Below are 54,289 nucleotides of genomic sequence, written 5' to 3'. Positions count from 1 at the left end.
CAGGAGCCTCAAAAGGGATTCCGTTCGAATCGAGCGGAGTTTTTCGTCGTCGAGTGAATATATGGGCCGCTGTCGCGGGTGTATGGCCGGGGTTTCAGAAGCCTTTTCATAGGTGGCGGGCAAGTTTCGCCCTAACATGGCTGAGGATCTCAACTGGGCGATCGGAGGCGAGGCCGGGGACGGAATCGACTCCACTGGGAAAATCTTTGCCCAGGCCCTTTCCAGAGCCGGACGGCACGTATTCACGTCGAAAGACTTCGCGTCGCGAATCCGTGGGGGGTACACGGCCTACAAGATCCGGACCGCGGTCGACGACGTCCAGAGCGTCGTCGATCGGCTGGACATTCTCGTCGCGCTGACACAGCGGACGATCGACGAGAACCTGGACGAACTCCACGAGGGCAGCGCCATCATCTACGACGGCGAACGCTCGTGGGAGGCCGAGATTCCCGACGAGATGACGGCCGTCGACGTCCCCCTGAAGTCGCTCGCCGAGGACGCTGGCGGGGCCATCATGCGCAACGTCGTCGCGCTCGGTGCCGCGTGTGAGATCACCGGCTTCGACGTCGAGTACCTCGACGAGTCCCTCGAGAAGCGCTTCGGTGGCAAGGGCTCGAAGATCGTCGAGAACAACAAGCAAGCGGCTCGCCTCGGCCAGGAGTACGTCCAGGAGAACTACGACCTGGACCACCTCGGATACGATCTCGAGACGACCGACGAGGACTACGTCCTCCTGAACGGCAACGAGGCGATCGGCATGGGTGCGATCGCCGCCGGCTGCCGATTCTACGCCGGCTACCCGATCACGCCCGCGACGTCGATCATGGAGTACCTGACGGGCCGGATCGAGGACTACGGCGGCCACGTCGTCCAGGCCGAGGACGAGCTGTCGGCGATCAACATGGCGCTCGGGGCCGCCCGCGGCGGTGCCCGATCGATGACCGCGACGTCCGGGGCCGGGATCGACCTCATGACCGAGACGTTCGGTCTGGTCGCGACCAGCGAGACGCCGCTGGTCATCGCCGACGTCCAGCGCTCCGGTCCCTCGACCGGGATGCCGACGAAACAGGAGCAAGGCGACCTCAACATGGCCCTGTACGGCGGCCACGGCGAGGTGCCGCGGTTCGTCGTCGCGCCGACGTCGATCACCGAGTGCTTCTGGAAGACGATCGAGGCGTTCAACCTCGCCGAGAAGTACCAGACGCCGGTCTTCCTCGTCTCCGACCTCGCGATGTCGGTCACCGAACAGACGTTCCCGCCCGAGGCCTTCGACATGGACGAAGTCGAGATCGATCGCGGCAAACTCGTCGACGAGGACGAGGTCGACGAGTGGCTCGACGCCCAGGGTCGGTTCCGCGCCCACGCCGTCACCGACGACGGCGTCAGCCCGCGTGCCATCCCCGGCGCGACCGACGGCGCTCACATGAGCACGGGGCTCGAACACGACGAACTCGGTCGCCGGACCGAAGACGAGGACGAGCGCGTCCAGCAGGTCGACAAGCGCAACCGGAAGGTCGAGACGGCCAAAGAACAGGAATCCTGGGAGTATCGTGAATTCGGCAACTCCGACGCCGACAACCTCGTCATCTCGTGGGGCTCGAACGAGGGCGCGCTCGTCGAGGCGCTCGACTACCTCGAGGAGGACGACATCGACGTCCGCGTGCTCTCGGTCCCCTACATCTTCCCGCGCCCCGACCTGAGCGACGAGATCGAGGCCGCAGACGAGACGATCGTCGTCGAATGTAACGCGACCGGCCAGTTCGCCGACGTGATCGAACACGACGTGCTTACCCGCGTGAAGCGCATCAACAAGTACACGGGTGTTCGCTTCAAGGCGGACGAACTCGCCGAAGAGATTACCCAGAAACTCACCGAGGAGGTGCCCGCATAATGAGCTCCGACGTCAGATTCACCGACTTCAAGTCCGACAAACAGCCAACGTGGTGTCCCGGCTGCGGCGACTTCGGGACGATGAACGGCATGATGAAAGCCCTCGCGAACACCGGCAACGATCCCGACAACACCTTCGTGGTGGCCGGGATCGGCTGTTCCGGCAAGATCGGGACCTACATGCACAGCTACGCCCTCCACGGGGTCCACGGCCGTGCGCTCCCGGTCGGCACCGGCGTCAAGATGGCCCGGCCCGACATCGAGGTCATGGTCGCCGGTGGGGACGGCGACGGCTACTCGATCGGTGCCGGCCACTTCGTCCACGCCGTCCGCCGCAACGTCGACATGACCTACGTCGTCATGGACAACCGCATCTACGGGCTGACCAAGGGCCAGGCCTCGCCGACGTCGCGATCGGACTTCGAGACCTCGACGACCCCCGAAGGGCCGAAACAGCCCCCGGTCAACCCGCTCGCGCTCGCGCTCGCCTCCGGAGCCAGTTTCATCGCCCAGTCGTTCGCCTCCGACGCCCTCCGCCACCAGGAGATCGTCCAGGAAGCGATCGAGCACGACGGCTTCGGCTTCGTCAACGTCTTCAGCCCCTGCGTCACGTTCAACGACGTCGACACCTACGACTACTTCCGCGACACCCTCGTCGACCTCGAGGAGGAGGGCCACGACCCGACCGACTACGAGGCCGCGAAGGAAGTCATCCTCGACGGCGAGAAGGAGTTCCAGGGCGTGATGTACAAGGAAGAGAATTCGGTCCCGTACCACGAACAGCACGGCGTCACCGAGAACATGTCCGAGATTCCGGACGGCGCGCCCGACGACGCGATGGACCTCGTCCGCGAGTTCTACTGATCGCGACCGGCGGTCCGGATTTCGACGATCGAAAAATCGGGCGGCGACCGAGTCGCTGTTTGTCTATAGTAGCCACTGAAACGATTTACACACTGATCGCAACGCAGTCCTGCGATCAGGTGTGCATTGACTTTCAGTGGCTACTATAGCCGTTCAGTCGGCTGCGGGTGTGGTCTGCTGTTCGACCTCGACGGACGGGGCCCGCGTTAGCTTGTAGATCGCAAAGCCCAGCCAGACCAGTAGCCCGAGGGCGATGACGTACGCCCGGAGGTCCGGCGAGACCACCGGCGTCGCGACGACGGTACCCTCTTCCACGACGGGCATGTGGGGTGCGTTCGAGATCACGTTCACGAACCCGAGGATCATGGTCCCGAGCAGGACCAGGCCGCCCCCGAGCAGCATGGCGATGCGATCGGCGGTCGTCAGTGTATCTGTGGTCATTGTTGTTCACCTCGTATTAGCCCATCAGGTAGCGCAGCCAGGGTCGCTTCTCCACGGCGTCGGTCTGTTCGAGGTACGCGTCGATACCCCAGACGCGACCAGCAGCGAAGACGATGATCGTCAGGAACAGCAACAGTCCCAGCAGGTCGCCGTTGACGAAGCCGTTCTCCCAGCCGGTGCCCCCGAAGTAGAAGAAGAACATCAGGATTGCACCGTTGGCCGCGGCCAGCCGAGTCAGACATCCGAAGATGAGCCCGAGCCCGATCGCTAACTGGCCCCACGGAACCATGAAGTTCGGGATGATCACCGCGTTCAGCGCGAACCACTCGGTGACCGGGTAGACGATCGATCCCTCGGTCGCGTGCAACAACCACCCCTCGGCGTCGTAGAGCAGGCCGTATTCGACGATTTTTCCGAGCCCGGCCGAGAGGAACCACCAGCCCGTAATCAATCGGAGGAAGACCAGCCAGTAGCTGGCCCAGGGGCCGTCGAGCCCGTACGATACCTCCCGCCCGAACAGACGGGTGTCCAGCCGCATCGTGTTCGTAGACATGGTCGGTCACCTCGCACGTGAAGCTGCGACCGGGAGTCAAAACGGTCCATCGCTACATATTGCAGGCGTTCTTACGGCACGGGTCGATCGCCCGCGGGATCGATCGAGCGTGACGCGTACGCGGGGTCCGAAACTCGGGGGTCGGTTCGGCTCGAAAGCGATCGTCGGGAATGATCGTCGATTCGGTCGGCTCGCCCTGCGAACGCCCCCGACTGATATAAACGACTGTATTATTCAGCCGGAGGGCCACGACGATCGCGGACGAAGTGTTCGTATGAACGATTACGTGGCCATCACTCCGACGGCGCACCGTCCGGAGCAGTCTCGTGCGGCCCCCGGTCGATCGATCCCACGGGCGATCGGTCCACGCCGCGAGAAGCGTACGTCTCCGGCCGGCGGGGTTCACGAGACAGGGAACCGGATCGATCCGCGGCCGTCGGTCACGAGGAGGTACGATCGCCATGACTGACCGGGACGACGTCGAGCGGCTGCGCCTCTCGATACTCGCCACGGAGATCGAGCCGATCCAGCAGGTCCTGACCTGCATCGACGACGTCGATCCGGCGGTCCGGTTAGAGTCGATGTCGATCGAGTCGCCGGGACAGTCGAGCGTCGAGATCGATACCGACGAAATCACGCCGAAGCAGTGGGAGGCGCTCGTCCTGGCGTTCGAGCGAGGGTACTACGATCGGCCGCGGACCGTCGAACTCGAGGCGCTCGCGGACGAGCTATCGATATCGAAGTCGGCCGTCTCCCAGCGGCTCCGTGGTGCGGAAGCCACGCTCATCGAATCGATCGTGAGGGAGAGTCAGCCCGCGATGGTGGATCAGTAAGCCCGAAAGCGGGATCGATTGCATCGGTCAGTCCGTCACGAACGACCGTATCAGCGTGAGTTCCACGGCGTTGAGTCGCTGGGAGACGGCCGACTTCGAGACGCCGAGGCGATCGGCCAGTTCGGAAAGCGTCGCCGTTCGTGGCCGATCGTAGTAGCCGAGTTCGACCGCGAGTTCGACGGCTTCGCGCTGTTTGGCCGTGACGTCCGTCGCGTCGATTTCGAGGGTGACGTCCCCGTCGTCCACTCCGTGTGCGAGTCGCTGGAGTCGAACGGTCGCCCCGGTCTCCTCGAGCGCGGAGATGATCCGGCTGAGCAACGGCCGGTCCTCGACGACCAGCGAAATTACGAGTGAGCCGTCAGTCACCGCTTCGACGTCGAACACGCAGTCGAACTGGCTGATCGCGCCACAGACGCAGTCGCCCGTCGTGGCCGAGGACACGTAGGATCGCTCGCAGGTGCCGTCGTCGATCACCGTGATCTCGCTGTGACAGCTTCCACCACTGGAGACGCTCCGGGTGACCGCCGCCGCGTTCGGCGCCGCCGAAACGACCGGGCAGTTGGCGTTCGGGCCAGGGTCGACCTCGAGCCTCGCCCGGAGCGGCGGCGTTTCTGGACCCCCTGTCGATTGCTGGACGGACGTGGCGGGCATACGAATGGCTGGCGTCGCCAGGATCGTATAAGATGGGGACCGTTCTTGCTGAGTGGGCATGACCTGCACGCGTGTATCCACAGCGTCAGTGTCCGGGAACCGGACCGGCGGTTTTGGGTCCGGCGTCTCCATCGCTCCCGTATGGGATAGCGATCCCGGGTGAGACCATGATACCGGAAGATCAGCTATGGGAGCGGCTCCGTGCGGTCGAAGATCCGGAACTGGACGTCGACATCGTTTCGCTGGGACTCGTGACGGACGTCCACGTCGAGGCGGACGTCGCAGTCGTCTCCCTCGCGTTCAACGCGCCGCTGTCGCCGGCGGAGTGGACGATGTGCGACGAGATCCGTGCACTCTGCCGCGGCGTCGGACTCGAACCGCGGCTGTACGCCGATCGCGACGACCAGCGAGAGCCCGTCCCGGGTATCAAGAACGCGGTCGCGATCGGGACGACGGACCCCGACGCCGAAACGGGGCTCGTGACCGCGAACCTGGCGATGGGTCTCGCGTCGCTCGGCGCTCGCGTCGGCGTGCTGGACATCCGTCTCGACGGGGACGACGAGACGTGGATCGAGACGTGGATCGAGACGGCGGATCCGCCGGACCTCTCGGCCGATCCGATCGTCCCCCCGACCGTCCGGGAGGTGCCGGTCGTCCGCCTCGGCCCGGCGATCCCGGCCGGCGACGATCCGCCGGCCGGGGCGACCGTCCTCGAACTCCTCTTCCCGCCCGTCCTGGAGGCGCTCGAGTGGGGGCCGCTGGACTACCTGCTCGTGACGCTCCCGGCCGGAACCGGGCGGGTTCCGCAGGTCGTCGTCGAAGCGATGGCGATCGACGGGACGATCGCCGTCGCGTCCGCCGACGCGGACCCGGCGGCCGTTCGAACGTCGATCGAGGCGTTCGAGAGCCTCGAGCCGTCTCTGCTGGGCGTTCTGGAAACCGTCGCCCGGCGTTCGAGCGGACGCGGCGACCCGGCGAGAGAGAACGAGTGGCAGTTCAGCCGTCCCGGATCCGGGTGTCCGACGCTCGGACTCGTCCCGTGCGATCGGAGTACGATCGCCACGTCTGCGGAACCGCCCCGGTTCGACGGCCACGACGTGGCGAGCGTGAGCGAGGCGGACGACGCGCCGTTCCGGCGACTCGCCGTAGCGGTCGCGGACCGCGTCGGGGCGGTCAACCGCCGGACCGTCGCCCGGCGGCAACTCGCCTGAGACGACATAAGGACACGCACCCGTGAAGGGGGTTCCCACACGACTGGAACTGCCGTAGTAGACCTCCCGTCTCGCGGTCCTACGTCCGAATGTGGTGATAGTATGACATGGACAATCGTCGTCGGGATCAAACAGGTACCCGACGCTGACGAGGTCGGCATCGATCCCGACACGGGGCGACTCGACAGGGCGAGTGCGCCCGCGGTCATGAACGGGCCCGATCGGCACGCCCTCGAGGCGGCCCTGACGATCCGGGACGCTGCCGGTGGCGAGGTGATCGCGATGACGATGGGGCCGCCGAACGCGACGAGTATCCTCGAGGACGCCGTCGCGATGGGGTGTGACGACGCGGTCCTGATCTCCGATCGCGCGTTCGCGGGCAGCGACACGTGGCCGACGAGCCTCACGCTGGCGCGGGCGGCCGAGGAACTCGGGGCCGACGTGGTCGTCGCCGGCGAGGAGACCACGGACTCCTCGACCGGACAGGTTCCGCCGGGGATCGCGGCGCACAACGGCTGGGCGCAGTTGACCTACGCGGAGGCGGTCGATCCCCGGCCCGAGGAAGGCAGGCTCGTCGCCAGACGCGACGTTGAAGGCGGGTACGAACTGGTCGCCGCCGAGTTGCCGGTCGTCGTCGCCGTCGCGTTCGGCGAGTTCGACCCCCGACCGGCCCCACTGCATCGCAAGATCTACGGCGAGAACGACTTCGAGCCGACCGTCTGGGACGCCGAGGACCTCGGGATCAAAGACGAGGTCGGTCTCGACGTCTCCCCGACGTCCGTCGGTCGGATGGAGACGGTCGATCCGGTCGAACGGAAGTCCGAGGTGGTCGACGACGTCGACGACCTCGCCGCGGCCATCACGGAGGTGAGAGCATGACCGACGACGACGGCCCCGCGATCGATCCGGACGAGTACGAGGACGTCTGGGTGTTCGTCGAGGAACACGACGGCGACGTGATGCCCGTCTCCTGGGAACTGCTCGCGGAGGCGAAGGCGCTCGCCGAGACGACCGGCGACGACCTGGTCGCGCTGACGATCGGCGAAGACCTCGATGACGTGGCCGAGGAAGCGATCGCCCGCGGTGCCGATCGCGTGCTGGTCGCCGACGATCCGGTCTTCGAACCCTACCGCGCGGATCCGTACGGCGAACAGTTCCGCGCGATGGTCGAGGACCGCAAGCCCTCGATCGTCCTGATCGGCGGCACGCACACGGGCCGGGACTTCGCGGGCCGGGTCGCCGTCCCCGCCCACGCCGGCCTCACCGCCGACGTCACCGAGATCGACGTCGACGACGAGGGGGTCCTGCAGGCCCGCCGGCCGGCGTTCGGCGGCGACATCCTGGCGACGATCCTCTGCGAGGAACACCGCCCGCAGATGGCGACGATCCGGCCGGGCGTCTTCGAGGCGGCCGAACCGGATCCCGATCGGATCGACAGCGATGCCGGCGAGATCGTCGACGTCGAGGTCGTCGTCGACGAGGACGACGCCGTCAGCGAGGTCCTCGAACGGGAGGTCGGCGAGACCGCCGACATCACCGAGGCCGATCGGATCGTGGCGGTCGGCCACGGCGTCGAGGGCGACCTCGGCCCGGCGCGGGAACTGGCCGAGGCCATAGACGCCGAACTCGCGGCGAGTCGCGCCGCGGTCGACGAGGGCTGGATCGACGGCGCGCGACAGGTCGGCCAGACGGGCAAGACCGTCAGGCCGGAGCTGTACGTCGCGGTCGGGATCAGCGGCGCGATCCAGCACGTCGAGGGGATGAACAAGAGCGACACCGTCGTGGCGATCAACGACGATCCGAACGCACCGATCTTCGACCACGCCGACTACGGCATCGTGGGCGACCTCTTCGAGGTCTGTCCCGCACTGGTCGAGCGACTCGAAACCGAACCGATCGGGGAGGTGGTACAATGAGTCCAGCACTCGAAACCGACACGCCGGACGAACCGAACTACGACGACGCGTTCGACGCGATCGTCGTCGGGGCCGGTCTCGCGGGTAGCGCCGCGGCCCTGACGATGGCCGATCGCGGCCTCGAGGTGCTCGTGATCGAGCGCGGATCGTCGCCGGGCGCGAAGAACGTCTTCGGCGGCGTCCTGTACACCCCGACGATCCGCGAACTGACCGACTTCGAGGACGCCCCGCTGGAGCGGTACGTCGCGGAGCGCCGATTCAGCATGCTGAGCGACGAGGACGAGACCGCCGTCTCCCTGCGCCCCGGCGAGTGGCACCGGGAGCCCCACAACGATTCCTACACCGTCTTGCGCGGCGAGTTCGACGAGTGGTTCGCCGAGCAGGCCGTCGACGCAGGGGCGACGCTGGTGACCGAAACGACCGTCACCGGCCTCGTCCGGGAACGGGGCCGCATCGTCGGCGTCGAGACCGATCGGCCCGACGGAACGATCAGGGCCCCCTACGTCGTCCTCGCGGAGGGCGGCAACTCGCTGGTCAGCGAGGGGGCGAACCTCAAGGAGACCGAGCGCCGGGAGAACGTCGCCGTCGCGGCCAAGGAGGTCCTCGAGTTCCCCGAGCGCGACGGGGTCATCGAGGACCGGTTCCGTCTGGTCGACGACGCGGGGGTCTCCTACCACTACTTCGGCGAGGGAGCCGTCGGCGACGCCTTCGGCGGCGGCTTCATCTACACCAACGAGGACACGGTGAGCGTCGGCGTCGCCTACCGGATCGAGGACGCCGTCGCTGCCGACCAGTCGCCCGAAGAGACGCTGAACGCGTTCAAGACTCACCCCGCCGTCGCGCCGCTGGTGCGAAACGCCCGAACCGTCGAGTACAGCGCCAAGACCATCCCCGAGGGCGGCGCCGAGAGCATCCCAGACCTCGTCCACGACGGCGCGGCGATCGTCGGCGACGCCGCCGGCCTGGTGCTCAACAACGGCGTCCACCTCGAGGGGACGAACATGGCCGTCGAGAGCGGCTACCACGCCGGCAACGCGATCGCTCGCGCGGCCGATCGGGACCGGACGGACGCCGACGCCCTGCGGGCCTATCCCGACGCGCTCGAAGAGTCGTTCGTGGTCCAGAACCTGGAGCGGTACGCGTGGATGATGGACGCGGTCGAGGCCGATCGCGACCTGCTGTTCGAGGACCTGCCGCGCGCGTTCGCCGACGCCGGCACGGAGTACTTCCGGATCGATCGCGACCCGAAGGAGGTCCACGCCGAGAACGCGAAACACGCCGTGCTCGACGCGCTCGGCGGCTGGTCCGGGGCCGCGAAACTGGCCTTCAGATATCGAAAGATGGTGACCTGAGATGAGTGTCCAACCCAAGACGCCCGAGATTACTAACGACTCGATGGAGGATCGCCTCTACACCGTCAAGTACGACGATCCCGGCGACTCCCACCTCGACGTGAAAGTGCCGGACATCTGCGCCGACTGCGAGACGAACGACTGCGTGAGCGTCTGTCCCGCAAACGTCTGGCGCGAGGGCGACGACGGCGTCCCCCACATCGCCTACGAGAACTGTCTCGAGTGCTCGAGCTGTCGGTTCGCCTGCCCGTACGACAACGTCGTCTGGGAGTATCCCGAGACGGGGAGCGGCGTGACGTTCAAACACGGGTGACGGGAAACACGCGCCCGCAGAGGGAGGGATCGGCGCGGAGCGGCAGGGTTGACGGGCCCGTACCGGTCCACCCCGGGCATAAAGGGGCCTGTACCGGTCCACCCCCGTCCCAAACCGCTGGGAACTGAATCGGCGTTTCTTGAGTGTGAACGACAACCGTACACGTGGAGGACCATGACCGATCCGCTCACCAGCCACGACGACACGACCGAAATCACGACCAGCGAAGAAGCCGCCGTACTCGCCTACGACACGCTGGCCGACGCAGGCTGCGAGTCAGTCGTCACGTCGCTGCCCCACCGCACGCGATCGACCTGGATCGTGCCCGCGACGAGCGAGTCCGGAGCGTGGCGAGTCCACATCGACCCCCGATCGGGAGCGACGCGCGTCGTCCGGAGCGAGGGGTAGTCGTCGATCGGGTCGGTTATAGTAGCCACTGAAACGATTTACACACTGATCGCAAAGTCGTCCTGCGATCAGGTGTGCATTGACTTTCAGTGGCTACTATAGCGTCGAGCGCGGCGCTCCCGGCGTGAGAGCGGCCGTTACCACCGGTCCGATCGTTCCTCGGCCAGAGTATAGGGGGACGGCTGGCGATCGAACGAGTCGAGACCGGCCGCCGTCAGTTCTCGGCCGGGTGTTCGACCGATTTCATCAGGTCGTCGATCGTCGGCCCCTCGTCGGCGAGCATCTCGGGGTAGCTACCCAGCAACACCAGGATGTCGCCCTCGTGATCGAACGAGGTCATCCTGAGTTCGACGTCGACGCGCTCACCCTGGAACTCGGTCTCGCCGAGGAAGACGTCGACGTCGCGCGTCCCGTCGAGGACCTCCAGCGTGTACGTCTCCTGGTGGTCGAGGTCCTCGACCTGCCCGTGTTCGCCGTCCATCTCGTCGACGAACTCGTCGAGGAGTTCCTCGTTCGTCATGTCGTCGATCGGGTTGAACGATCGGCCGGCGACCTCCATGCCCGGGATCGAGATAGCCGTGAACAGGCTCGCTTCTTGCTGTTCGTCCTGGTACGCCATCTCCTTCGTGTACGAGGAGAGCCAGACGGTCGCGCGGACCTCCCGTTCGACGCCCGCCTCGACGCTCTCCTCGATCGTCTCCTTCTCGATCGCTCGCTCCTCGTACTCGGTGTCCTCGAGCGCGGACTGGGCCGGTGCGACCCGGTCCGCGTGGAACTCGAGCGGTTCGTTCCCCTGTACGAAGTCGAGACACCCGGCAGTCGCTGCGAGCCCGAGCGAGGCTCCCGCAGCGAGAAACGCGCGTCGAGATGTCGTCATCAGGTCGGGAATGAGCGAGCCGAGGGATAACCGTTGTGGCCGATCCGTCCACACGACGGACGGGATGGTCCCGTGGGAGCGGCGAGCGGAGCGTCCTCGACGGAACGGAACCGACGAACAGGGCGATTCCGTCGAAACGGTGATCGGGACCGCACTGACCTCGCGATCGATACCTCCCGACGGCCGGCCACCGGTACATCAAGAGTTATCGGGGTTCACGTCACCCGTCTAGGCATGACGGAATTTGCAGCCCGGGTCGAACAGGTGTCGATCAGCGGTATCCGGGAGGTCTTCGAGGCCGCGGGCGAGGACGCGATCAACCTCGGCATCGGCCAGCCGGATTTTCCCACGCCCGAACACGCCCGCCGCGGGGCGATCGAAGCGATCGAGGACGGACTGACCGACGCCTACACCTCGAACAAGGGGACCCGATCGCTCCGGGAGGCGATCGCCGAGAAGTACGACCGCGACTACGACCTGGCGATCGATCCCGGGGACGTCATCGCCACCTCGGGCGGGAGCGAGGCGCTGCACCTCGTCCTCGAGGCCCACGTCGACGCGGGCCAGGAAGTGATCTTCCCCGATCCCGGCTTCGTCTCCTACGACGCCCTGACCCGGATCGCCGGCGGGGAGCCGAAACCGGTCGGCCTCCGCGAGGATCTCACCCTCGATCCGGCGACCGTCGAGGAGGCCATCACCGACGACACCGCGGCGTTCGTCGTCAACAGCCCCGCCAACCCGACGGGGGCCGTCCAGAGCGAGGCCGACATGCGCGAGTTCGCGCGCATCGCCGACGAACACGACGTGCTCTGTCTCTCCGACGAGGTCTACGAGCACATCGTCTTCGAGGGCGAGCACCGCTCGCCGTACGAGTTCGCCGAGACGGACAACGTCGTCGTCGTCAGCGCCTGCTCGAAGACCTACTCGATGACCGGGTGGCGACTCGGCTGGGTGCTCGGATCGAACCGGCGGATCGAACGCATGCTCCGGGTTCACCAGTACGCCCAGGCCTGTGCCTCCGCGCCGGCACAGTACGCCGCCGAGGCGGCGCTGACGGGGCCACAGGACCCCGTCGAGGAGATGGTCGAGGCCTTCGAACGGCGACGCGACGTCGTCCTCGACGGACTCGAGGACGCCGGACTCGAGGTGCCGAAGCCGGAAGGAGCGTTCTACGTCATGCCGAAGGTCCCCGAGGGCTGGTGTGACGCAGTGCTCGATCGGGACGTCGTCGTCGTTCCCGGCGACGCCTTCGGCGCGAACGGCGAGGGGTACGCCCGCCTCTCCTACGCGACGGGGATGGAGGAACTGAAAGAGGCCCTCGAGATCATCGACGGCGCGACGCGAGCGGTTCGGTAGGGTCGCGATCGCAGGGCTCACTCGATCCGCGTACCGACCGGGTCGTGGAATAGTCAGTCGCTCTACAAAAACGCCGATCAGCGAGCCCTTATAGCGAGTCGGTACGAGGAATTCGACGGCATCGATGTCCCGGTTCCCGCCCCGCCCAGCGCCGATCCTCGCGTATTATCTGTACCAGGCCACCGACTCGGTCGGCTTCATCTGGCCGGTGTTCACGCTGTTCTTGCTCTGGAAGGACCTCACGTACACCCAGATCGGGACGCTCGGTGCGATTTCGGCCCTCCTCGTCGTCGCATTCGAGGTCCCGACGGGGTACGTGGCCGATCGGTTCGGGCGACGAAACGCGCTGGCCCTGGGGATGGCGGCGATGACCGCGTCCGTCGCCGGATTCGTCGTCGTCGACTCTTTCACCGGGTTCGTCGTCCTGTACGCGATCTGGTCGATCGCGCTGTCGCTCCAGTCGGGGACGGCCGACGCGTGGCTCTACGAGACGCTCCGGGATCGGACGGACGAAGAGACGTTCACGCGCGTCCGCGGCAGGGGCGGGTCGGTCCACCACTGGGTGTCGGCGGCGACGATGATCGCCGGGGGTCTCCTGTACGTCGGCCACCCGACGTATCCGTTCGTCGCGTCCGCGTTCCTCCACGGGATCGGCGTCGTCGTCGTGCTCTCGATGCCGGCGAACGCGCAGTTCGATCGCTCGTCCCCCACCGAGACCGTCGGCGTGCGCGAGTCGCTCTCGATACTCCGGACCCGGTTCTCGAACCCCTCGCTCCGGGCGTTCGTCCTGTTCGTCGCGCTGTTCTTCGCGCTGGTCAGCGTCGCCGACACGTACGTCCAGCCGATCACCGTCGACGTGCTCGCCGGGATCGACCCGATGCGGTCGATCGCCGGCCCGACCGTCCCCGAAGAGGCGACGCTCGGGGTCGTCTACGCGGGATTCGCGGCGCTGTCGGCGATCGCGAGCTACTACGCGGAGAGCGTGCGCGACCTGTTCGGCCTCCGGACGGCCCTCCTGGCGCTCCCCGTCGCGATCGCGGGGCTGTTCCTGACGCCGCTCGTCCTGGGCCTGCTCGCGATTCCGGTCTTCTTCTGTATGAAAGGGGCGACCGCGCTGTACAGGCCGCTGGTCAACCAGTACCTCAACGATCGGGTCGAGTCGGTCGGCCGGGCGACGCTTCTCAGCGCCGCGTCGATGGGCTATGCGCTCGTCCGCGCGCCGCTGAAGCCGGTCGCGGGGTATCTCGCCGACCTGACCTCGCCGATCGTGCTCCTCGCCGCGATCGGGGCCGGGTTCGTGGTAGTCGCCGTCACGATGGTCGTCCTGGCGTCGCCGGTTCCCGCGATCGGGACGGCGGAATCGAGCGCTCCCCGACCGGACGTCGATTGAGACGGCCTGTCGTGCGTATCGACCCGATCCCCTCGACGTTCAGTCCGACCGGAATCCGCGCGGTTCCTCCTGTGGAGCCCCCTCATCGATCGCGGCCGACCCCGAAGCCACGTTCGGAAGCCGCGATCGGACGTCGATCGATTCGCTGCCGAGCACTGCGAACCCGGCGAAGATCGTCAGGAAGCCGACCACCGCGAGGGGGGCGATCGACTCGCCCAGCAGGGCCCAGCCGCCGATCGTCGAGACGGCTGGGACGACGTAGAAGACGAGATTCGATCGGATCGCGCCGGCCGCGTCGAGGAGGGCGAAGTAAGCGATGTACGCGAGCACGCCCGCGACGATGGCGACGTAGGCGAGCGAGAGGACGGCTGCCGGCGTCCACGCGATCGACGCCGTCGATTCGCCGGCCCCCCAGGCGAAGCCGTGGGTGAGCACGGCGGCGAGGGGCAGTCCCCACGCGATGCGGACCGTACTGGAGAGCGTCGCGTCGGCCCGGCGGATGAGCACGGCCCCGATCGCGGCGCTGACCGCACCGGCGAACAGGATCGCCTTGCCGAGGGCGTCGCCGCCGGCCAGGGACGCGGGATCGGGACTGACCACGAGCGCGACGCCGAGGAGGCCGAGGCCGATCCCGATCGCGCCGCGGCCCGAGAGCCGTTCGTCCGAGAGGAGGACCGCCGCAAACACCGGCGTCAGGATGGGGTTGAGACTGAAGACGATTGCGGCGACGGCGCTGGTGGCGTACTGCTGGCCGACGAACAGCAGGGCGTTCGTCAGGCCGATCACGAGGACGCCGGTCGCGAGGATCCCCGTCACGTCACCCCGGGTCGACGGGAGCAGGTCCGCCCGGTCGGACGTGGCGAGGACGTAGGTAAGCAGGACGACGGCCGCGATGTCGAACCGGAGCGCGACGAACAGCAGGGGTGGAAAGTACGCCAGGCCGGCCTTCGCGGCGACGAACGTCCCGCCGAAGAACAGGCTCGACAGGACGAAAAAGAGGATCGTCCGACGGTTCACTGGCGGGCCAACACCTCCGGGAGCGAACGCGTCCACGGTCCGTTCGCGTGGACGTTCGTTCGACGTTCGTGAGTCATTGTTACGAGATACGAGGGGATGCCGGCACATAAGTTAATTCAGAAAATATTTCCCGGCAAGAAATATCCACTCGCCGTGTCGGAATTTCTCCCGTCGCCGCTCGTTCATAGAGTGAAAGGTTTTCACCACTCGAAAGCGCTTTCTCCCGTCGGCGAGACGGGTCGCTATGGACGAGGTTCTCGAAGAAATCGAGTTTCTCGCGCTGTCGGAGAACCGGATCGACGTGTTGAACGCGGTCTGTGACGGGCCCCGGACGCGACGGGAACTCGAGGAGATCACCGGCGCGTCACAGCCGACGCTTGGCCGGGTGCTCCGGGACTTCGACGATCGGAACTGGATCAGCAGCGCCGGCGACGGGTACGAGGCGACCGCGACGGGCCGTCTCGTGGCCGACGGGATCACCGACCTCTACGAAATCCTCGAGACGGAGTTGAAACTCCGCGACATCGTCGCGTGGCTCCCGACCGAGGCGATGACCTTCGACCTCCGCCGCCTCCGGGACGCGACGATCGTCGTGCCGAGCCAGACGCGACCGAGCGCCCCCGTCCAGCGGGTGACCGAACTCGTCAGCCGTGCCGATCGGACCCGCGTCGTCTCCCACGCGTTCAACGAGCGCATGATCGAGGTCGTCCGGGAGCACGCAGTCGAGGAGGACGGAACCTTCGGCGGCGTCCTGTCGGCGAGCGCGATCGACGCCGTCGCCGAGGACGCGGCGTTGCGACGGCCGCTCCGGGACCTCGTCGAGGCGGAAAACGCGGAGATCCGGATCTACGACGGCGAGATTCCGTTCGCCGTGTCCATCGCCGACGACGTGGTAAACATGCTCGTCCGCGACGAGGCCGGCATGCTGCAGGCGTCGCTCGAGACCGACGACGGGACGGTCCGGGACTGGGCGCTCGACCTGCACGAGGAGTACTGGGACGACGCGCGGCCGCTCGAGGCGAGCGATCTCGAGGGCGATGGGAGCTGCTGAACGTCGATGGGGCCGGATCGCACGTCGGGAGCGGTTCGGCAGCGAAGCGAGCGGAAATCGCGGACGGTGCGATCGGTGTGGCGCTGTTGAAACCCTCAGCGGTTGATATAAACAGCGTGCTGAATACACAGCGCGACTCTCCCACGAGAGATGGATCGATTTGTGAAGGGGTGATGGCTCTGTGCAGGTGACACAGCTATCGAGACACTGTCCACCAGAAGACCCTTCGCAGATGCTGCTAAAGATCGGTTGAATGAAGCGGCGCAACGTGATCGCCATCGGTGGGCTCGGCGCACTTGGCAGCAGTGGTGCGATCGTCGGCGCAGCCCTGTATGGGTCATCCAGCCTCGATCTCGAACGGACAGACGATGGTACTGTCGTCCGCAAGGATGGTGAACAGATTGATTCCCTTAGCCCCGCTGTTACCCCCGTTGAGGACGACGACGCACTCCTCGGGGTCTCGATCCCCGAGCGAACGACGGAGCAAAAGGTGGCTGTCGAGGTCGTCTGGGCAATACAACGGGACGGGCTCTGGTCAGACGTTACCGTTGAACTCGTGGCGACTGGTGATGTCAGGGCAACGCTCAATCCCGGTATTGCGGCCTCCTATAGTTCGACATGGGGTAGATCTCCCTCGGAAGCCGAGGGGTCGACGTCTTCCAAGCGCCGATACGCGTACCCGCGTGGAACGACAGCGGGGCGCGTCCACGTCCTGCTCACGGTTCTGGATAACACTGATTCTGAGGAGGGGGTGGTCGAACTTGAGGCCCGGCTGTCGGCACGCTCACTTAGCGGTACTCGGGTCGAACTCACTGTACCGGCTGAATTGATCTCCAACCTCGGTTAGCAAGCATATCTACTGAATAAATAGTTCATTGATTTTGGTATGAAACAAACGAGGTTGACGTACTGCACTCATCCTCTGTATTCAGCACGGCTTCGAAAACCCGTCATCGATCGAACGCTTCAAGGGAACCGTCGGCGGGTAACTCGTGTCAGTTAGTACGATAGCGACGGCGCTGACTACGCTAGGTCGGCGAGCGCCTCCATCGTCGTCTCCTTGTCGGCCTCGGTCATCCCGTCGACGAACCCGACGCGGACGGCGTCGACGCCGTCGATCGCGGCGTACTCCTCGACCCACTCGCGAACCTCGTCGGGCGTCCCGGCCGGCGCGAGTTCGTCGAGGACCACGTCGGGCAGCCGCGCGGCCATCTCCTCGGTGTCCCGGTCCTGCCAGGCCTCACGGACGTCCGCGACGACGTCGGGATACCCCTGCTCGGCGACCGAATCGCCGTAGTAGGGGCCGTAAGCCCCGAGCATGAACGCGATCGTCCCGCGGGCCAGTTCGCGGGCGCGCTCGCGGTCCTCGGCGGCGATTCCGCGCACGATCGGGCTCACCCGCAGGTCCGAGAGCCCCCTGCCGGCGAGTTCCGCACCGCGCTCCAGATCGTCCAGTCGATCCGCGAGACCGTCTTTCGTGAACATCTGGGGGGCCCAGCCGTCGCCGAATCGGCCCGCCATCTCCGTCGCTTTCGGGCCGAGCGTCCCGAGATCGATCGGCGGCGGCGATTGCGGCACCTCTCGCTCGTAGTTCAGCCCCTGGATTTCGAAAATCTCGCCCTCGTAGGCCGGGCTCCCGTCGTCGTAGACCGATCGGATCACCTCGATCGTCTCCCGCGTACGCCGCAGGGGCCGATCGAAGTCTTCGCCGTGCCAGCGCTCGGTGATCGCCGGCGAACTCGGACCGAGCCCCAGCCGGAACCGGCCGTCGGCGGCGTCGTGCAGCGTCAGCGCGGTCTGGGCCAGCATCGCCGGCGATCGCCCGAACGGCGAGATGACGTCGTTCGAGACGCCGAGGTGGTCGGTACGATCCGCGACGAGCGTGAGCGGCGGAACGATGTTCCAGCCCGTCGTCTCGCCCATCGAGATGCGATCGAAGCCCAGATCCTCGACCTGGACGGCCCGATCGGCGACGTCCTGGGGCCGATCGTAGTCGTTGAGTCGGACCAGGAGGTCGAGGTCAGCGTTCACGCGACTCCCCTCCGCGGCGGTCGGTTCCGATCTGCCATCATCGTTCATCGTGTGGTGAACCGTCTTAAAACCGGAGGGAGCGCGGCGGTCGACTGGAGGAGACGGGGGCGACCCCCTGGTGCCAGTACGTTGGCCCTCCAACACTTATCCGATCGGTCATGGTAGCGACGTACTCATGGACGGTTCGCGACCGAACGTGCTCCTGATCCACTGTCACGACCTCGGCCGGCACCTCGACTGTTACGGGGTCGACGTCGAGACGCCGGCGATCGACGCCCTCGCAGCGGAGGGCGCACTCTTCGAGAACCACTTCGCGACGGCACCCCAGTGTTCGCCGAGTCGCGGGAGTCTCATGACCGGCCGATACCCCCACGTGAACGGGTTGATGGGGCTCGCCCACACGCACTGGGAGCTCCACGACGACGAGCGGATTCTCCCTCACTACCTCGGCGACGCCGGCTACGAGACCCACCTGTTCGGCCTGCAACACGTCACGCAGGATACGGACGAGTTGCGATACGACCACATCCACTCCGAGGGGAACCTGTTTCCGGGAGTGTCGCCGTCGGTCCACCAGACGAACCGGGCGCAGGCCGTCTCGGCCGTCGTCTCGTCGTTTCTCGACCGAGGCGGATACGAGGAACCGTTTTTCGCGTCGATCGGCTTCTTCGAGTGCCACCGGGTCGAGGAGGAGAACGGCCGGTTCGGCTTCGACGCCGATCGCTACGATACCGACGACCCCGACGCGGTCCGGCCGCTCACGTACCTCCCGGATCGACGGGGAATCAGACAGGACCTGGCGGAGATGCACGGGATGGTCCGGGCGGTCGACGACGGGGTAGAGACGATTCTCGCGGCGCTCGAGGACGCCGGACTCGCGGACGAGACGGTCGTGCTCTTCACGACGGAACACGGCATCGCCTTCCCGCTCGCGAAGGGGAGCTGTTACGACCCCGGGATCGAGGCGGCTCTGATCGTTCGCTATCCCGGCGTCACGGACGGCGGGCAACGGTACGACGAACTCCTGAGCAACGTCGACGTGCTCCCGACGCTGCTGGAGTTGCTCGGGATCGGCGTCCCGGACGACCTCGACGGGCGGAGTTTCCTGCCGCTGCTGACGGACGAGGAGTACGAGCCGCGCGATCGGATCTTCGCCGAGATGACCTGGCACGACCTGTACAACCCGGTCCGGGCGATCCGGACGGACCAGTACAAGTACGTCCGGAACTTCTGGGACCTGCCGGCGGTCTACCTCTCGAAGGACATCTTCGCGAGCGAATCCGGGCGCGAGGTCCGCGAAACCTACGGCATCCCACCGCGGCCGTACGAGGAACTGTACGACCTCAAGAACGCGCCACAGGAGGACGAGAACGTGGCGTTCGAGCCGCGATACCAGGACGTCCGCCGCGACCTCTCGCGACGGCTCTACGAGTGGATGGACGAGACCGACGATCCGCTCCTCGACGGGCCGGTACCGCCCGGGAACTACGAGACGATCAAGTCCTGGCCGCACGAGTCGGCGTGAGACGGAGACAGCATTCGACTCGCTAGCTCACTTCTCGAGGATCGACTCACACACCTCGCGGGCCGTAGCGACGCGTGTCGCTGCCTCGTCGTCGGTCGGATCGTCGGCCTCGGCGAGGAGGTGCTGGACCTGCCGAACCCGCTCTTTCGTCGTCTCGGGATCGAGGTCGCTTGTCGCCGCGTCGCGAGCCACCGCTTCGGCCTCGCCGAGCCAGCGGTTGGTCGTTCGATCGATCGGTAACTCGGCGGTGGCCGCGAGGTGCTCGTGAAGTTCGCGGACCCGTTCGTCGAGTGCGTCGTCGGATCGATCGCTGGGCGTCTCGGTCACGCGTGTCCGAACGACCGCCAACGACGTTATCGTTGCCCCAACAACTGGTCGACCCGAACGCGGATCGAACTGGTAGCGATCGTACCGGTGGAGAACGGACCGACCGGGGCCCGAACCGTGGGAAACGTTGATAGGATAGCTGACCGACGTTCACGTATGACACACGACTGTTCGTTCCTCGAGGATCTCGACCTCGGAGACGACCAGGTCTCGTTCGCGGAGGGGCGAAGGGACGCGCACGCGGCCGACTGGGGAGCCGAGCAACAGGACCGGGGCGTCGTCCCCGACGCCGTCGTCTACCCCGAATCCACGGCCGACGTGGCGGCGGTCCTCGCGGCGGCGACCGATCGAGAGGTCCCGGTCACGCCCTACGCCGCGGGGACGGGACTGGAGGGCAACGCCGTCCCGGCCCACGGCGGGATCAGTCTCGACCTCACCCGGATGGACGAGGTCGTCGACTACCGGCCCGAGGACTTCCAGATCGACGTCGGCCCGGGGATCATCGGCGCGGACGTCGAGGAGTACGTCGCCGAGGACGGCCTCTTCTTCCCGCCGCTGCCGTCGTCGGGCGACATCTCGACGATCGGCGGGATGATCGCGACCGACGCCAGCGGGATGAAGACCGTCAGGTACGGCGAGATCGCCGACTGGGTGCTCGGCCTCGAGGCGGTGCTGGCGGACGGGACGGTGATCGAGACGGGATCGCGGGCGATCAAGACCTCGAGCGGCTACAACCTGACCGACCTCCTCGTCGGGAGCGAGGGGACGCTGGCGGTCGTGACGCGGGCGACGCTCCAACTCGCTGGCCGGCCCCAGCAGATCCGCGGCGGCCGGGCCATCTTCGAGACGCTTGACGACGCGGCCGAAGCCGTCTTCGACGCGGTCCGGACGGACGTCGACGTGGCCCGGATCGAACTCGTCGACGGGGTGAGCGCGCGGATGGCGAACGCGTACCTCGGAACCGATCTGCCCGACGCACCGATGGTCTTCCTCGAGTTCCACGCCAACCACGGGATCGAAGAGGAGATAGACCTCTGTCGGGCCATCTTCGAGGATCACGACGTCGCCCGCTTCGAGCTGAGCGACGACGACGCCGAGATGGAATCGCTCTGGCGGGCCCGGCGGGAACTGGCCTACGCCGTCGCGTCGTACGATCCCGACCTCGAACCGCTCCACCCCGGCGACGTCACGGTCCCGATCAGCGCCTACCCCGAGATCGTCCACGAGACCAAACGGCTCGCCGAGGTGTACGACCTGCTCGCGCCCTGCTTCGGCCACGCGGGCGACGGCAACCTCCACTACAGCGTGCTCGTCGATCCGGACGACGAGGCGATGGTCGACCGCGGCGAGCGACTGTACCGCGAGATCGTCGAGCGAGCGATCGACCTCGGCGGGACGGCGACCGGCGAACACGGCATCGGCCACGGAAAACGCGAGTATCTCGAGGCCGAACACGGGACCGGGGCGGTCGAGACGATGCGCCGGCTCAAGCACGCGCTCGATCCGACGGACACGCTCAACCCGGAGAAAATCTTCCCGGAAACGATCGACGGCGGACGGATTCGACGACCAGAAGCCGACGAGTGACGCCGCCGGCCCGACCCCGTCTCACGCCGCGGGTCCGCTCACGCGGTCGGTCTCGATCGGCCCCGCATCCTCGTCCTCGCCGGTCCCCGATCGATCGAGCACCGTGACGCCGTCGAGGTCGAAGCGTGCACCGCCCGACTCGCTCTCGGTCGCCCGAATCGACCAGCCGTGTCCCTCGGCGATCTCCGCCGCGATCGCCAGCCCCAGTCCGGTCCCCTCCGTGCCGGTCGAGTAGCCGGACTCGAAAAGTCGATCGCGATCGACGGAGGCGTCGAACCCCGTCCCGGAATCGGCCACGTAGACGCCGTCCTCGGAGCGTCCGACGTGAACGGTCACCGCCCCCGCCGACCCGTTCGACGAACCGTGTTCGATGGCGTTTCGAAACAGGTTCTCGAGCAACTGCTGGAGCGCCGTCCGATCGGCCTCGATCGTCGGATCGTCGACGACCGAACGCGTGGCATCGGCGGTCTCGACGGTCGCCCACGCGTCCCGCGCGACGCTCGCGAGCGAGACGGGGCCGGGGTCGAGCGCACCGTGGCCCTGCCGGGCGAGCGCGAGCACGTCGTCGATCAGTTGCTCCATTCGATCGTGCGATTCGTCGATGATCTCGACGTACTCGGGATCGTACTCCTCTTCGAGCATGTCGAGGTACCCTCGCGAGACCGTCAGCGGGTTTCGCAGGTCGTGGCTGACGACGCTCGCGAACTCGTCGAGCTTGTGATTCGTTCGTTCGAGTTCCCTCGCCCGCCGTTCCCGCTCGGTCACGTCGTGGACGACGATCGTCCAGCCGATCGGTCGCCCGTGGCCGTCGTCGATCGTCGACGTCGAGAGTTCGTAGTAGCGCCGGCCCGACTCCCCGTCCAGCGAGAACCTGGCCGCGTCCGGGACGGCCTCCGCGTCGCCGTCGCGGTCCTGCATCGCCGTGGACTCCAGCAGGGAGTCGACGTCGCTCGGGACGAGGTCCCCGATCGAATCGCCGACGAGAGTGTCATCACTCCCACCGAAGAGGTCGTTCGCGACCGGGTTGGCGTCGACGATGCGGCGGTCGTCGTCGACGACGAGCACGCCGTCGTCGAGCGTTTCAACGACGGCCGAGCGGGCGATCGGCGCGAGTTCGAGCAGCCGGTACCGGTAGAGGCCGAACGTGATCGCGAGGCCGGTGATCGTAAACCCCAGCGGCGTGATCCCGACGATCTCGAGCGACGACGCGGAGAGGACGGCGGTTCCCCACGGGACCGCCACCGAGACGAGGACGGCCGCGCCCTGCCACCGGTAGAGACGCTCGTTGCGGACGAGCAGGTCGATCAGCAGTATCGAGGCGGCAAGGAGACAGAGCGTGGCGTAGCCGAGGTGGACGAACGTCCCGATCTTCGGGTCCGCGGTCGCGACCGTTACGGGATCGCCCGTCCAGCCGAACGGGAGCGTCCGCTCGTAGGTCGGCCCCCACAGGACGTTCGCCCGATCGTTGGTCACGACCAGGCCGATCATCACGAGCGGTTCGATCGCGAGCAGACCCAGCCGACGCCGGGTGAGCCAGTCGTTCTTCCCGGTGTACTGGACGGCGAAGACGAGAAAGAGCGTCGGGATGACGGCGGCGAACAGCCACTGCACGTTGGCCCAGGACACCTTCCACGCGAGCGACGCCGCTTCGATCTCGAGTGCGTGCGTGCCGAGCCAGCCGGCGACGCTCCCCATGAACGCCGTCAGGGCGGCCGCACCCGGCGCCGGACGCGTTCGCCAGGCGATCGTGGCGGTGCCGACAGCGACGACGAACGAACAGAGGAAGACGAGGCTGTACGGGGTCACCGGCCATCCCATCGTAACTAGCGCTTGGAGAGTACTGCAAAGTGTCTATCGGCCGCGTCGCTCCGGGCGGCGTTTCAGACGGTCTGCTGTAACGATTTACCGGGGGACTGCGGACGGGTCGCGGTCCCACCGGCACTGACGTCCACCGATCTATACGGGACGCGAAGTCTGGGTCGTCCCCTCGCGTCAGTCGTGGACCAGCACGTCGAGCACGTTCGGGCCGTCTGTCGCGAGCGCGTCCTCGAGTGCGCTCTCGATCCCGTCGGGCGTCTCGACGAGTTCCGCGCGTGCACCGTGGCTCTCGGCGTTTTGCACGATGTCGACCGGCGGCTCGAAGTCCATCCCGACGAACTCGTAGTCGTCCTCTTCGCCGCCGAGGATGTCGAGCGTGTTGTCTTTCAGGATCCGGTAATTACGGTTGTCCGGGATGACGACCGTGAGATCGAGGTCGTAGCGGGCCGCGCTGTAGATCGCGTGGGGGTAGTAGAGGTACGAGCCGTCGCCGACGAAACCGATCACGTCGCGGGGATCGTCGCGCTGGCCCTCCGCGACGGCCGCCCCGATCGACGCGGGGAGGCCGTAGCCGAGTCCGCCGCCCTTGTTCGAGATGTACTGTTCCGGGGCGAGGTCCCACCGGGTCAACATGGCGTACTTCGAGGTGACCCCCTCGTCGACGATGTAGGCGTCGCCGGCGACCCGTTCCATCGCGTCGACCAGCTGGGCCTTCGAGGCCCGGGGATCGTCCGGATCCTCGTCCTCGCCCATCTGTTGCATCCTCGCCTCGACCATCTCCTTGATCGCGGCGACGTGCTCGAGTCGCTCGGAGACCACCTCGTCCGAGAGCCGTTCGTCGACGCGCTCGATCAGCCCCTGCATGGCGAGGCCGGGGTCGCCGACGATCGCCGCGTCCGCGGGCTGGTTCTTGCCGATCTGCCAGGCGTCGTCGCCGACGTGGATGCAGGTCGTGTCGGGATCGACCAGCGCCTCCTCGTGGCGGGTCAGCGTCGTGTTGGTCGAACAGCCCACGAAGGCGAGCGTGTCGCTGTCCATTAGCATCGAGGCGAGGTCCTCGTCCGGCGGGATGTAGGACACCCACTGGTCGTGGTCCGTCGGATAATCGACCTCGCAGGCCAGGATCTCGCCGTGGACGCGAGCCCCGGTCGACTCGGCGAGTTCGACCGCCGCCGCGACCGCGTCCTCGCCCGATCGGGCCACGCCGTCGCCGACGACCAGGACTGGAGTGTCGGCCTCGGCGAGCAGGTCCGCGGCCCGATCGAGCTGTGCCGGATCGCCGCTCCCGGCGTTCGGAATCGCGCCGAGTCGTTCCGGATCGGCGTCGGTTTCGGCCAGCATGACGTCCAGCGGCAGGCCGAGGAAGACGGGGCCGGTCGGCGGCGTCATCGCGACCCGGAACGCCCGCCGGAGCATCGTCGGCAGCGCGGCAACGTCCAGCACCTCGTCGGACCACTTGCAGAACCCCTCGGCCATGTCGACGAGATCCCCGCTCAGGATCGGCTCCTCGTGGCGAAAGTCGGTGCTGTGGTTCCCCGCGGTGACGACCAGCGGCGCGCCGGCGATCTTCGCGGCGTAGAGGTTCCCGAGCCCGTGTGCGAGGCCGGGTGCGATGTGGAGGTTCGCGACGCCGACCGGGGCGATCGACTCGTCGTGGTGGGAGTGGTACCGGCGAGTCTGGGCGTACCCCGCGGCCATCCCAACCGCGACGTCCTCGTGGAGGCCGAGCACGTACTCGACGTCGCTGTCCCCGATCGCGTCCACGACCGGAAGTTCGGTCGTTCCAGGGTTCCCGAAGAGGTAGTCGACGCCGTAGGATTCCAGCGCGTCGACGAAGAGGTCGGCACCAGTGTAGCTGTCTGTCATGGTGGCTGGTGGCACGGGACTCAACATGAAACTGTGTGTTTCGGAACCCGTACGGGTCGATCGATCGGCCCTGCGGAACGCGCGAACACGACCGGGGTATTATATTTCAGTCCGTGGACACCCGAACCATGTCCATCGCGAGACACGGGACCGACTCCAGGGCGACGGGACGGGCGTTCCTGTCGCAGGTCCATCCCGTCTTCATGCTCCCGCCGCTGGCCGCGTCGCTGTTCGGCGCGATTCTCGCGTCCGAATTCGATCCGGTCGTCGCGACAGTACACGTCCTCGCGATGTTCGCCGCCGTCTACACCGCCCACGTCAAGGACGGCTACGTCGACTTCCACGTCCGCGGCGAGGACGACGACCACCCGCTGACCGAACGGGGCTGTCGCATCGGCCTCGCGCTCTCGACGACGGTGTTCGCGCTGTGCTGTGTCCTCCTGTTCGTTCTCGTGGACCGGGTGGCCGTCGCGATCACGGTGCCGACGTGGCTGATCGCGTTCCACCACGCGCCGCAACTCGACACGAACCCCGTCACGGCGACGACCGGCTATCCGCTCGGGATCGCCCTCTCGCTGGTCGGCGGCTTCTACGTCCAGGCGGCGACCCTCGCCGCGGTCCCGATCGGCTTCGCGCTCGTCTTTCTCGTGCTCCTCTCCGGGATCAAGGTCATCGACGACGCGCAGGATTACGCCTACGATCGATCGATCCACAAACGCACCGTCGCCGTCGCCGTCGGCCCGGACCGTGCCTACGACGTGGCCTACGGGCTGATGGCCACCGCGTTGCTGATCGTCGTCGGCTTCGCCGTCGCACGGATCTTCCCGCCGACGGCGGTGCTCGCGGCGCTCGCGTTCGCCGCGGTCGCGACCGTCGCCCGGCGGGCCGACCCGGAACTCGCGACGATGTTGCTCATCCGCGGGTCGTACGTCTTCCTGGCCGTCCTCGTCGCGGCCGTCTGGTTCGAACCGCTGGCGGCGATCGGGTGACCGCGCGGGTTTCGAGACCGCCGATCAACAGTCCGCTACGATTCCGCTCCGGTCCTGACGAAATGAGAGATAGATGTTGGAGTAATATTACAACATACTTTTCACATGTATCGTCGAACCCGGGGTATGGAAACGTCCCGAGGTGACGGACCGTCCGGCGTCGGTAGTACGGTTCAATCGCACTACGACTGGTCGACGACGCGACCGAGCCACGCCATCGTCGACGCCGTCGCTACCGTCGAAGACACGACTCCGATCGATCTCGCTCACGAACGGGGAATCGCGCTGTACGATCACGTTGACCCGGAGGCGCTCGACGCGATCGTCGGCGGCGACCGGGACAGCACCGTTTCGGTCACGTTCGATATCGATCACGTCCAGGTCACGATCGAGACGAGCGGACGGCTCGTCGTGGACGTCGATACCGAGTGAGCGACCCGTCTTCGGGACGAATCACTGGGGGAGCGTATCGGTCACGCCCTCGTCCCAACAGTGGTCAGACGTAACGACGCCATCTCGCGTTTCAGTGTCCATCACGACGGAGTGGGAGACGGGCACATACCGTGCGTAATTTGAAGAAAGAACGGCGGAGAATCGTCGTATGGAACTCGTCGAAGCCGGTGACGAAGACCTCGGCTCGCTCGTTGACCGCTGGTACTCCCTCGCAAAAGCGATGGAAGCGTACGACGAACTGAACGAACTCGCGTATGCGGATGTCGACGACGTGCCAGATGATGGGTTCCGCGCCCATCTCGAGGCTGACGAAATCACTGACTACCTCGTCGTTCACGAGGACGAGACGATCGGCTTCGTCACGCTCCGCGAGGGCCACCACCCGTCCCGGCAGTACTCACAGTACCTTCGCATCGTGAACATCGCGATCGACGAAAGTCACCGGAACCAGGGCCATGGTACAGCGGTCATCGAACGTGTGAAAGAACTAGCTCGCGAGCGAGGTTGCGACCATCTCAAGGTCTCCTGCGAGTGGCACAACGAGGACGCACGCCGGTTCTACCGCAATACGGACTTCCGGCCGAAGCAAGTCGACTACGCACACCCGCTGGAATGAGTCGATATCGGCTATCGTACCGCTGATGAATCGGAAAAAACGCGATCGTCTTTTCCGATCTATATTCGGAGCGATCGCGACGCCGCTCCAGCTACCTTTCGAGCACCTCTTTCGGACCGGTCCACTCGTCGATCAGCAGACCGTACCGTTCGACGTCGACGTACGTTCCGTTCGCGAACTGCGTTTCACGAGCAGTTCCCTCGTGAACGAATCCGAGCCGCTCCAAGAGCGTCCTGGAGGCCTCGTTTGGGGCCATCGCCGTCGCCGAGAGACGGTGTAACCGGAGGTCTCGGAACCCGTACTCGATCAGATGTGCGCTCGCTTCGAGAGCGTATCCGTTCCCCCACGCTTTCGGATGAAACCAGACGGCGAAGTTCGCGTACCCGTCCGTGTACAGCACGGGGGATAGGGAGACGGACCCAACTGGCTCGTCCTCGAATTCGCCTTTGTTCGGAACGGCGAGCAAAGAGACAGTGTCCTCGTCGTGTTCCATCGGCCACAGCTCGTCCCGGTAGCGTTCGTCGGTGTACGGAGTCCTGAACGAGCTAATATACCGGCGTACCTGTGGGTGATTCACACCCTCTCGGAGGAACTCGATATCGTCCTCCTGGGCTGGTCTGAGATCGAGGCGGTCGCAGTCGATAAACGTCGATCCTGTCATAGTCTCTCTGATGGTCTGTTGGCTAACCAACGATGCGCTGACGAAGCCGATGCTGACCGCGTCTCGCGCGAGACGCCGGCAGTCAACTCAGAAGCAGAACGAAACGGTCATCGGTCAGCCCCATATTCTGCTGTCATTATATGAATGATAAACATTCCGGTCAACGGAGAGGGAATGTGACACGGATTTCACACACAGGTTTCCGCGATCGGCTGACCGGCGAGTCGTCCAACACGAACGGTTAACCACGGTCGGAACGATACCCCGAATATGGCGACCAAGGATGGTTCAGAGTCCGGTTCCCCGCTCGATGAAGTGATGGAGGACATCCGACGAGAACTCGTCCAGCGAGCGGCAGCGGCAGACCGGGACGCGAACCGAGATATCTACGACGCCCTCGAAAACGAGTAACGCGCTACGACTCCCGTCTTATCAGTTAGTACTCACGGTCTTGGTTACCGATACTGAGTACACACAATGTACACAACATATAAACACCATTTTGACCAACTTCGACCGTTGCGATCACCGCAGATGCGAAGTAAGCATCGGGTCCATCACCTTCCTGTTGAAAAAGACATATTACGGAATAACCTAAACCGTCATTTAATGGAGTCTATTGCTTTCCTTGGTCTGACAATCGCATACGTATCAATACACGTGATACTGTCGATTCTTGTGCTGAAAGACGCAGAGAAACGAGGGATCGAAAACTCGGTGATGTGGGCTACAATTATTGTTATTTTCTCTGTGGTTGGACTCGTTATCTACCTCATCAGACGAACTATGCCTGAAAGTGAAGTTGAGACACCCGAAGATGCGGAATTTCCACTCCCCGGAACAGAGCATTCTGATGACTCATCCCGCACAGACGAGTGACCGATTATTTTACTGACTATTCGCTATGTGAGTTCTCTGTACTGATCGACAGAACCACCTCAGACGTAGCGTTAGTTTGTTAGAATCTGTCAGTTCGTACTTACGATCTTGATCACGTCGCCCTCCTCGAGTTCGTAGCTGTCGCTGACCTCCCGGTTCGATCGGGCGTCGACCGCGTGGAGGTAGCCGTCGCCGATATCCGAGTGGACCGCGTAGGCGAGGTCGACTGGCGTCGATCCCTGTGGGAGTAGATGGGCGTCCGGCAGAACGTTGCCGCTGCCGTCGGACCACTTCGAGGCGTCCTCGACGGGGTAAGCCGTGAGGTGATCGAGCAGGTCGTAGACCGCGTGATTCAGCGCACCCTGGACGCCGGTGCCGTCGTACGCGGCCATCGTCTCGGCCAGCCCCTCGAGGGCCTCGCGCTGGGCGTCGCTGACGCCGTCGCCGATCTCGATCGTCTCGTCGCCGGGGTCGTAGTCGACGAGACCGTTGTCCGCGGCGCGGCGAAGCGCGAGTTCGCCCTCAGCGGTGGTGGGAATCACGGGTTTGTCGAGGTCGAGCAGTTTCTCGACGTTCTCCTCGGGCGCGACGTCGATCTTGTTCGCCGCGACGACGATCGGCTTGGTTCGCTCGCGGACCAGTCGCGCGAGTTCTTCGCGGTGCTCGTCCTCCCACTGGATGGGGTCCTCGGGATAGTCGAGTTCGCGCAGGACGGTCGCGATCTGCTTCGGCGACGCGCCGAAACCCGAGAGCATGTCCGCGAGCGCGTCGTCGATGTCGAAATCGGGCGATCGGGACTTGCGCTCGACTGCCTCCCAGTTGCGCTCGACGATGCCGGCCAGCCAGAGGTCCATCTCCTCCTCGACGAAGTCGATGTCCTCGAGCGGGTCGTGCTCCCCGACGTCGACCGGTTCGCCCTTCTCGTTGGTCCCGCCGGAGGCGTCGATCACGTTGACGATCACGTCCGCGTTCGTGAGTTCGTCGAGGAACTGGTTTCCGAGCCCTTTCCCCTCGTGGGCCCCCGGAACCAGCCCCGCCACGTCCAGGAGTTCGATCGGAACGTATCGTTTGCCGTCCTCGCAGTTGTCGGCGTTGCACCGCTCCTCGCGGTCGAGACAGGGACACTCGGTCCGGACGTAGCTCACCCCCCGGTTGGCGTCGATCGTCGTAAAGGGGTAGTTGGCGACGTCCACCTCGGCCATCGTCGCCGCCGTGTAGAACGTGGACTTGCCGGCGTTTGGCTTCCCGGCAAGCGCGATCGAAAGCATGTGCTCTCGTAGCCCCGACCGGTGGAATTGTCTTTCGGTTCGAGCCCCCGTTTGCGAGCGTTGCGGCCGCGATTCCGGATCCTGGCGTCCCGCCGAGCCGCTTTCACCTGAAGGGGTCATTCTCGACGGTGCCCTTGAGGACGTCCGTGACCAGCTTCCGGACGACGAGGGATACGAGACGCTGTTCGAGGTCGCCGACGCGGAGGAGAGTCCGATCTGACTACCGGGATCCCGGTTCGAACGGGTCGAGCAGTGCGGCGACTTCCCGGACGCCTTCCTGAAAGATCGCGTGCTCCGGGAGCGCGATCGTGTTCCCGTACCGGTCCCACTCGATCGCGTGCGCCCGTTCGAGTTTGGGAAGCGTCGCGTGTCGGAGTTCGATCGCCGTCGCGTCGACGGGATCGCCGGTGCGCTCGGCGACCGCGACTGCGAGGTCGTCGACGGACAGCGACCCCTCGCCCGCTGAGACGATCGCGAGGGCGACGCGTGCCCGATCGTCCCCGAGAACGTCGAGCGTCCGTTTCGCCGTCGTCGGAGCGTGGGCTGGAACCGCGCGATCGGCGTCGGACGTCGCGTCCGCCGCAGGGGATACGTGCTCGCCGTGCGGGGTCGCCGACTGGTGCGCGGCCGCTCCCCCGGAGGTCGGCCCGTCGAGAGTTGTGGAGTCGGTTCCGGACGGCGTGGGCTCCGTTTCGGGCGCTCGATCGGAGGACTGGCCGACGCTGACGCCGGTGACGAACCCGACCGCGCTTCCGCCCGCCGCGAGCGTCGTGAGTTGCGACCACGGATCGCCAGCCGCCCCGCCGCCGAGGGCTGCAGAGAACTGGAGCCAGGCCCCGAGGGCGCAGGCGACGACGATCCCGGTCGACGCCCAGGTGACGACGCGCCAGCGGGTCTCGATCGGTACGTCGCTAGCGTATAACCAGTAGCCGCCGGTCGCGACGCCGGTCGGAACGAGCAGCGAGACGAAAACCTGGAGCGTGGCGACCGACGGATCCGCCGGCGCGGTGAGCCCGTGGACGACGCCGCTGACGGCGAGGCCCAGACCCGCGACGACGAGTACGGCCGCCGGCTCGTCGAGTCCGTCGTCGATCGCCCAGGGCGTGAGAGCGAGACGCATACCGCAACTATGCGACGAGCGTCACATAAAACGCGTGTTGAGATCAACGCTCGATACGCACAGAACGGTCCGCCTGGTCGGTCGATCGTGGCCGGTCACAGGTCGACGGCCATCATCACTTCGTCGACGTACCGGCCATCGAGTTTGTAGTGGTCCTCGCGGACGGCCTCGGTCTCCCAGTCGTGTTCCTCGAGGAACTCGATGGCCTCCTCGTTGGTCGAGGGGACGCTCTGGTAGACCTTCTCGAAGCCGTTCGACCCGGCCCACTCCAGTCCCCGCGCGAGGAGGTGCGAGCCGATGCCGTGACCGCGATACCCCTCGAGCACGCCGACGGTGAGTTCGGCGGTGTGGGCGAGTTTCTCGAGTTCCGGCGCGTGGAGGTGCACCCAGCCGACGACCTCGTCGTCGACGGTGGCCACGAAGAACATCCGCGACTCGAGTTCGTTGTGCCGGAGCAGGGTCTCCTCGTGGTCGATCTCGTCCGCCACGCTCTCGGCCTCGATGTAGGTCCGCTCCTCGGCGACTTGCCGGATCGCACCGACGATCCCCGAGAGGTCCTCCTGTCTCGCCGGCCGGATGTGGAACTCGAGGGTCTCCGAGACGTACTCCTCTTCGGCCCCCGCGTCGATCGTCACGCGGAGTTTGCCGTCGCGCTCGTCGAGACGACCGTCGCGCTTGAGGATCGCCACGTGGTGACGGAAGCCGCTGGGATCGATCCCGAGGTGGGACTGCACCTCGTCGGGATCGACGGCGCCGTGGCGCTCGACGTACTCGTAGATGCCCTTGCGGTCCGCGTGGCCGAACTCGAGCGATTCGCTGAATTCCATGGCATGCGGTACCAGCCCACAGTACTTAACCGCTTGGCCGATCGATCGCTCGCGGTCTTAAAACGCGGATCCGTACACCCGGCTGGATTACCGAGGGGAGTCTCTCGACTCGATTGCGTGGGATCGCACACGACACCATCGCCTCGTCGATGAACACGCCCCCCGTGTGGATCCCACGCGAGACATGATTGGAACGGATGTGGCAGTCGTCGGCTGTATACTCGCCCTCGCCGTCGTCGCCGGGCTGGTCGCTCACGAGTGGTCACACGCGCTCGTCCTCAGGCTAGCGGGCGTCGACTACGACGTCATCTACTTCCCCGGCCGAACGGACGGCGTCCTCGGCCTCCTCGCGAGCTGTCCGTGGGCAGTCGTCCGTCCACGACCAGCAGGCTCCGAACCACCCTGGCCCTTCCGTCTCGCAGCCCTCGCTCCCTTCCTCCTGGCGGTTCCCGTCTTCGGACTCGGCGTCTCCGGGTACGTCACGGCCGAGACGCCGATCGTCGCTGCCGGAGCGATCGGCTGGCTCGCCTGTGCGATCCCGAGCCCGCAGGACTTCGCCGTGGTTTTCCACGCGCATCGCGTCCTCGAAACCGAGTCGGCCCCCGATACCGAGCCGAACGCGGCGAGTCACGCCTCCCGTGCTGATTGACGGTCACCGGGAACTGCCGCGTTCGTTCGCCGTCGCTCCGGGAACGACGTCGAAAAAACGAGGACGGAAGGGATCACACAGCCACGAGTGACCCCGTCCGCGAGCACGAATCAGCCACCGGCATCCCGTACGTTTCGGGATCGGCGCGAGCGAGTTCACGCCGACAGTCGTACTATCGGAGTATCCACTATTAAATCTACTTGTCAGTGAACTCCAGGGGGCAAAGGCGAATGAGGTGACCGTACGAACACTAATATCGTACTGCGAGGTCGGAATGGCAAATACGGTCATTGCGACGGACGACCGTTCGACGTCCGTCCGGTTCGACCGGCACCGGCGCCGAATCAGGGGTCGAGTTCGACCGGCGTCATCCCGCCGGACAGCTCCGCGCTGACGAGCGCCGCGTGGCTTCGTCGGAGGCGTTCGGACAGCGCCTGATGAGAGATTCCCAGTTCGGACGCCAGTTCCTCGAGGGTTACTTCCCGCGGGACGTCGAAGTAGCCGAGTTCGTACGCCTTGTAGATCGTCTCGTACTGGGTTTCCGTCAGCGGCGTCTCCGCGTTCGCGACGTCGTTCGTCCCGGCCACGCGCGTCACTTCCACCCGGAACTCGTACTGGTCGAACAGGTCGTGACACGCCGAGACCGCCTCGTGATCGTGGAACAGCAGCTTCACGGACCACCACCCCTCCTGGCCGTGTGCTGCCAGGATCGCCCCGTCGTTCTCGGCGATAATCCGCTGGAACAGTTTCGCTTCCTCGCCGAATTCGAGCCGGAACAGCCAGCAGTCGTTGGGGCCGTCGGTTCCGTCGGTGAGCGCCGCGATCATCTCCACCGATGGATCCGTTTCGAGTGCCCGTTCGACGGTCGACTGATCGGCGCCCGTGATCCACACCAGCGGCGGTGAGTCACCGATCAGTCCCCCGACCTCGAACTCGAACGTCGGAACTCGATCGAACGTCCGGGCCAACCCGAGTCGCTCGGCCGGAATTTCGAGTTCAACGACTGTTGTCATCAGTGGACTCCACCACGAAGACGTATAGACGGATTGTGTTTCCGGTAGCCTTTCCCGCCACCCAGACGCCATGACAGTTCGTATTTCAGTAGATTCAGTTCGAGTGACCGGTCGGTTCGCTCATCGTTCTCGATCCGTGCCACTGCCGGCCTGCGACGATCGATCGGTCGCTGTTGTTACTCGTATCCTCACACATCATTTACATCATCGGACTGACGAGCGACCCCTGATGGACGACAGTGACGACGCACAGGCACGCACCGTCGCCGCCTGTGTACAGTGTGGCTCGATCTACGCTGCGATCGAACTCGACGGTGGGGGCCTCCAGCCGATCGGCAGTCGGGACGGGTGTTCCTGTGGGAGCACCAGCTTTACCGATCTCGACGATACCGCCGCAGCCATCGATTTCGCGGACGGGGACGCGACCGACGACCGCTCGCGATCGTAATCGCGTCGGCGCTCGTCCTCCACGATCGCCGTAGCGATAGTGTCTCGGCCGGGAAGGGCGCGTTCGGGAGCAGGGGCCGGCCGCATCCTTTTGCGACCTGGTATCCTGTCCCCTGTATGGCGACGCGACCACCACCCGAGTGTCCGGTCTGTCACGACGGACTCGATCCCGGACGGTGTCTCGAGGAACACCTGCTCGAGAGCCACACCAAGCGAACGCTGGCGAGATTCGTCGTCGCGGAAACGACCGTACTAGAAGAGGACATTTCCGAGTAGACGGCTGCCCGGGACGTAACCGGTCTCGACGGCGTCTCGAGGTAACCGATCGTCTCACGTCGTCCCTGCCGGTTCGACTCTCCGACCGGGAGCCATACGGATTGCTGTACCGATGTACCGGCGCAACCGCCGCCCGGATCGCGGTTGTGCCGGAACTGACGTACAGTAAACCGTATCAGGCACGCGTCGTCCGCTTCTGCAACTGCACGCTCCCGTAGACGGCGGCCGCGGAGAGGACCACGACGAGGGCTCCGGCGATCACGTTACTCCAGACCATTCGCGCGTCGGCGACGTTCAGGAGGAAGGGCAGGGCGATCACGACGATCCCGAGCACGAGTGCGATCAGCGGGGCGACGAGGGACGGCCCGGGAAGCGGCCCGTCCGACGGCCAGGCCGCCGCGTACGATGCGACCGTGGCGATCGTTGCCCCGAGGAGGACGTTCAGCGTGACGATCCACCCGAAACCAGTCAGAAAGATACCCGACAGGAGGATCCAGGTCCCGATTGCGGCCACGAGTCCGGCTGGTCGTGCGGCCATCGATGATGGTGACGAGGACGTCGCCTGAGCGGTCATACGTGGGTGTACGGGACCGAGCGCCGTAAAACGTATTCAGGAATCTCATCATCTCCGACGCGGGCGGCCGCCGGTCCGCCGGCCGAACGTCCACGGCGAGTCGAGACGGCGACCGCACTTCCGTCACGAGTCGACGGCTGGAAGCGTAAACGAGAACGTCGTCCCTTCTCCCGGTTCCGAGTCGACCCAGATCTCGCCGTCGTGGCGTTCGACGATCCGTTCACAGAGTGCGAGGCCGATCCCGGTCCCCTGGTGTTCCGCCTGACTGTGGAGTCGCTCGAACACCTCGAAGATGCGATCTTCGACGTCGGGATCGATCCCGATCCCCTCGTCCCGAACCGAGATGATCCACTGCTGGCCGTCACGTTCGGCCCCGACGTGAATCCGCGGCGGTTCGTCGCCGCTGTACTCGATCGCGTTCGAGAGCAGGTTCTGGAACACCTGGCGGAGTTGGCTGTCGTCTCCCTCGACGCGCGGGAGATCCGTCGACGTGATCTCGGCGTCGGACTCCTCGATCTGCATCCGAAGATCGGACCGCACGTCGGCGAGCAGGGCGTCCAGGTCGACCGGTTCGAACGGATCGCCTCGCGTTTCGATCCGGGAGTACTCGAGCAGACCGTCGATCATCTCACGCATCCGATCGGCGCCGTTGACGGCGTACTCGAGGAACTCCTCGCCGTCCTCGTCCAGTTCGTCGGCGTAGCGGGCCTCGATAAGCTGGAGGTAGCTCGACACCATCCGGAGCGGTTCCTGCAGGTCGTGGGAGGCGGCGTAGGCGAACTGTTCGAGACGCTCGTTGGATGCCTCCAGCTTCTCGATTACCTCCTCGAGTTTGCGTTTGCGCTCGGCCTGCTCGGTGATATCCTGGGCGAAACTCAGGCCGGCGAAAATCTCGCCGTCGGCGTCGCGAAGCGGCGCGGCCCACACCCGCCAGATGCGGCCGTCGAATTCCGTCGTCACGCTGTCGGTTTCGCCGTCATCGATCGCTCCCCGAAACACCGGTTCGAGATCCGAAACCGTCTCTTCGGGGAAGACGTCCGGCATCCGGCTCCCCTCGAGTCGATCCGCGCTGGGTAACTGCTCGCCCATGAGGGCACCCCTGGCGAGCGTGTACCGGAGGTCCGAGTCGTACACTCCGACGGCGCCGTTCGGGAAGTTTTCCGCGAGCGTGCGGTACCGACGTTCGCTCTCCTCGAGCGCGCGTTCTCGCGCCTTGCGGTCGGTGATGTCCTGGGCGATCGTCATCCCCGCGAAGACGTCGCCGTCGTCGTCGGATATCGGCACCACGCGGACGACCCACTCCCGCCCGGCGTACTGGAGATCGATCGCGCTCGTCTCGCCCTCGAGTGCGTCGTGGAACGCGGATTCGAGCGCGTCGGAGACGGGGTCGGGCCACACGTCCTGGACCGGGTGGCCCTCGACGTCGGCCGGTGACATCGGGAGGTCCTCGAATCCGCGCCCCGCAGCGAGGGTGTACTGGAGGTCGTCGTCGAACATGGTGACGATCCCGTTCGGGAAGTTCTCGGCGAGCGTTCGGTGGCGCTGTTCGGACTCCCTGAGTTGCCGCTCGCGGCGCTTGCGTTCGGTGACGTCTCGATCGGAGACGACGAGCGAGACGACCTCACCCTCTTCGTTCGTAACGGGCCTGAAGACGCCCTCGAGCGTGTACGCTTCGCCGTTCGGCTGTGTGAGGTCGGCCTCGAACTCCACGTACTCGCCCGACGCAGCCCGTTCGGTCCACCGTTTGACGTCGGCCTGGACCCCATCGCCGCCACCCCACCACGGCGTCTCCCAGAACGGCTTGCCCGTCACGTCGTCGAGGTCGGCATCGACGTACTCCATCGCCGTCCCGTTGATGTCGAGTACCGTCCCGTCCGGGTCTAACAGTCCGACGAGGATGTTCGGATCGTTGAAAATCGCCTCGAACCGACGCTCCGTCCGCCTGAGTTCCTGCTCGCGTTCCTTGCGATCGGTGACGTCCCGGAAGTAGACCGAGATGCCGGTCTCGGAGGGATAGAGGTTCGCCTCGACCCAGAACTCGAGCGTCTCGTAGTAGAGTTCGTAGCTGGTCGGTTCCTGCGATTCCATCGCCGTCCGGAAGGCATCGGATACCTCCTCGATTTCGGCGGCGGAAGGGAACACCTCCCAGATACTCTTGCCGAGCAGTTCCTCCTCGGACTGCTGGAGGAGTTCCTCCGCACGTTCGTTGACGTGGGTGAACCTGAACTCCTCGTCGACCGCGTAGAACGCGTCGGAGATCCGGCCGAGGATGCGCTGGAGTTCGCTCTCGAGTTCGCGTTCGCGCTCCCGCCGATCGGTCATATCGCGGGTGACTTTCAGGTAGCCCCGGTGGGTGCCGTCGACGTCCCTGATCGCCGTAATCGTCACGTTCGCCCAGAACCGCGTGCCGTCCTTCCGGACGCGCCACCCCTCGTCTTCGGCGGAGCCGTTCTCGAGCGCCCTCTCGAGATTGTGCGCTGGGACGTCGGCCGCCCGATCTTCCTCGGTGTAGAACGTCGAGAAGTGCTCCCCCAGGATCTCCTCGCGATCGTAGCCCTTGATCTCCCGCGCCCCCTGGTTCCAGCTAATGACGCGTCCGTCCCGATCGAGGCGGAAGATCGCGTACTCCTCGACGGCGTCGACCAGCGAGTGAAACTCCGCCTCGGTCTCCTTTCGAGCGTCCTCCGTCACCTTCCGGTCCGTGATGTCGTAGTAGAGTTCGATCCGACCCCCGCCGTACTGTCCCGACTCGATCGGTCTGCTGTAGTGTTCGAGCCACCGTCCGTCGCGACCGTCGTCCGCCGTCACGCGACACTCGAATCGTTCGGTGTAGCTGTTGTCGTCGTAGGTGGCCAGAACGGTCTCCGCGAACCGTTCCGGATCCGCGAACCGGTGTTTCATCGTCTCGTTGACGACCCGTCGTTTGTCGCGTCCGACGAGGGCGTCCCGATCGAGACCGAGATACTCCGCGATCTTCTCGTCGGTCCACGCGATCTGAAACTCGTCGTCGAGCACGACCACTCCGATGTTCGCCTCGTCGAGCACGTCGGTGATCGACTCGTACGACGCCTGTGCGGACGCGAGTGATTCCTGCCGCCGTCGCTTCTCGGAGACGTCTCGTGCGACCCCGATCGTGCCCTGGAACGACCCGTCTTCGACGAGCATGTTGATCCGCAGCTCACACGGAATCCGCTCCCCCTCGGCAGTCTCGATCGTCAGTTCGAGGGTCTCGATGTCGGCCGCCTCGGACTCGAGGGCGGACGGTATTCGGTCGGTGATGCGTGCGATGTCGTCGTCGTCGATCAGCAGCGAAACGTGCTCGCCGATGAGGTCGTCGCGCGCGTAGCCGGTGAGCTCGACGATCGTCTCGTTGACGGCGACGAAGTGACCGTTCGCGTCGAGCTGGTAGATGCCGTCGTCGATCGTACTGACGAGGGTCCGATATCGCTGGAGCGCGACATCGTCCTCGACGTCCCCCCAGAAGGCATCCGCAGGAGCGTCGGCGCGTGTGCTCATGTCCGTGGATCGCTCGTAAGGCGGATAAAACTCTCGCCAATCTCCAGTCTCAGTGATAGCTTCGATCGCCGTGGCCCAGTCCCGATCGACACGCGGGACCCGTTCGGCACGATCGGCGAGAAGCAGTTGCCGACGGTCCACCCGATCGATCGGGCGGTGCGTCGGTCACGGACCGCAATCACAGCGGTTCCGGACGGGTGACGCGCTCGATCGGCGTGCGTACCGTCGACGGGTCGACCACGGTCCGGGCGTCACCGACGCGGCGCTACAGTCGGCACTCCGTCGTGGATATACACCCGACCGTCGTTCGAGACCCGGACCGTGTAGTCGTCGGTCATGAATTCGACGCCGACGGCGCAGTCGGCGTCTCTCGCGTGCCCGAGCAGGGCTGCCAGCGCGTCCGTCTCTACCCGTTCGTAGAGCGGATCGAGTTCGCTCCTGGAAACGCCCTCGATACGCGCCAACCCGCGGAGGATCGTCTCGACCACGGACTCCGAGTCGCCCCGCACGACCCATATTTCCTCGCGATCGCCGTTTCGCGGACAGCTATGGTCAGTGGGGACCATATCGACGTTCGGGACTATTCAGGGAAGAGGATTGTCCCAAAGAGGGTAGGTATCGGTGTCCGGATGAGAGACCATATCGTCACTCACGCCCCAGAATCGAACACAAATGAGCAGATGGTGACGGTTCTGGTCGGATTCCTGTCGGTCGATTCGATCGTGGTTCGACGGACGACTCCGAACCGTTCACGAGTGATCCCTGGAGTAGAGTATTCGTTGCGCGTCCCTCATCTACGTCACAGTAATCTCGTCACGAACCCGTCGCTCACGAATTTGTTCGCGGCAGAGGAATGGGGTCGGAGGGACGTGCGCTAGTGGATTTGCCCCTACCATCTGGCCGTCACTCGCTAATTTACGCCGCTTTTTAGCGCTCATCATTGTCTTCAATGTCAAGTTTCAGAGTTTGGTTGGCGCGCAGTTCCTCGAATTCCTCCCGCTCGGTCGCCTTGTAGTAGTGGCGCCGGATCGTCTCGGGGCTCGCGTTCACCCGTTTCGCGACGGTCTCGATCGCCAGGCCGCGCAGTAACTGCCACGTGATCGATCCCGTTCGAATCGCGTGGGGTGACCGACTCGACGGACACTTGCTCGCGTGGTTCCGGCGAGTGAAATCGCAGGTCTGTCGGCGATTCCCGTGCGGGCACTGTACGACGAGACACGGCTGTGTCCCCAGGTACGACCACGCCCGAAACGTCGTATCCGACGGGCGGCCCTGCCGGCCGCAAAACAGCGGCTCACGTCCGTTCTCGTCGCGCTTCTCGAATCGCTCGCGGGCAATGTACGTTCGAAGTGCCTTCACGACCGGTTCCGAGATCCCGACGACTCGCTCCCCCTGCTCTTTCTTCTTCAACAGCGTTGGCGGCCGGTGGCGGAACTCGAGCGTCTGTCGGTCCGGGTCGAAGTCGCGGAGATCGAGGGCTCGAATCCCGCTCATTCGAGCGCCCACGTGCCACGCGACCTCGAGGAACGCGTGTTCGGGCCGACCGAACCAGTCGGTCGACGTCCGAAAGAACGACAGGATGGACTTCGCGTCGTCGACTTCGAGCATCGTATCGCTCGATTCCTCCGCCCGCGAAAGCGTGGGGACGTTCACCTTGTCGGGGAGCTCGTCGTCGACGACGTCGATCGACGCACAGTAATCGAGCAACTGCTTCACCGCCGTCAGTTGCCCCTTCAAGGTCGCGGGCGCGACACCCGCCGCCTCACGGGCCGCCCGGTACTCGTCCAGGTCCCAACCGGTCAGCTCCGCCATCGAGTCGATTTGCTCCTCTTCGGCCCACTGGACGAACCGGGTCAGTCGGTTCTCGTAGCTCCGAACCGTCTTCTCGGTGTTCTCCTGCCGGCGGCGGGAGAGGAACCGATCACGCGCCTTTCGCGGCGACAGATCCCTGCTCATCGTCCGTCACGCTCCCGCCAGTTCTCGGCGCGCGCGAGCGCGCTCATCGGACTGTTTTCGAGATCGTCGCGTTCGAAGAGCCGATCGGCGATCGCCGTCTGAAGTGCGGTGCCGGACCGATCCCGCGGCCGGGTGTCCGGCACGTGGTGTTCGTCGACGCGCGCGGCCAGGTCGTCGATCGCGTCGATCGTTTCGACGAGCGCCGCGTTCTGGTAGCGCAGTTCCGTCGCGATCGCCTCGAGCGCCTCGGCCTGCCGTTCCATCGCGTCGGCTCGCCGATCGCGATCGGCCTCAGACATAGACCCGCACCTCCGCGACGATCGTCGCTCGAAGGGTCTCCTCGCAGCTGTCGCAGACGGTGACTTTCCCGTCGGGATTCTGGACCTCGAGTTCACGAACGCGGCCCACAGTCAACCCGCAGCCGTCGCAGGGCGGGACGTCGCGATCGGTGGCGCTCATCGGCCCACCTCGCGAGTATCGCGCTGGTTACAGTATCCGGTACGCTTACCGTGGTGGCGTGTTTGATTTGGCATGGTCTCACGCTTGTGGGACCGCGGACTCACCGCGCGCGCCATCACGTGGAACCTGGGGGCGTGCGGTCGCCGTCCGTCGGTGGTTCGTAACGACTGTCCGATACCCTCTTAGTCGCTGCACGGCCGGTTCCGATAGTTCCGACAAACAGAAATCGGCAACTGACGGCCTCTCGAATACGATTTTGGAATCTGCGGCGATTTCCGATACGATTTCCGAAACGGTTTCGATGGGCCGTGGGCTGTGGACCGCGGGCCGATCGATGCGGTCGATCGGGGGACTTTTCCCCCGGTGCGTTCAGCGATAGCATGCTTCCGTACTCACTTACGGGAGCCAGCGGGCCGGTGCCCCTAACACCGGGTCCGCGTTCTCACAAGGACCCGTCCGGGCAGCGGCGGGTCCGTCTGGCTTCCGTTGTCCGCACTCAGGAACGGATAGTACTTCAAACTAATGCATCGAACAATGCACTACAAGGAATCGAATAGCGTTCAAATACCATCGTACCGAGCATTCTAACATGGAGTTCCGTGTCTTACCAAGAGAATGCGACGACCACGGGTGGACTGGATGACGCGTGCTGACGATGCGATCCTCGAGTTCCTTCTCAACGAGGGTAACGAGCCGATCGTCGCGAATCCGTCCACCGTCGAGGCGAATATCGATTACAAAATTTCGCACGTTCGCCGTCGACTTCGGGCACTGCAAGACGGCGGACTGGTCGAGTACTACGATGAGGATCGTGGTTTGTATCGGATTTCCGATCGGGGACGAGCCTATCTCGAAGGAGAACTCGCCGCCGAAGACTTGGAGTGAGTACGGAAGCCCCACCAGCCAAAATAATCCTGTTCAACCGGCTTTGTTGAAATCTTCAACAAATGACACAACTCTGGTGCTGAATACAGAGCATAGATGTAGTGTGGTCAGGAATGTTCAGTCAAAAGTAGAGGACGATAGCAGCGCCTATCAAGAAAAGAACTAACACGAGTAGTACTATCCAGTCGGGAAGGTTTTGAAGTGGGTCTTCAGCCATTAGTTCATCCCTTTGGCCATAATCTCAGCGAGTTTCGAGTTGATCATACTATCAATTTTTAAAGTCCTGGGATGCCGCCACCGAAACCGCCTCCTCCACCGAAGTCATGTTCCTCACCGAAGTTCTCTCGTCGTTTGGCTATGAACGTAAATTGTGTTTGATTCATTCCCATCCCTCGGCCTTGAATAAACTTATTCTCGACCTCTCGCCAGCCATCCGTATCATCGATCCCGCACGCAAGGGCAATCACATATGGATAATTGTCAGCGTAATCTTCAAGTTGACCACGTAATTTTCGCTTCTGGTCATTTGAGAAGTGTCGTTTCATTTCAATTCCGACTGTATCATCAACTACAACATCGCCACGAGCATTTCCGCGTTCACGGCTGACCACATAGTTGCTACGTCCACCACCCATTATATCGCCCATCATACCATCACTTTGTCTGTTGAGTTCCTCATCCAGAAAATCAGCCAATTCACTCTGAAATTTGCTTTCGTGACCATAATCCTGAGAAGGCCGCCATGCGTGGATCAGGTCAACTACCTCTTGATACGTTTGATTACCTTGTCCGAACATACTCAAGATGTTTATAACAAGATATGATAAAGGTGTGGTATAGAATAAGAAGGAGGAAGGAGAGACCCGTCTCTAACTACCTCTGACTTGCGTGCTGTATTCAGCACGTCATCTTGAATCTATCACTGATTGAAGGGTTCAGTTAGACAGTTCGATCCCAAGCGCCCGCGCCGCGTCGGCGGAGATCGTGACCGATCGATCGCCGACCGTGACCGGCGCGCCGGCGACGTCTTCGAGCAACGCCGCCAGCGACTCGCGATAGGACTGCGGTCGCTTTTCGATAATCTGTACTCGGGTACTCTCTGGATTACTGTACCCACGGTTCGCGATGTAGGAATGGGCGAACATCTCGCGGACGTCCGTGGGCGCGCCGTCCAAGTACCAGGGGAGTGTGATGTCGTCGAGTTCCGACTTCTTGCCGATCGGCGCGCCCAAAACACACAGGACTCGCCCGAGAATCGCTCCGTCGTCGGCCGGCCGGATCGTCGGCCCACCGTTCTCGTCCGCTTCCTCGTGGGTCGTATATCCGACGCCGGCCAACTCGAGCGCGTCGACGACGTAGGAGTGGTATCCCTGTTCGTTGAGCGTCCACTTCGGAACCCAGTTCGTCCGAATGATCGACCCGCCCGAGAAGATCCCCGCGACGAGTGCGTTCAGTGGGAGAAACGCGTCGTCGTCGTACTTGACGTCGATCCAGCCGCGATCGCGTGCGGTTTCGATCCCGGCAACGACGTTCGGCGTCTTGCCGTCGGTCCAGGACCGGACCCGGCCCTGCGGAAGGTCGAGCGCGTTCGCGATCGCGGTGTACCCCTTGTCCGGGTTCTCGGACTGGTACCGGGCGACGTCGCGATACTCGCGGACTGCCACCCAGGCGTCGTCGTACACGCCACCGTCGTAGGTGCGCGCCAGGTCTTGCTCGGTGACGAGCGCATCCCGATCGGCCATGTCGTATAGGTGTGTCAGGGTGGCCATAACGGTTATTGCCCCGGGTTCAGCTGAACGGAATCGCCAGACGGAACGGTTTCAAGGGGGTGCTGTACGGGTTCTGCGGCACGCTGATTATCAGGACTGAAACCGTTATCAGTCTGTGAGAAACTCACGATCCCATAAATATATGAACCCCTGACCGACAGGTGACTATCAGCACCGAAATCGGAGACGGCATGAAGGTGGGCGCTGGGTTGGTGTGTGTACCCCCAATCCCCAAGCGCAGGTCGGGATACCAGATACCCCGGCATAAGCCTTCTCACCGTTCACGTGGGTGCTGTGAGGTAAACAATGCTAGAAAACATCGGAAAGAAACTCGTCGGAAACGACGAGGAACGTGCAGTGAGTCCAGTTATCGGCGTGATTCTCATGGTCGCGATTACCGTGATTCTCGCGGCCGTGATCGCGGCATTCGTGCTCGACCTCGGCGGCAGTGTCAGTCAGGAAGCTCAGGCTGGTGTTAACATTGACATCAACGAAGAAAATGGAAGCGAAGAGATTCGTGTTGAAGTAACGTCACTCGGGAATGCAGATCACGTGAATATCGGCGGCGACGCCACTAGCCTTACTACATTCAACGGCTCGGAGGAGTTGGAAGTTGGCGATACGCTGACTCATGACGGTAATTCTGGCGAAAATGGGACGATCACTGCTATTGCTGTAATTGAAGAAGATGGTACGGAAACCGTCGTTGCCAGCGACGAGTACGACTTCTAAAATGAGTAGTATAACAAACAAATTAGTCGGAAATGAAGAAGAGCGTGCAGTGAGTCCGGTCATCGGAGTAATTCTGATGGTCGCCATCACAGTCATTCTCGCGGCCGTGATCGCGGCGTTCGTGCTGGATCTTGGTGGTAGCGTGAGTCAGGAGGCTCAAGCTGGTGTGACGATTGAGTATGACAATGCATCCGATGAGATTCAAGTTGAAGTGACATCACTTGGTAACTCAGATTACGTCGTTCTCGGGTCAGACGCTGAGGATCTCAACAGTTCCGTTTACGACACCAGTGCTAACGAGTATGGTGAAAAATTAACCGCCGGAGACACTGTTACAATTGGGACCGGCAACAATAGCGACTGGGACACCGCTAATGCTGAGGACGAGGGGACCATCACAGCAATCGCAGTTATCGAGAGTGACGGTACCCAAACATCCGTTGCAAGTGAAGACTGGCCATAAATAGTACCCAATCTATATTTTCTGTCAGATCGAACTGTCCACCTCAGTCTTTGGAATTATTCTGCTTATACCGCTGTTCTACATTTCCTGATAGCAAAAACTGTAATGACGGTCAGGAGTGAATCTCCTCGACAAGTTCGAGCGTCCACTCTCCCTCGTCGACGTGCCGAATGTGCACGTGATGTTCGCCGTCGAGTTTCCCGTTCTCGTCGAGGAGCCCCTCGATCCGGAGGTCGTCTTTCGGGAGCGTGATGCCGGCCGAGTTCTGGTCTAACTGTCTGAGTTTGTTCAATGCCATATCCTGCGGGCAACCCGCCTTGGTATAAACCTTGGTGACTATCGGTTTCACCAAGACATAGCCTAGGTTTTGCTGACGTTTTTGCGCGGGCGGATGCCACCGCCGTCGTTGCACTATGGCAACGAGAACAACTTTCGGCAAGTTCGCGCCGAGCGACAAGAACGAGGTGGACCTCGTCGACGTGGCGGCGCTGATGCTCGTCCCGATCACCGGGGCGATGATCTTCGGCGTCTGGTCCATGCAGATCAACGTGTTCGGAGGGTACGACTTCACCCAGCCCATCTGGACGATCGGCGGGGCCGACATCTCGGCCGCGCTGCTGATCACGCTGTTCGGCGATCTGTGGATCATCGGGACGAACCTGTATAACCAGGATACGGACCACGAGACGCAAGAACTGGCGGCGATCGGCTTCGCACTGCTGGCACCGGTCATGTACGTGTTCGTGCCGGCGTTCGCGACGTTCGTAGAATCGGCTGACGTAATCCGGCTGGCGATGGTGCTGTACCTCGCGGGAGCGTCGGTGTACGTCTCCTACACGGGATAACGGAGGTGGAAAGCATGAATATCGAGTTTTTCGACGACGAAAACGCTCAGTTGTACAGATACGCGGTGCTCGGCTACTGCCTCGGGGCGTCCGGGCTGACCGTGGTACTGGCGGCGATCGCGGCGACGGCGGGGGTGGTCTGAGTGGCGGCCCATCGGCCCATCGCCCATCGCGCGTTCACCCTCCTGTTCGCGTTCCTCCTGGTCGGCTCGCTCGTCGCGCCGATCGCGGCGAGTCCGGCAGCCGCCCAGGACTCGACGACCGAGCAGGTGTGTGACTCGCCGGCCCGGTTCTTCGAGATCGTTAACAAGCCGTGTACGACCGCCGAACAACTCGGGACCGTCGACGAAACCGAGTCGGGTGCCTATCTTCAGTCGGACGTCCACGCCAACGCGCGCGGCGTTGAAGAATCGTGGGAGTCGACCTATATCCTGACCGGGAACTACCTCGAAGACACGCCGACGATCGCCTCGCTCGAGGGCAAAGAGGCGATCGCCAACTCCTGGGAGAACAACGCGACCAAGGCGACCGCGACCGAGAACGTGAACGAGTCGATCGACGACTACTATACGAACCTCGAGATTCAGCTTCTCGAAGAGTACAGCGCCCACAGCGCGCAACTCGCGTATCTATCGAACCAGACCCATCGAGATTCGGAGACGCCGGACGAGTTCATTCACACGACCGGGTGGGACGACGTCGATGCAGGAGATTACGACAGGAGCGAACTCCTCACCGAGACAGCCAATCTCACGTACAATCTGTCCGACGGCTCCGTTCACGAGTACCAGGGGATGCAGGTGAAGATGTACTTCACCAACTCGAACGACGAGGAGTTCGATCGGGTCTACGACTACGATATGGAATCGTATGATGAAACGGGCGAAGAATGGACGTACGGCACAGAAGCGACGAATGACGGCGTCGTCGTCGTCCAGAACGTCCCCGAGTTCGACCTGCTGTCCGAACAGGTCTACGACAATCGGGAGGTAGCGGAGAGGTTGATCGAGATCGAGAACCAGCGACAGACGGCACACGACAACTTCGATCCGCAGTTCATCGACAGCATGTACACCGCGCTCGACAACGGCGAGATCACGCCGGAGGACCTGCGCGGTGCGGAAGGTATGGTTCGGTACCTCTCCGGTGACGCGGAGGTGACCGACCAGCGGTACAAACTCGCGACGCACGCCGTGCTCGAACTCGACCGACCCGACCTGAACATGTCGATGGTCGTCTCGTACGACGGTGCCACCGACTACGAGACGGAAGACGAGAACGGAACGCGCGTCCGCAACTACACCGGCCACGTCAACGAGACGTACGAGGGGCTCCTGTTCTCCGGTGAGACACCGACGGACGGCTTCGAGACCGGCCAGACGTACGACACGGACGCGCTCAACGGGTCGCAGTTGATCGTTACCCAAAACGAGACCGTACACTTCTACGATGGGAATTTCACCATCGAAGAGATGTACGATTCGGACGGAAACGAGGTTACCAACCAGACGTGGGAACGACCGAACTACGAAACCTACGACAGCGACGAATACGTGGCCTTGCTCGAGCAGATAGCGGAGGATCAGAAGGAAATTGAAGAAAACGAGGACTCGAGCGGAGGGGACGGTATCACGATCGGCGACCTGTTCGGCTCTAACCCGGCGATCGGGCTAACGGCCGTGCTCGTGGTCGTCGTGCTGTTCCTCCTGGGCAAGATCACGCCGTAACCGACACACCATGAAACGATTTTTTGCGATACTGGCGATAGTGGTGCTGAGTCTTGGGCTTGTGGGCAGTATGGGCGCGATGGCTCAGGAAGGCAACGAGACGACGAACGAGACGGACACAGCGGAAGACCTCGAATTCATCCGGTCGATCATGGAGCGGCACGACGATCCGGCAGACGCGCCGGATCAGTACGTCGAGATAGTCCGCAACTGGGCGGACGAGAACATGCACGACCTCGATCGAGAGGACCGGACGGACATCAGTTCGTGGCTCCGGGTAGCGGAGTCGGGCGGCGATCGCGACGACGACCCCGGCGACGACGAGCTGGGCAACACGACGAAGGTGAACCTCTCGAAAGCGGACACGCTCGCAGAGAACGAGACCATCCGGTTCAGCGACTCGGCGCGTATCCTCGGCTGGGAGTTCCGCGACGGGGCCGCTCGCGTGGCGATCCAGACCGATATTCGAACCTCGGTCACGATGACCGACGCGCTGGCCGGCCTCGAGGACGAAGGTGCGGTCCACGTCCCGAAGACGAGCCAAGAACTGGAGGAAGGGACGCACATCGTCACGCTCCCGGTCGAGACGGTACAGCAAGGCTCTGCCGTCGGCGTAACGGCGAACGGCGCGACAGTGCGGCTCTCGTCGGGAATGATGGCCGGGTCGAACCCACTCCGGTACTTCGGCGGCACCAGCGGCCTGTTCGCGGGGATGGTACTGTCGATCGCTATGTCCGGCGCAGCGGCGCTGTTCGTGGTCTGGCGGGAAGATAACGGAGTGATGAAAGCATGAGATTCGGAAACTGGTACGACCGACTCACGTATCTGGTCGCAGAGGCGCAAATACTGGTACTCGGCGTGCTGTTCTCGCTCGGCGCGGCGCTGGTTATCTTCCGGCCGTCGATCCCGCAGGTACCCCCGGTCGCAGTGGGGATGCTCGCAGCGACGATGCTGTTCGGCCCGGCGCTGTTCGGCTTCTTCGTGTGGTTCGTGAAGAAGCTCCGGACCCGCAATATGGTCGAGGTACACCACGTCAACGCGGTGAACGATGACCTCGAGAAGTTCTACGTCGAGCCGTCGGTCTGGGCCGAGAAATCGATCGAGGGACCGAACCCCTACCCGGTCAACGGCGGCTCCGCGTGGGCAGTACAGGAGTTCGAATGGCTGGAGGACGTCGGCGAACTCCGGGTGAAGGGCGTGTGGCTGGAGGAAGTGGCCGACACCAAGCTTCTGACGAGCAAGAGCCACATGGAAGCGATCTACGGGAAACTCACGGAATCGCATATCGCGCTGAACATTCTGCGCGACAGTGTGAGCGAGTTCGGCGCGGACATCCAGCGCCGGCTCGTGAACAGCATGGCCGAGGCGCGAGAACGCGGGAAGATGATGGATCAGGACGCGGTGAAGGACGTGTTCGAGGACTTCGAAGACGACGCGACGGGGTTGGGTGACGACGACCTTCCCACGCTGGAACCGGACGAGGTTCCCGGCGGCGATCGCGTCGGCGACCTCGAGGACGAGGCGATGGACGCGATCGACACCCCGGCCGACGTGGGCGTGGGCAGTGGGCCGCAGGAAGCGGCGACCGACGGAGGACAAGAATGACGGACGATAACGACGTCTACACGCCAGCACAGTTTCGGGAGCATCAGGACGGCTACGGCGTTCGCGATGCCGACGCGCACGAACACACGGGGATCGTTCGGGACGAGATGGTCTCCCGGTTCCTCTCGATCCAGGCGGAATACTACGACGTCCGGGAGCTGAGCAAACCGGGACGGATGCCCGGCACCGCGGACGGTCTCGACGAGACGCGAGAGATTCGCGCGATCGCGGCGACCGAGACTGGTCGGACGGCACTCGATGCAGGAGATATGCCGACGCTGAAGCACCTGACCGGCGACCAGAACGAACGGGCGGACATCTCCGGGATGAAGGCGATTCAGCAGGTCGACCAGATCATTCAGGATCCGGCACCGGTCATCGTCATTATCGGCGACATGGGGACCGGAAAGACCGACCTCGCGTGCCTGCTCGCGCAGCGAGCGAAGCACCTGCTCGGGATCGAGAAGGTCGCGAGCAACATCCCGACGCTGAAGGAAACCGACCAGTGGACCGATGCAGACGGCCAGACACGCGACGGCTTCATCCCGAATTACAGATCGATGGAGGAGTGGGTTCAGCAGAACGGCGACCCGCTCAACTACGACCAGGAGGCGAAGCTATTCATCGGCGACGAGTTCTCGAGCGTCGGCGACGGCGGCGGTAAGTCGGGGTACCTGATGCGCAAGAAGATGGGACCGCTCGTATTCAAGATCCGGAAGTACGACGGGATGCTGATCTACGTCGCACACGACGAGAGCAGTATTCACCCGCTGCTGTGGAGAGTCGGCTATATCTTCCAGAAAAGCTCTCTCAAACAGGCTCGCGTCGCGGACAGGATCAAGAGCGGCGAAGTCCGGGACGTCCGGTTCGAAATCGACGGGATTCCCCAGACAGACTGGCGCTACGACACGAAAGACCCTGCCGTGTGGTCGTGGACAGGTGCCGAAGACGACGAGAACCCAGAACCGGGAGACGTCGCCTACGACGTCGCAATCTGGACCGTCAAGGCATGCAAAGAGGACGGCCTGAGCCACCGCGAGACGGCCAAATTCGTCCCGTTCGGGAAAAGCTGGGTCGGCGATCGATGGCCCGAGATTCAGGACGGCGATCACGACGAGGCACTGGACAGAGTTGAGGCGATAACCGCATGATGGCGATACGATGTCCGCGCGTCCGTGTCCGGACACCCCCGGCCACCCTATGGGCGGCGGCCGATCGGCCCGCCAGGGCCGACGGCCCACCGGATCGATCCGCCTCGAGTAGCGACGAGGAGTGTATATATAAGACGCGTGCGAGGCGCGAGCGATCGCGTATCGAATAAGAATGCCATCTCACAAAGCGAACAAACATGGGACGGCGTGTGAGTACCACCTCGCGGAGACGTATCGCGTCGATCTCGTCGACCAGGACGGCAAGCGGATCGACACCAGCTGGTACGACGGCAAGAAGGACGGCACCCCGTGGGAGTTCAAAGCGACGGCTCATCGTCACGCCGACGGGAATCCGGGCAACTTCAAGGTGTACAGGCAGTACCACTCGAAACTCGTGCGAGCCGGGGGAATGTACGGATTTGCCGTCTATCGGAAGCGAGGGACCGGAACACAGATTCTGAAGACGAAGGCGATCGCGGCCTCAAGCCTGCCCATGTTGCGATGGCACGGTGGCGGCGATCACCGTGGGACCGAACAGGCGAAACTCTCGATTGATGCTATCTTTTGACGGTAACTATCTGCTATTGTTCTTGGAAAACGTCAACTAATAACGAGGGATTGAAGGGCAAAGTTTGTGTATCGAAAGTTGGGCTGGAGTAGTCCACCACTTCACCACCTACCTCTCCAGCCCTACTTCGATATTGAAGCGCCACATCCATAATGATTCTGCCTAGTCAGTTATGGGATATTTAGTGCCATAATTCGAACTCCATATTATCGGTATTCAGTTACATCTCGCCTTTCGTTTCGACCGCAATTTCAGTCTTGACGTCGAAGGAGACCGCTCGCGTGCTCAGTGTGTCTGCAATCTCTCGGCGCTGTTTGATTGTCAAATCGTCGCGCTCCAGGACGCGTCGAGCCGCGGCCACGAGTTCGTCGACGTCGTTGCACGCGAAGGCGATCGCGTTCGATCGGTTACAGTCGTAGAACTTCGCGGCCTTTTGGATAGCGTCGAACCGCCATTCGTTCCCGTCGTCGGTCCGGATTCGAACCGATCCCGGCGTCTCATTATGAGACATGGCTGTGAACACGATCCGCTATTCCTAGTTTTTTCGGTTCACTCGAACGAGTCTATTTTATAAAGAGGGTGTCGGGACCCGCCTCGATCGGCACCGTGGCCGGGGCGATCGCGATGGGCGTGGGCCCGATATGAACACGGCCGGTACTCGACTCGTGTTCATATTCGGGAAACCGATCGTCGCAACGTGTGACCCCTGGAAGAAGTAGAGTAGAAGTCTAGATCGGCCGCATTATGATTCGGACTGTTTCTCACTATTCGATCCAAAGAGCAGCTTAAGCGGAAATACGATCAAAGCCCACATTATCTTCAAGGGAAGGATCACAAATAGCCAGAACAATCCTTTAAGGACCGACCCCTTCGGCAGATATCGATCAAGAACTTTCTCTGCATTCTCCTCAATGATTAGGTCAGCGAGTTCTTCACCACTGATGACTCGCACATCTGGCCGTTTTCCTTGCTTTCGCGCTCCTTCCGTAAACTCCGTCGTCGTTACCACAACGAGTTCATCAATATCGTCTCCAAAACGAAGATCGAGAACGCGATTTACATCTGACTTATCAACTTTGTATCCTTCTCGATAAAGCGGCTGCACAAGCTCTGTCGTTCCAGACCTAAGGAAGCCACCTCCTTTCGTAGCCTTAAATGTCGCTCGGCGGGCATCGGGATCTTCAATATCGTATCCCCGGTATTCCCACAAGTCTGTGACAAATTTGTCGAATTCGTCGGTATCAATTTCAAATAGGTCTTCTCGAATCGTCTCGTGTTTATCCATTCTGATGGTTTCATTGCATAATCAACACTTGTTTCTTTTGGCATTTCATCATTCGTTGTTCTGGAATTGATCCCTCCTAAGCAGACTCGGCAACATCACTTGTCGAGGTTCCGGTGTAGACTACCAGTTCGATATTGACTCTGTGATGCTCGATATCGGCAGATTCAACTTTTCCACTAGCGCGGCGCGCGCTCTGTGCGCCGCGCAATTAATCTCACGTTCTTCAGCGCGTGAACGGATTAGTAGATCTCTATACCGGCGTGTTCGTCCAAAAAATACGCCAGATCATAGCATTGGTCGATCCGTTCTTCCGCTGTCTCCTTATGATCCTCTATATCGGATAGTGGCCTCTCCACCATATCGACAAGCGTCGATTCGTCGGCACGCTCAGAGTGAACATACGCCTTTGCTTCGGGTTCGAGCAACACGCCATCCTCGTGTAACTTCTCTATCCTCTCCTCGATACCCATATCGGATTTTGATACGTTGATCGTTGTTTCTGCAGCTTCTATCATCTCGTTCGCGCGCTCCCTCTTATCCTCCAGTTCCTTCTCTGAGATATCGAAGAGTGATCGAGCATCCTTCTCAGGATCATCCTTGATCTCGAAATAGACAATGGCCTGTGATTGGCGTTTGGATAAGATTCCAACATCTGTCAACCTATCCACCAAGTCATCGGGGTCGTGGTTTCGGCGGTTCGATTTATCCATGGTATTATCCTCAGAATACACACCAAAAACTATTGTGACGTCTAGACAGCATCCTTCGATCAGTGAGTTAGCCTCGGCCAGCAATTCTTCGACAATCTCGATCTTGAACTGTATCGTCAGTCGATGAATCAGAGGTATCTGGAACCCCTATATTCAGCACTCGATTCGTGTCAATCTTTATAATAGAATCGGAGGAGTATTTTTGTACGTGTGCTGCAGAACTGTGTGGAGGCGGGGCGGTTGGTTTGTGACTTTGGCCTTAGCCACAATTTTCATCTCAACAGTGAACCTCTCTTGTCCCTACGGAACATACTATCAATAAAACACAAATATTCCGGCTACAGCACCAAGAGAAGTAAAAATACAACCGATACCAATCATAATATGGTTCATAGATTTTTGATTTAGTTCTATATTTTTGTCTGTCCATTTAGCATAGACAATAGCCATTGTCTTGCAGTATTCATATTTATTATTTTCCTGTAATAGCGATTCGTGGATATTCCCACTACTAATTCCAATAGTACGAGGTCCAAGAGAGATGTACCCATGCAAAAATATGATACCAGACAATAATAACGGGGCAAATGGAAGAGCAAGAATGAAAGAGTTAGGTGCGATTTGAGAGCCATTAGTCCCAAATCTAAGAAGAGCTATATAAATTGATGCTAATATAAGATCTATTTTTATCAGATCGATCGTTCTTTCGCGTGTTTCTTGTATGGTGTCAAGGCTGTTCTGGAAAGAATACTTTGACTCTTTCAATATCGTTTCCCAATATTCTATAGATTTCTCGCTGGTGTTATCTGCTTCCTCTGCTAATTGGTGTAAGCTAATAGTAGTCTTGTCGTCAAACGCATCTGAATCCATCATATAGGTAATGATAACAAAAATGGGGAATATAACTATAGCTTCTGGTTATGGTGTGACTGGTTCAAACTCTAATTTAAGGAAATAGCGGCTACTAGTACTGACCAACCCCCATTTCAAGTGCATCAATTGGAGTCCGATATGCGAAACTGAGGGCGGGGCGGTGTAATTTTTTGACGTTGTCGCCTTGGCGACACCCGCCAAGGGGGCTTTCGCGCGAAGCGCGAAACGACCCCGCCGGCTCGCGGCGCGATCGCGCCGCCGACCCCGTCCTCGAGGCGAGAACTACAATCAGAATTGCACAGTCACCGCTACAAGACAATCAGAATTGCCGAAACAAGGGGTCAGAATAGTGTTGCCACTATCGAGGCTGGTTCAGCGATCGGCGATCGCGCCGACGAATCCGACCTCGGTGCCGCCACCCGGAGTCTTCCAGGACAACTGCGCGCTCCGGAGTACTGCCGGATCGTTACCTGACTTCGACCACTTCTCGAGGGCTTCAGCTGCGATCGTCGCGACGTTCTCGAAACTGCTCGCTTTCAGTTCGGAAAGGATCGTGTCGACCCGCACGCGTTCCGGGTCACCGTTCTGGTCGAACTCGATCTCGGCGCCGTTCTCGGCGAGCCACTCCTGGAAGGGAGACAGTTCGGCAACGTGATCGGCCAGGCCCATCACGTGCTGAATGCGATCGGCGAAGCT

General features: G+C 63.1%; 61 protein-coding genes (1 of these 61 running past the window's edge). 33 read left to right on the top strand and 28 right to left on the bottom strand.

Annotation, left to right across the window (positions count from 1 at the left end; genetic code table 11):
- Positions 1–136 precede the first annotated feature (136 nt).
- Both MUN73_RS15815 and MUN73_RS15810 read left to right on the top strand, forming a co-directional pair.
- Positions 137–1,891: a 2-oxoacid:acceptor oxidoreductase subunit alpha gene (locus MUN73_RS15815; protein ID WP_250141476.1), complete on the top strand. Its 1,755-nt coding sequence runs from the start codon at positions 137–139 to the stop codon at positions 1,889–1,891.
- Positions 1,891–2,754 carry a 2-oxoacid:ferredoxin oxidoreductase subunit beta gene (locus MUN73_RS15810; protein WP_250141475.1) on the top strand — a complete coding sequence of 288 codons (864 nt, stop codon included), beginning with the start codon at positions 1,891–1,893 and terminating at the stop codon, positions 2,752–2,754. The genes MUN73_RS15815 and MUN73_RS15810 overlap by 1 nt, the downstream gene beginning before the upstream one ends.
- Before the next feature lie 153 nt (positions 2,755–2,907).
- On the opposite strand, the gene MUN73_RS15805 is transcribed toward MUN73_RS15810, so the two are convergent.
- Positions 2,908–3,195: a hypothetical protein gene (locus MUN73_RS15805; RefSeq protein ID WP_250141474.1), complete on the bottom strand. Its 288-nt coding sequence runs from the start codon at positions 3,193–3,195 to the stop codon at positions 2,908–2,910.
- Positions 3,196–3,211: 16 nt separating this feature from the next.
- Positions 3,212–3,748: a DoxX family protein gene (locus MUN73_RS15800; protein WP_250141473.1), complete on the bottom strand. Its 537-nt coding sequence runs from the start codon at positions 3,746–3,748 to the stop codon at positions 3,212–3,214.
- 461 nt (positions 3,749–4,209) lie between these two features.
- Between MUN73_RS15800 and MUN73_RS15795 the strand changes: the two genes are divergently transcribed.
- The gene (locus MUN73_RS15795) at positions 4,210–4,581 is read left to right on the top strand and encodes a helix-turn-helix domain-containing protein (RefSeq protein ID WP_250141472.1); all 372 of its coding nucleotides are present in this window, start codon (positions 4,210–4,212) and stop codon (positions 4,579–4,581) included.
- Positions 4,582–4,608: 27 nt separating this feature from the next.
- On the opposite strand, the gene MUN73_RS15790 is transcribed toward MUN73_RS15795, so the two are convergent.
- Positions 4,609–5,232 carry a helix-turn-helix domain-containing protein gene (locus tag MUN73_RS15790; protein ID WP_250141471.1) on the bottom strand — a complete coding sequence of 208 codons (624 nt, stop codon included), beginning with the start codon at positions 5,230–5,232 and terminating at the stop codon, positions 4,609–4,611.
- A 167-nt stretch (positions 5,233–5,399) separates the two neighbouring features.
- Between MUN73_RS15790 and MUN73_RS15785 the strand changes: the two genes are divergently transcribed.
- The 6 genes from MUN73_RS15785 (at position 5,400) to MUN73_RS15760 (ending at position 10,432) form a co-directional block, all read left to right on the top strand.
- Positions 5,400–6,443: a P-loop NTPase gene (locus MUN73_RS15785; protein WP_250141470.1), complete on the top strand. Its 1,044-nt coding sequence runs from the start codon at positions 5,400–5,402 to the stop codon at positions 6,441–6,443.
- A 102-nt stretch (positions 6,444–6,545) separates the two neighbouring features.
- Positions 6,546–7,322 (top strand): electron transfer flavoprotein subunit beta/FixA family protein, encoded by a 777-nt coding sequence (locus MUN73_RS15780; RefSeq protein ID WP_250141469.1) that lies wholly within the window; start codon positions 6,546–6,548, stop codon positions 7,320–7,322.
- Complete coding sequence (locus tag MUN73_RS15775; protein ID WP_250141468.1) at positions 7,319–8,359, top strand: electron transfer flavoprotein subunit alpha/FixB family protein; 1,041 nt, start codon at positions 7,319–7,321, stop codon at positions 8,357–8,359. The genes MUN73_RS15780 and MUN73_RS15775 overlap by 4 nt, the downstream gene beginning before the upstream one ends.
- Positions 8,356–9,711, top strand: a complete 1,356-nt coding sequence (locus tag MUN73_RS15770; RefSeq protein ID WP_250141467.1) for an FAD-dependent oxidoreductase — start codon at positions 8,356–8,358, stop codon at positions 9,709–9,711. Before MUN73_RS15775 ends, MUN73_RS15770 begins: the two co-directional genes overlap by 4 nt.
- 1 nt (position 9,712) lies before the next feature.
- Positions 9,713–10,024: a ferredoxin family protein gene (locus MUN73_RS15765; RefSeq protein ID WP_250141466.1), complete on the top strand. Its 312-nt coding sequence runs from the start codon at positions 9,713–9,715 to the stop codon at positions 10,022–10,024.
- Positions 10,025–10,198: 174 nt separating this feature from the next.
- Positions 10,199–10,432 carry a hypothetical protein gene (locus tag MUN73_RS15760; RefSeq protein ID WP_250141465.1) on the top strand — a complete coding sequence of 78 codons (234 nt, stop codon included), beginning with the start codon at positions 10,199–10,201 and terminating at the stop codon, positions 10,430–10,432.
- A gap of 214 nt (positions 10,433–10,646) precedes the next feature.
- Here the strand turns inward: MUN73_RS15760 and MUN73_RS15755 are convergent, their stop codons facing one another.
- A complete protein-coding gene (locus tag MUN73_RS15755; RefSeq protein ID WP_250141464.1) occupies positions 10,647–11,309 on the bottom strand; it encodes a DUF6517 family protein in 663 nt (220 codons plus the stop codon).
- A gap of 234 nt (positions 11,310–11,543) precedes the next feature.
- Here MUN73_RS15755 and MUN73_RS15750 point away from each other — a divergent pair, with 234 nt between their 5' ends.
- Together MUN73_RS15750 and MUN73_RS15745 are read left to right on the top strand one after the other, a co-directional pair.
- Complete coding sequence (locus tag MUN73_RS15750; RefSeq protein ID WP_250141463.1) at positions 11,544–12,665, top strand: pyridoxal phosphate-dependent aminotransferase; 1,122 nt, start codon at positions 11,544–11,546, stop codon at positions 12,663–12,665.
- Positions 12,666–12,789: 124 nt separating this feature from the next.
- Positions 12,790–14,055: an MFS transporter gene (locus MUN73_RS15745; protein WP_250141462.1), complete on the top strand. Its 1,266-nt coding sequence runs from the start codon at positions 12,790–12,792 to the stop codon at positions 14,053–14,055.
- Between the two features lie 39 nt (positions 14,056–14,094).
- Here the strand turns inward: MUN73_RS15745 and MUN73_RS15740 are convergent, their stop codons facing one another.
- Positions 14,095–15,072, bottom strand: coding sequence for a DMT family transporter (locus MUN73_RS15740; RefSeq protein ID WP_250141461.1), 978 nt, complete (start codon positions 15,070–15,072; stop codon positions 14,095–14,097).
- Positions 15,073–15,316: 244 nt separating this feature from the next.
- Between MUN73_RS15740 and MUN73_RS15735 the strand changes: the two genes are divergently transcribed.
- Together MUN73_RS15735 and MUN73_RS15730 are read left to right on the top strand one after the other, a co-directional pair.
- Entirely contained in the window at positions 15,317–16,123 is an 807-nt protein-coding gene (locus MUN73_RS15735; protein WP_250141460.1) for a helix-turn-helix transcriptional regulator, read from the top strand.
- Between the two features lie 253 nt (positions 16,124–16,376).
- Positions 16,377–16,970 carry a hypothetical protein gene (locus MUN73_RS15730; protein WP_250141459.1) on the top strand — a complete coding sequence of 198 codons (594 nt, stop codon included), beginning with the start codon at positions 16,377–16,379 and terminating at the stop codon, positions 16,968–16,970.
- A gap of 176 nt (positions 16,971–17,146) precedes the next feature.
- On the opposite strand, the gene MUN73_RS15725 is transcribed toward MUN73_RS15730, so the two are convergent.
- Positions 17,147–18,154, bottom strand: coding sequence for a TIGR04024 family LLM class F420-dependent oxidoreductase (locus MUN73_RS15725; protein ID WP_250141458.1), 1,008 nt, complete (start codon positions 18,152–18,154; stop codon positions 17,147–17,149).
- A gap of 175 nt (positions 18,155–18,329) precedes the next feature.
- On the opposite strand from MUN73_RS15725, the gene MUN73_RS15720 reads away from it, so the two are divergent.
- Positions 18,330–19,679, top strand: coding sequence for a sulfatase family protein (locus MUN73_RS15720; protein WP_250141457.1), 1,350 nt, complete (start codon positions 18,330–18,332; stop codon positions 19,677–19,679).
- Positions 19,680–19,706: 27 nt separating this feature from the next.
- On the opposite strand, the gene MUN73_RS15715 is transcribed toward MUN73_RS15720, so the two are convergent.
- Positions 19,707–20,006 carry a DUF8152 family protein gene (locus MUN73_RS15715; protein WP_250141456.1) on the bottom strand — a complete coding sequence of 100 codons (300 nt, stop codon included), beginning with the start codon at positions 20,004–20,006 and terminating at the stop codon, positions 19,707–19,709.
- A 156-nt stretch (positions 20,007–20,162) separates the two neighbouring features.
- Between MUN73_RS15715 and MUN73_RS15710 the strand changes: the two genes are divergently transcribed.
- Complete coding sequence (locus tag MUN73_RS15710; protein WP_250141455.1) at positions 20,163–21,593, top strand: FAD-binding oxidoreductase; 1,431 nt, start codon at positions 20,163–20,165, stop codon at positions 21,591–21,593.
- Positions 21,594–21,614: 21 nt separating this feature from the next.
- On the opposite strand, the gene MUN73_RS15705 is transcribed toward MUN73_RS15710, so the two are convergent.
- Positions 21,615–23,411, bottom strand: a complete 1,797-nt coding sequence (locus MUN73_RS15705; protein ID WP_250141454.1) for a sensor histidine kinase — start codon at positions 23,409–23,411, stop codon at positions 21,615–21,617.
- Positions 23,412–23,585: 174 nt separating this feature from the next.
- The gene (locus MUN73_RS15700; protein ID WP_250141453.1) at positions 23,586–25,277 is read right to left on the bottom strand and encodes a thiamine pyrophosphate-binding protein; all 1,692 of its coding nucleotides are present in this window, start codon (positions 25,275–25,277) and stop codon (positions 23,586–23,588) included.
- A gap of 128 nt (positions 25,278–25,405) precedes the next feature.
- Between MUN73_RS15700 and MUN73_RS15695 the strand changes: the two genes are divergently transcribed.
- From MUN73_RS15695 to MUN73_RS15685, 3 genes are all read left to right on the top strand, one after another.
- Positions 25,406–26,266 (top strand): UbiA family prenyltransferase, encoded by an 861-nt coding sequence (locus MUN73_RS15695; protein WP_250141452.1) that lies wholly within the window; start codon positions 25,406–25,408, stop codon positions 26,264–26,266.
- Between the two features lie 126 nt (positions 26,267–26,392).
- Positions 26,393–26,698 carry a HalOD1 output domain-containing protein gene (locus tag MUN73_RS15690; protein ID WP_250141451.1) on the top strand — a complete coding sequence of 102 codons (306 nt, stop codon included), beginning with the start codon at positions 26,393–26,395 and terminating at the stop codon, positions 26,696–26,698.
- Positions 26,699–26,867: 169 nt separating this feature from the next.
- Complete coding sequence (locus MUN73_RS15685) at positions 26,868–27,335, top strand: GNAT family N-acetyltransferase (RefSeq protein ID WP_250141450.1); 468 nt, start codon at positions 26,868–26,870, stop codon at positions 27,333–27,335.
- 91 nt (positions 27,336–27,426) lie between these two features.
- Here MUN73_RS15685 and MUN73_RS15680 read toward each other — a convergent pair whose 3' ends face one another.
- Entirely contained in the window at positions 27,427–27,996 is a 570-nt protein-coding gene (locus tag MUN73_RS15680) for a GNAT family N-acetyltransferase (protein ID WP_250141449.1), read from the bottom strand.
- A 270-nt stretch (positions 27,997–28,266) separates the two neighbouring features.
- Between MUN73_RS15680 and MUN73_RS15675 the strand changes: the two genes are divergently transcribed.
- Together MUN73_RS15675 and MUN73_RS15670 are read left to right on the top strand one after the other, a co-directional pair.
- On the top strand, positions 28,267–28,407 hold the full coding sequence (locus MUN73_RS15675; protein ID WP_250141448.1) for a hypothetical protein: 141 nt from the start codon (positions 28,267–28,269) through the stop codon (positions 28,405–28,407).
- Between the two features lie 198 nt (positions 28,408–28,605).
- Complete coding sequence (locus MUN73_RS15670) at positions 28,606–28,875, top strand: hypothetical protein (RefSeq protein ID WP_250141447.1); 270 nt, start codon at positions 28,606–28,608, stop codon at positions 28,873–28,875.
- 89 nt (positions 28,876–28,964) lie between these two features.
- Here MUN73_RS15670 and MUN73_RS15665 read toward each other — a convergent pair whose 3' ends face one another.
- The 3 genes from MUN73_RS15665 to MUN73_RS15655 form a co-directional block, all read right to left on the bottom strand.
- Positions 28,965–30,143 carry a redox-regulated ATPase YchF gene (locus MUN73_RS15665; protein ID WP_250141446.1) on the bottom strand — a complete coding sequence of 393 codons (1,179 nt, stop codon included), beginning with the start codon at positions 30,141–30,143 and terminating at the stop codon, positions 28,965–28,967.
- A gap of 220 nt (positions 30,144–30,363) precedes the next feature.
- On the bottom strand, positions 30,364–31,263 hold the full coding sequence (locus tag MUN73_RS15660; protein WP_250141445.1) for a DUF7344 domain-containing protein: 900 nt from the start codon (positions 31,261–31,263) through the stop codon (positions 30,364–30,366).
- Between the two features lie 95 nt (positions 31,264–31,358).
- On the bottom strand, positions 31,359–32,090 hold the full coding sequence (locus tag MUN73_RS15655; protein WP_250141444.1) for a GNAT family N-acetyltransferase: 732 nt from the start codon (positions 32,088–32,090) through the stop codon (positions 31,359–31,361).
- A 184-nt stretch (positions 32,091–32,274) separates the two neighbouring features.
- Between MUN73_RS15655 and MUN73_RS15650 the strand changes: the two genes are divergently transcribed.
- Positions 32,275–32,739 carry a hypothetical protein gene (locus MUN73_RS15650; RefSeq protein WP_250141443.1) on the top strand — a complete coding sequence of 155 codons (465 nt, stop codon included), beginning with the start codon at positions 32,275–32,277 and terminating at the stop codon, positions 32,737–32,739.
- A 344-nt stretch (positions 32,740–33,083) separates the two neighbouring features.
- Here MUN73_RS15650 and MUN73_RS15645 read toward each other — a convergent pair whose 3' ends face one another.
- Entirely contained in the window at positions 33,084–33,752 is a 669-nt protein-coding gene (locus tag MUN73_RS15645) for a helix-turn-helix domain-containing protein (RefSeq protein WP_250141442.1), read from the bottom strand.
- A 229-nt stretch (positions 33,753–33,981) separates the two neighbouring features.
- On the opposite strand from MUN73_RS15645, the gene MUN73_RS15640 reads away from it, so the two are divergent.
- On the top strand, positions 33,982–34,200 hold the full coding sequence (locus MUN73_RS15640) for a hypothetical protein (protein WP_250141441.1): 219 nt from the start codon (positions 33,982–33,984) through the stop codon (positions 34,198–34,200).
- Between the two features lie 116 nt (positions 34,201–34,316).
- Complete coding sequence (locus MUN73_RS15635) at positions 34,317–34,475, top strand: hypothetical protein (RefSeq protein ID WP_250141440.1); 159 nt, start codon at positions 34,317–34,319, stop codon at positions 34,473–34,475.
- Between the two features lie 175 nt (positions 34,476–34,650).
- Here MUN73_RS15635 and MUN73_RS15630 read toward each other — a convergent pair whose 3' ends face one another.
- The 6 genes from MUN73_RS15630 to MUN73_RS15605 all read right to left on the bottom strand — a co-directional run bounded on the left by MUN73_RS15630 (position 34,651) and on the right by MUN73_RS15605 (position 40,980).
- Complete coding sequence (locus MUN73_RS15630; RefSeq protein ID WP_250141439.1) at positions 34,651–35,013, bottom strand: SPW repeat domain-containing protein; 363 nt, start codon at positions 35,011–35,013, stop codon at positions 34,651–34,653.
- Between the two features lie 159 nt (positions 35,014–35,172).
- A complete protein-coding gene (locus MUN73_RS15625) occupies positions 35,173–38,565 on the bottom strand; it encodes a PAS domain S-box protein (RefSeq protein WP_250141438.1) in 3,393 nt (1,130 codons plus the stop codon).
- 251 nt (positions 38,566–38,816) lie between these two features.
- A complete protein-coding gene (locus MUN73_RS15620; protein WP_250141437.1) occupies positions 38,817–39,053 on the bottom strand; it encodes a HalOD1 output domain-containing protein in 237 nt (78 codons plus the stop codon).
- A gap of 439 nt (positions 39,054–39,492) precedes the next feature.
- Positions 39,493–40,521 (bottom strand): tyrosine-type recombinase/integrase, encoded by a 1,029-nt coding sequence (locus tag MUN73_RS15615; protein ID WP_250141436.1) that lies wholly within the window; start codon positions 40,519–40,521, stop codon positions 39,493–39,495.
- Entirely contained in the window at positions 40,518–40,820 is a 303-nt protein-coding gene (locus tag MUN73_RS15610) for a hypothetical protein (RefSeq protein WP_250141435.1), read from the bottom strand. The genes MUN73_RS15615 and MUN73_RS15610 overlap by 4 nt, the downstream gene beginning before the upstream one ends.
- A complete protein-coding gene (locus tag MUN73_RS15605; protein ID WP_250141434.1) occupies positions 40,813–40,980 on the bottom strand; it encodes a hypothetical protein in 168 nt (55 codons plus the stop codon). The genes MUN73_RS15610 and MUN73_RS15605 overlap by 8 nt, the downstream gene beginning before the upstream one ends.
- A 639-nt stretch (positions 40,981–41,619) precedes the next feature.
- Here MUN73_RS15605 and MUN73_RS15600 point away from each other — a divergent pair.
- Positions 41,620–41,865 (top strand): ArsR family transcriptional regulator, encoded by a 246-nt coding sequence (locus tag MUN73_RS15600; protein WP_250141433.1) that lies wholly within the window; start codon positions 41,620–41,622, stop codon positions 41,863–41,865.
- 275 nt (positions 41,866–42,140) lie between these two features.
- Here the strand turns inward: MUN73_RS15600 and MUN73_RS15595 are convergent, their stop codons facing one another.
- Together MUN73_RS15595 and MUN73_RS15590 are read right to left on the bottom strand one after the other, a co-directional pair.
- Positions 42,141–42,662 (bottom strand): hypothetical protein, encoded by a 522-nt coding sequence (locus tag MUN73_RS15595; RefSeq protein WP_250141432.1) that lies wholly within the window; start codon positions 42,660–42,662, stop codon positions 42,141–42,143.
- Positions 42,663–42,800: 138 nt separating this feature from the next.
- Positions 42,801–43,607, bottom strand: coding sequence for a hypothetical protein (locus MUN73_RS15590; protein WP_250141431.1), 807 nt, complete (start codon positions 43,605–43,607; stop codon positions 42,801–42,803).
- A gap of 333 nt (positions 43,608–43,940) precedes the next feature.
- Here MUN73_RS15590 and MUN73_RS15585 point away from each other — a divergent pair, with 333 nt between their 5' ends.
- Both MUN73_RS15585 and MUN73_RS15580 read left to right on the top strand, forming a co-directional pair.
- Positions 43,941–44,366, top strand: coding sequence for a type IV pilin domain-containing protein (locus MUN73_RS15585; RefSeq protein WP_250141430.1), 426 nt, complete (start codon positions 43,941–43,943; stop codon positions 44,364–44,366).
- 1 nt (position 44,367) lies between these two features.
- Positions 44,368–44,829, top strand: coding sequence for a type IV pilin domain-containing protein (locus MUN73_RS15580; protein ID WP_250141429.1), 462 nt, complete (start codon positions 44,368–44,370; stop codon positions 44,827–44,829).
- A gap of 112 nt (positions 44,830–44,941) precedes the next feature.
- On the opposite strand, the gene MUN73_RS15575 is transcribed toward MUN73_RS15580, so the two are convergent.
- Positions 44,942–45,127 (bottom strand): DUF8053 family protein, encoded by a 186-nt coding sequence (locus MUN73_RS15575; protein ID WP_250141428.1) that lies wholly within the window; start codon positions 45,125–45,127, stop codon positions 44,942–44,944.
- 115 nt (positions 45,128–45,242) lie between these two features.
- Between MUN73_RS15575 and MUN73_RS15570 the strand changes: the two genes are divergently transcribed.
- The 7 genes from MUN73_RS15570 (at position 45,243) to MUN73_RS15545 (ending at position 50,725) form a co-directional block, all read left to right on the top strand.
- On the top strand, positions 45,243–45,674 hold the full coding sequence (locus tag MUN73_RS15570) for a DUF8023 family protein (protein WP_250141427.1): 432 nt from the start codon (positions 45,243–45,245) through the stop codon (positions 45,672–45,674).
- Between the two features lie 14 nt (positions 45,675–45,688).
- Positions 45,689–45,817 (top strand): hypothetical protein, encoded by a 129-nt coding sequence (locus MUN73_RS22610; RefSeq protein ID WP_265339270.1) that lies wholly within the window; start codon positions 45,689–45,691, stop codon positions 45,815–45,817.
- Entirely contained in the window at positions 45,818–47,401 is a 1,584-nt protein-coding gene (locus tag MUN73_RS15565; protein ID WP_250141426.1) for an Env/VP5 family phage fusion protein, read from the top strand.
- Positions 47,402–47,480: 79 nt separating this feature from the next.
- Positions 47,481–48,194: a DUF8063 family protein gene (locus MUN73_RS15560; RefSeq protein ID WP_250141425.1), complete on the top strand. Its 714-nt coding sequence runs from the start codon at positions 47,481–47,483 to the stop codon at positions 48,192–48,194.
- Positions 48,191–49,006 carry a hypothetical protein gene (locus tag MUN73_RS15555; protein ID WP_250141424.1) on the top strand — a complete coding sequence of 272 codons (816 nt, stop codon included), beginning with the start codon at positions 48,191–48,193 and terminating at the stop codon, positions 49,004–49,006. The genes MUN73_RS15560 and MUN73_RS15555 overlap by 4 nt, the downstream gene beginning before the upstream one ends.
- Positions 49,003–50,157, top strand: coding sequence for a hypothetical protein (locus tag MUN73_RS15550; RefSeq protein WP_250141423.1), 1,155 nt, complete (start codon positions 49,003–49,005; stop codon positions 50,155–50,157). Before MUN73_RS15555 ends, MUN73_RS15550 begins: the two co-directional genes overlap by 4 nt.
- 172 nt (positions 50,158–50,329) lie before the next feature.
- Complete coding sequence (locus tag MUN73_RS15545; RefSeq protein ID WP_250141422.1) at positions 50,330–50,725, top strand: PD-(D/E)XK family putative nuclease; 396 nt, start codon at positions 50,330–50,332, stop codon at positions 50,723–50,725.
- 220 nt (positions 50,726–50,945) lie between these two features.
- On the opposite strand, the gene MUN73_RS15540 is transcribed toward MUN73_RS15545, so the two are convergent.
- The 5 genes from MUN73_RS15540 to MUN73_RS15520 form a co-directional block, all read right to left on the bottom strand.
- Positions 50,946–51,236, bottom strand: a complete 291-nt coding sequence (locus MUN73_RS15540; protein ID WP_250141421.1) for a DUF7692 domain-containing protein — start codon at positions 51,234–51,236, stop codon at positions 50,946–50,948.
- A 231-nt stretch (positions 51,237–51,467) separates the two neighbouring features.
- Entirely contained in the window at positions 51,468–52,010 is a 543-nt protein-coding gene (locus tag MUN73_RS15535; RefSeq protein WP_250141420.1) for a restriction endonuclease, read from the bottom strand.
- 239 nt (positions 52,011–52,249) lie between these two features.
- Positions 52,250–52,720 carry a hypothetical protein gene (locus MUN73_RS15530; RefSeq protein WP_250141419.1) on the bottom strand — a complete coding sequence of 157 codons (471 nt, stop codon included), beginning with the start codon at positions 52,718–52,720 and terminating at the stop codon, positions 52,250–52,252.
- A 315-nt stretch (positions 52,721–53,035) separates the two neighbouring features.
- On the bottom strand, positions 53,036–53,593 hold the full coding sequence (locus MUN73_RS15525) for a hypothetical protein (protein WP_250141418.1): 558 nt from the start codon (positions 53,591–53,593) through the stop codon (positions 53,036–53,038).
- Between the two features lie 372 nt (positions 53,594–53,965).
- On the bottom strand, positions 53,966–54,289 hold the 3' portion of the coding sequence (locus MUN73_RS15520; protein ID WP_250141417.1) for a DUF7845 domain-containing protein. The gene runs 1,296 nt beyond the window's last position; the window shows 324 of its 1,620 coding nt (coding positions 1,297–1,620); its start codon lies off the right edge, out of view — the gene reads right to left on this strand; the stop codon is at positions 53,966–53,968.

The sequence above is a fragment of the Halosolutus amylolyticus genome (assembly GCF_023566055.1).
Taxonomy (GTDB): domain Archaea; phylum Halobacteriota; class Halobacteria; order Halobacteriales; family Natrialbaceae; genus Halosolutus; species Halosolutus amylolyticus.
Note: the sequence above shows the minus strand (reverse complement) of the source record. Positions and strands in the feature narration are given on the sequence as shown.

Excerpts from the sequence above, each read along its gene's own strand:
- MUN73_RS15560 (WP_250141425.1), top strand. The coding sequence starts at position 47,481 with ATGGCTCAGGAAGGCAACGAGACGACGAACGAGACGGACACAGCGGAA.
- MUN73_RS15580 (WP_250141429.1), top strand. The coding sequence starts at position 44,368 with ATGAGTAGTATAACAAACAAATTAGTCGGAAATGAAGAAGAGCGTGCA.
- MUN73_RS15675 (WP_250141448.1), top strand. The coding sequence starts at position 28,267 with ATGGCGACCAAGGATGGTTCAGAGTCCGGTTCCCCGCTCGATGAAGTG.
- MUN73_RS15630 (WP_250141439.1), bottom strand. The coding sequence starts at position 35,013 with ATGGCCGCACGACCAGCCGGACTCGTGGCCGCAATCGGGACCTGGATC.
- MUN73_RS15800 (WP_250141473.1), bottom strand. The coding sequence starts at position 3,748 with ATGTCTACGAACACGATGCGGCTGGACACCCGTCTGTTCGGGCGGGAG.
- MUN73_RS15685 (WP_250141450.1), top strand. The coding sequence starts at position 26,868 with ATGGAACTCGTCGAAGCCGGTGACGAAGACCTCGGCTCGCTCGTTGAC.
- MUN73_RS15585 (WP_250141430.1), top strand. The coding sequence starts at position 43,941 with ATGCTAGAAAACATCGGAAAGAAACTCGTCGGAAACGACGAGGAACGT.
- MUN73_RS15785 (WP_250141470.1), top strand. The coding sequence starts at position 5,400 with ATGATACCGGAAGATCAGCTATGGGAGCGGCTCCGTGCGGTCGAAGAT.
- MUN73_RS15745 (WP_250141462.1), top strand. The coding sequence starts at position 12,790 with ATGTCCCGGTTCCCGCCCCGCCCAGCGCCGATCCTCGCGTATTATCTG.
- MUN73_RS15615 (WP_250141436.1), bottom strand. The coding sequence starts at position 40,521 with ATGAGCAGGGATCTGTCGCCGCGAAAGGCGCGTGATCGGTTCCTCTCC.
- MUN73_RS15735 (WP_250141460.1), top strand. The coding sequence starts at position 15,317 with ATGGACGAGGTTCTCGAAGAAATCGAGTTTCTCGCGCTGTCGGAGAAC.
- MUN73_RS15780 (WP_250141469.1), top strand. The coding sequence starts at position 6,546 with ATGACATGGACAATCGTCGTCGGGATCAAACAGGTACCCGACGCTGAC.
- MUN73_RS15625 (WP_250141438.1), bottom strand. The coding sequence starts at position 38,565 with ATGAGCACACGCGCCGACGCTCCTGCGGATGCCTTCTGGGGGGACGTC.
- MUN73_RS15635 (WP_250141440.1), top strand. The coding sequence starts at position 34,317 with ATGGCGACGCGACCACCACCCGAGTGTCCGGTCTGTCACGACGGACTC.
- MUN73_RS15695 (WP_250141452.1), top strand. The coding sequence starts at position 25,406 with ATGTCCATCGCGAGACACGGGACCGACTCCAGGGCGACGGGACGGGCG.
- MUN73_RS15810 (WP_250141475.1), top strand. The coding sequence starts at position 1,891 with ATGAGCTCCGACGTCAGATTCACCGACTTCAAGTCCGACAAACAGCCA.
- MUN73_RS15680 (WP_250141449.1), bottom strand. The coding sequence starts at position 27,996 with ATGACAGGATCGACGTTTATCGACTGCGACCGCCTCGATCTCAGACCA.
- MUN73_RS15550 (WP_250141423.1), top strand. The coding sequence starts at position 49,003 with ATGACGGACGATAACGACGTCTACACGCCAGCACAGTTTCGGGAGCAT.
- MUN73_RS15570 (WP_250141427.1), top strand. The coding sequence starts at position 45,243 with ATGGCAACGAGAACAACTTTCGGCAAGTTCGCGCCGAGCGACAAGAAC.
- MUN73_RS15775 (WP_250141468.1), top strand. The coding sequence starts at position 7,319 with ATGACCGACGACGACGGCCCCGCGATCGATCCGGACGAGTACGAGGAC.
- MUN73_RS15730 (WP_250141459.1), top strand. The coding sequence starts at position 16,377 with ATGAAGCGGCGCAACGTGATCGCCATCGGTGGGCTCGGCGCACTTGGC.
- MUN73_RS15590 (WP_250141431.1), bottom strand. The coding sequence starts at position 43,607 with ATGGCCGATCGGGATGCGCTCGTCACCGAGCAAGACCTGGCGCGCACC.
- MUN73_RS15690 (WP_250141451.1), top strand. The coding sequence starts at position 26,393 with ATGGAAACGTCCCGAGGTGACGGACCGTCCGGCGTCGGTAGTACGGTT.
- MUN73_RS15530 (WP_250141419.1), bottom strand. The coding sequence starts at position 52,720 with ATGGATAAATCGAACCGCCGAAACCACGACCCCGATGACTTGGTGGAT.
- MUN73_RS15770 (WP_250141467.1), top strand. The coding sequence starts at position 8,356 with ATGAGTCCAGCACTCGAAACCGACACGCCGGACGAACCGAACTACGAC.
- MUN73_RS15665 (WP_250141446.1), bottom strand. The coding sequence starts at position 30,143 with ATGCTTTCGATCGCGCTTGCCGGGAAGCCAAACGCCGGCAAGTCCACG.
- MUN73_RS15600 (WP_250141433.1), top strand. The coding sequence starts at position 41,620 with ATGACGCGTGCTGACGATGCGATCCTCGAGTTCCTTCTCAACGAGGGT.
- MUN73_RS15790 (WP_250141471.1), bottom strand. The coding sequence starts at position 5,232 with ATGCCCGCCACGTCCGTCCAGCAATCGACAGGGGGTCCAGAAACGCCG.
- MUN73_RS15555 (WP_250141424.1), top strand. The coding sequence starts at position 48,191 with ATGAGATTCGGAAACTGGTACGACCGACTCACGTATCTGGTCGCAGAG.
- MUN73_RS15750 (WP_250141463.1), top strand. The coding sequence starts at position 11,544 with ATGACGGAATTTGCAGCCCGGGTCGAACAGGTGTCGATCAGCGGTATC.
- MUN73_RS15660 (WP_250141445.1), bottom strand. The coding sequence starts at position 31,263 with ATGCGTCTCGCTCTCACGCCCTGGGCGATCGACGACGGACTCGACGAG.
- MUN73_RS15710 (WP_250141455.1), top strand. The coding sequence starts at position 20,163 with ATGACACACGACTGTTCGTTCCTCGAGGATCTCGACCTCGGAGACGAC.
- MUN73_RS15610 (WP_250141435.1), bottom strand. The coding sequence starts at position 40,820 with ATGTCTGAGGCCGATCGCGATCGGCGAGCCGACGCGATGGAACGGCAG.
- MUN73_RS22610 (WP_265339270.1), top strand. The coding sequence starts at position 45,689 with ATGAATATCGAGTTTTTCGACGACGAAAACGCTCAGTTGTACAGATAC.
- MUN73_RS15655 (WP_250141444.1), bottom strand. The coding sequence starts at position 32,090 with ATGGAATTCAGCGAATCGCTCGAGTTCGGCCACGCGGACCGCAAGGGC.
- MUN73_RS15535 (WP_250141420.1), bottom strand. The coding sequence starts at position 52,010 with ATGGATAAACACGAGACGATTCGAGAAGACCTATTTGAAATTGATACC.
- MUN73_RS15670 (WP_250141447.1), top strand. The coding sequence starts at position 28,606 with ATGGAGTCTATTGCTTTCCTTGGTCTGACAATCGCATACGTATCAATA.
- MUN73_RS15760 (WP_250141465.1), top strand. The coding sequence starts at position 10,199 with ATGACCGATCCGCTCACCAGCCACGACGACACGACCGAAATCACGACC.
- MUN73_RS15595 (WP_250141432.1), bottom strand. The coding sequence starts at position 42,662 with ATGTTCGGACAAGGTAATCAAACGTATCAAGAGGTAGTTGACCTGATC.
- MUN73_RS15805 (WP_250141474.1), bottom strand. The coding sequence starts at position 3,195 with ATGACCACAGATACACTGACGACCGCCGATCGCATCGCCATGCTGCTC.
- MUN73_RS15795 (WP_250141472.1), top strand. The coding sequence starts at position 4,210 with ATGACTGACCGGGACGACGTCGAGCGGCTGCGCCTCTCGATACTCGCC.
- MUN73_RS15765 (WP_250141466.1), top strand. The coding sequence starts at position 9,713 with ATGAGTGTCCAACCCAAGACGCCCGAGATTACTAACGACTCGATGGAG.
- MUN73_RS15720 (WP_250141457.1), top strand. The coding sequence starts at position 18,330 with ATGGACGGTTCGCGACCGAACGTGCTCCTGATCCACTGTCACGACCTC.
- MUN73_RS15815 (WP_250141476.1), top strand. The coding sequence starts at position 137 with ATGGCTGAGGATCTCAACTGGGCGATCGGAGGCGAGGCCGGGGACGGA.
- MUN73_RS15705 (WP_250141454.1), bottom strand. The coding sequence starts at position 23,411 with ATGGGATGGCCGGTGACCCCGTACAGCCTCGTCTTCCTCTGTTCGTTC.
- MUN73_RS15575 (WP_250141428.1), bottom strand. The coding sequence starts at position 45,127 with ATGGCATTGAACAAACTCAGACAGTTAGACCAGAACTCGGCCGGCATC.
- MUN73_RS15645 (WP_250141442.1), bottom strand. The coding sequence starts at position 33,752 with ATGACAACAGTCGTTGAACTCGAAATTCCGGCCGAGCGACTCGGGTTG.
- MUN73_RS15545 (WP_250141422.1), top strand. The coding sequence starts at position 50,330 with ATGCCATCTCACAAAGCGAACAAACATGGGACGGCGTGTGAGTACCAC.
- MUN73_RS15640 (WP_250141441.1), top strand. The coding sequence starts at position 33,982 with ATGGACGACAGTGACGACGCACAGGCACGCACCGTCGCCGCCTGTGTA.
- MUN73_RS15540 (WP_250141421.1), bottom strand. The coding sequence starts at position 51,236 with ATGTCTCATAATGAGACGCCGGGATCGGTTCGAATCCGGACCGACGAC.
- MUN73_RS15605 (WP_250141434.1), bottom strand. The coding sequence starts at position 40,980 with ATGAGCGCCACCGATCGCGACGTCCCGCCCTGCGACGGCTGCGGGTTG.
- MUN73_RS15700 (WP_250141453.1), bottom strand. The coding sequence starts at position 25,277 with ATGACAGACAGCTACACTGGTGCCGACCTCTTCGTCGACGCGCTGGAA.
- MUN73_RS15650 (WP_250141443.1), top strand. The coding sequence starts at position 32,275 with ATGATTGGAACGGATGTGGCAGTCGTCGGCTGTATACTCGCCCTCGCC.
- MUN73_RS15755 (WP_250141464.1), bottom strand. The coding sequence starts at position 11,309 with ATGACGACATCTCGACGCGCGTTTCTCGCTGCGGGAGCCTCGCTCGGG.
- MUN73_RS15525 (WP_250141418.1), bottom strand. The coding sequence starts at position 53,593 with ATGATGGATTCAGATGCGTTTGACGACAAGACTACTATTAGCTTACAC.